Source organism: Pseudomonas sp. CH235, assembly GCF_004368175.1.
Taxonomy (GTDB): Bacteria; Pseudomonadota; Gammaproteobacteria; order Pseudomonadales; family Pseudomonadaceae; genus Aquipseudomonas; species Aquipseudomonas paraglycinae.
Map to the genome: position 1 here is coordinate 288358 of NZ_RRZJ01000003.1, position 57411 is coordinate 345768.

Genomic DNA, 57411 nt, shown 5'->3' on the forward strand with positions numbered 1-57411 from the left:
ACTGCTCGGCTGCGTGCTGTCGGTCGGTGCCGCGCAAGCCGATGTCTTCGTTTCCATGGACGCCAAGGGCAGCTATGTGCTGTCGAACGTCCACCGTCCCGGACGCACCTACGAGCGGGTAATCCGCGAAGCCGATGCGCCGCTGGTCAGCCTTGACCGGCAACCGCAATTGATCGCCAACCAGCCCTACGCCGAGCTGGTGTCAGCGGCGGCCAGCGCCAATCACCTGCCCGAGGCTTTGCTGCACGCGGTGATCAAGTCCGAATCCAATTACAACCCCGGTGCCACCTCGCCCAAAGGTGCTGGCGGACTGATGCAATTGATGCCCGACACCGCCCGCGAGCTGGGGGTGAAAGACGTCTACGACCCCAAGGCCAACATCCAGGGTGGGGCCAAATACCTCAAGCGCCTGATGACCCTGTTCGACAACGACATTGCTCTGGCCGTAGCGGCTTACAACGCCGGGCCTGACGCGGTGCTCAGCCGCGGCCGGGTGATTCCGCCCTTCGCCGAAACCCAGCGCTATGTCCCGAGCGTGCTGCGTCAGTACCGGCGCCTGCAGGGGCTGGCGGTGGATGCGCCGTTGTAAAGCTTTTTTTGAAAATCCAGCCCCGGCTTTCCCCACTATCGGGGCAAACCGATGGCCCCGGAAAAGTGGGGAATCGGGTGGGGAATATCCCCCGGGTTCTCAAGTGGTTTGTGTAACTGATTGAGATGAAAAGCAATTTTTTGTGGCACGCGGATTGCTCCAAGGGGTTTATCGAGAATCGTTCCCTGTGAGCACCCACTACGAGGTTTCCGATCATGGTTGGCATTCACCACGCACCGCCCCTGTTGAACTGGCTGCTGTTGCTGGTCTCGATGCTCAGCGTCGAACTGGCCAGCGCCGCCGTGCGCTGCGAGCGCAATCTGGTGGCCAATGTAGTCGCCTTCGATCAACCGCTGATGTTCAACCGCCTCGGTGCGCAGAATGCCAACGGCATGATGTACGCCTTGCGCCGCGATGTGGTCGATGAGCATGACGTCTCGCTGGCCTATGGCGGCAGCGCGGTGCCGGGCAAGGTCTCGCTGCGTGCGGACAAGCGTCCACGGCCGCTGGTGCTGCGGGTGGCCGCCGGTGATTGCCTGACGATCAACCTGCAGAACCTGCTCGACTACCAGGCCAACCCGAACAAGCATTTCGAAGGGCCTGAAGGCGAGGAGGGCACCGAGAACGCCAACGGCGCCGATGCTTTCAAAGTCGACGAGCAGGTCGCCGACCGCCATGTCGGTTTCCAGGTCAACGGCCTGCAAGCGGTGAACAGCATCGACGACATTTCCTCCTACACCGGGCGTAACGCCAACACCCTGGTGCCGCCGGGCGCGAGCCGGTCGTACGTGCTGTACGCCGAGCGCGAAGGGGCGTTTGCCGTCAGCAGCCGTGGTGCGACATTCGGCGGGGAGGGCGCGGCCGGCAACACCGCCAATGGCCTGTTCGGCCAGGTCGTGGTGGTGCCGAAGTCGGGACGCACCTATCGCAACACCCTCACTGAAGAAGAAATGCGTCTGGCGACCACCGGCCGCACACCGGCCGGTCACCCCATCGTCGATTACCAGGCCCGCTACCCGCAGCGCGAACCGTGGTTGCGTGAAGGCAAGGCCGGCACGCCGATCATCAGCATGGTCGACGGCAACGAAATCATCTCCAGCGAAAGCGACGCCATCGTCATGGGCAGCAACGCCGATGGCAGTTTTGCGCCCAGCACCTATCCGCTGGAATCGGTAGGCAAACGCAACCCGGCGATCCCCAACCGCCTCGAGCCGTTTCGCGATTTCGCCTCGCAGTTCCAGGACGAAACCGCCGCCACCCAGGCATTCCCCGCCTACTGGGCCGACCCGGTCATGGCCCATGTGCTGGAGCCGACCCGCGACTCGTTCATGATCAACTACGGTTCCGGGGGCATGGGCGCTGAAGTGGTCGCCAACCGCCTCGGCGTAGGGCCGATGCACGATTGCCTGTCGTGCGCCTACGAAGAATTCTTCCTCAGCTCGCACACCGTCGGCGACGTGGCGATGCTGGTGGACGTGCCGGCCAACACCGGGCTTGAGAACATCGCCCCTGGCCAGACACCCAGCGCCGATCAGGTCGGCGTCAAGGCCACCATGGCCCTGTATCCCTCGGAGCCTTCGAACGTCAACCACAGCTACATCGGTGACTTCGTCAAATTCCGCAACACCCATAACGGCCACGAACAGCACATCTTCCACCTGCACGGCCATCAGTGGCTGTTCAACCCCAACGACGACAACTCCGATTACGTCGACGCTCAAGGCATCGGTCCGGGCGCCGGCTATACCTACGAAATCGCCAACGGCGGCTCCGGCAACCGCAACCGGGTGGCCGGCGATGCGATCTATCACTGCCACTTCTACCCGCATTTCGCCCAGGGCATGTGGTCGATGTGGCGGGTGCACGATGTGTTCGAGGAAGGCACCCGGCTGGAAGTCTCGCAACAGGGCGCCGATGGTTATCACAGCGAACCTTACGCCCTGCGCAGCGGCAAACCCGCCGCCGGTGCCCGCGCCTTGCCGGATGGCGAGATCATTGCCGGCACGCCGATTCCTGCCGTCGTGCCGCTGCCCGGTAAAGCCATGGCCCCGATGCCGGGCAAAGTGGTGGTGGTGCCGAAAATCGGTGAAACCCTGGTCGCCGGCCACGATGACGACGATGAGGAAGAAGAGGGCGATGACGACGGCGAACACCACGGCGGTAATGGTGGTTCGCAAGCCATCGGCTCACTGGCACTGGTTGATCGCAGCGAAGCCAACCGCAACGCCGACGGCAGCCTGAAAAACCCTGGCTATCCGTTCTGGATCGGCGGCATGGAAAGTTCGGTGGGTCAGCGTCCGCCAACCCCACCGCTGGACATGCTCGACGCCGCCACCGCGCAATCCTTGAAAGCCAGCGGCAAAGCGCTGTGGGCCAACCTCGACCCGAATCAGTCCGGCGGCTGGGACGGCGGCTTGCAGCGTCACACCCTCGACGGGGTATCGGCCGGAGGCGAGGCGCACACCGTGACCACCTCGCTGGACTTCTCCAAGGAAGTCACCCGCGCCAAACCGATTTACCTGCCCGAAGAGGGCACTGAAGTGGAACAGGCCGCGATGGCGTTCCACGCGAAAAAGGATCACCCAAGCTTTGCCCTGCTGCCCGGCAATCAGATTGTGGCCAAGGCCTTCCGCACCAACGGCGCCTTGCCTATTGCCGGCGCGCCGTACTACGAACCGTGCATGGACGACCGGCAAAAACGCCTGACCAGCAGCGCCGGCACCGGTGAGTTCGCCAGCGGCGATCGGCTGGACGGCATGTCCTTCGTCGGTGCCTCGACCTTCACCGCCGACCGGCCACGGATCTACAAAGCCGCCAACATTCAGTTCGACGCGGTCTACAACAAGGTCGGTTATCACTTCCCGCAAGCCCGGATTCTGGCGCTGTGGGAAGACGCCTGGCCGGTGATCACCAAGCAGCGTCCGCCAGAGCCGCTGGTGATGCGCATGAACACCTTCGACTGCGTGCAATACCAGCAAACCAACCTGGTGCCTGCCACCTACGAGATGGATGACTATCAGGTGCGCACGCCGACCGACGTGATCGGCCAGCACATTCACCTGCCGAAGTGGGACCTGACGGCTGCCGACGGTTCCTCCAACGGCTGGAACTACGAGGACGGCGTGCTCTCGCCCGGTGCAGTTCAGGAACGCATTCACGCGATCCGCGAATTCAACCAGTGCGAAGGCACCGACCCGCGCGACGGCACCCAGGCGTGCCCGAAAGCCAAGGCGCATCCGTTCTTTGGTCAGTTCGGGCGCAGTGACTGGATGGGCGCGCGCACGGCCATGCAACGCTGGTTCGTCGACCCGGTGGTCAACGCCAAGGGCGTGGATCGGGGCCTGGGCACCATCTTCACCCACGACCACCTCGGCCCATCGACTCACCAGCAGATCGGCCTGTATGCCACGGTGCTGGCGGAACCGGCCGGTTCCACCTGGTTCCACGCCGAAACCGGCGAGCCTCTGTACAGCGGCGTGCGCCAGGACGGTGGGCCGACCTCGTGGCAGGCGGTGATCAACACCGGCGACCTCGACGGCGACGGCAAGAACGACAGCTTCCGTGAGTTCTTCCTCGAATACAGCGACTTCCAGCATGCCTATGAAGCCGGTGTGTACGTGGGCGCCGGCCCCAACGGCGTGCCGAATCCGCAAGCGTTCCCGGCCACCGCCGACAGCTTCCGCTACGCGATCAACCCGCCGGTGCGCAACAACGCCAGCACCCTGCTCGAAGGCGTGCTGGAAGTGCAGGGCGGTCAGGTGCCGGGCTGCCCGAGCCGGCCATGCCCGCAAGCGATCTCCGTGGATGATCCGGGCATGTTCGTCGTCAACTATCGCAACGAGCCGCTGGCCCTGCGGGTCTACGACCCGAACAAGGTCGGCCCGGACGGCAAGCGCGGCATGCAGGCCGACGGCCTCGGCGGCGATCTGGCGTACGCCATGCAAAGCCGCACCGACCGCGCGATCCCGGCGATGAACCTGGCACCGAATCTGGTCACGGCCGCCACCGGCCCGACTGGCGGCACCACCCTGTTCCCGCCGCACATCAACAAGGGCGGCAGTGAGCCGGGCGACCCGTTCACCCCGATGCTGCGCACCTACACCGGCGACAACGTGCGTCTGCGGGTGCATGCCGGCGGCCACGAGGAAGAGCACAACGTCACCCTGCACGGTGTGAAATGGCTGCAGAGCGGTTCCGGTTTCGGCAACAGCTCCAACTCCGGCTGGCGCGCCTCGCAGATGATCGGCATCTCCGAACAGATGGGCTTCATCGCACCGGTGTCGATGCTGTCCAGCTCTGCGGCGACCACCGGTGACTATCTGTACTCGATGGACGCTTCGATCGAAGGCTACTGGAGCGGGATCTGGGGCGTGATGCGCAACTACACGGCCAAACGCAATGACCTGTTCGCCATCCCCAACAACCCGAGTCCGGCCGGCATGCGCAACACCGTGGCGTTCGAAGGCAGCTGCCCACGGATCAGCGCCAACCCCAACGGCATCGGCACCCGGCCGACGGTGCAGCGCAACTATGAAGTGGTCGCCGCGCTGGCCAACGACATCCTCGGCAATTCGCTGGGCCTGAGCATCGGCGATTCGGCCGGGCTCGGTCAGCATGTCGGCGGGCCGCTGAATCCGGCAGGCGGCACCCTGGTGCTGAACTCGCGCACGGTGAGCATCCCGCAAGTGACTGTCACCGATCCGGAAGACGGCGAGACCATCACCATTGGTGGTCAGAGCGGGCCGCTGCATGATCCGACGGCGATCCTGTACGTGCGCAAATCCGACCTCGATCCGGTCAGCGGCAAGCTCAAACCCGGCATTCCGGTCGAACCGCTGGTGCTGCGCGCAGCGGCCGGGGACTGCATCAACATCACCCTGGAAAACCGTCTGCCGAGCGTGATGCCCGACCTGACCCAGACCGCCGTGATGCAGGGCATCGTCAAACGTGATCGCAACAGCGGCCTCGGCTCGACCACTTTCAGCAATAACCTGATGCGGCCGTCCAGCCATGTGGGGCTGCACGCGCAACTGCTGGCCTATGACATCACCAAATCCGACGGTGCCAACGTCGGCGCCAACCCGATCCAGACCGTACCGCCGCGGGTGGGCAGCAGCGGCGCCTACCCGACCCGGACCTATCAGTACTACGCCGGGCACCTGGAGCGTGAAGGCAAACCGGTCACGCAACTGGGCCGCAGTGTCGACAACATCAACGCCACGGCCGTGGAGTTCGGTGGCCTGAACTTCACCCCGGCGGATGTGATCAAGCAACCGCAAAAAGGTCTGGGTGGTGCGATGAGCATCCTGCCGATCGGCGCGACCTGGGTCGACGATGCGCGCAAGGTCAACGCCACGGTTACCGCACCGGGGCAGACGACTTACCGCGACTTCGCGATGGTCTGGCACAAGGCGCTGAACACTCGCTGGGCCAATGGCCGGCCGGTCGAAGGCATCGCTGCCGAGGGCTTCGGTGTACCGACCGATCCGCAGGACAACTCGAGCATGGCCATCAACTACAAGACCGAACCGCTGTGGTATCGCTTCGGCCTCGCTCCGGACGCGCCGTTCGGCCGTGCTGATGGCGCGGGTTACGGCGACATGACCAACGCGCACATGGCCTACAGCAATGCGCTGGTGGGGGGCGATCCGCAGACGCCGGTGCTGTATGCCAAACCGGGCCAGCCGTTCCGTACGCACATCCTGATGCCGAGCGGCGGCAGTCGCGGCACGACGTTCCAGCTCGACGGACACGTCTGGTCGCTCAACCCGTTCCAGGCCGAGAAGAGCGACACCGGCGGCTACCCGATGGGCACGCCGGGCGTGGGTTCGGTGCGCTTCGGCTACAACCCGATGTCGATGTACATCGGCGCTCACGAAAGCATCCTGCCGGCGGCGCACTTCAGCTTCATGATCCCGAGCGCCGGGGGCAGCAACGCGATACCGGGGGACTACCTGTTCCGCGATTACGGCGCCTATGGCAACACCTCGGGGCTGTGGGGATTGCTGCGGGTGACCAATGAGCCGGAGCCGGCGCCGCCTGCTCAGTAGCTGGAATGCGATGGATCGGTGAGTGCAAAAACCTGTGGGAGCTGGCTTGCCAGCGATTGGCAGCAACTCGGTTCTGGATGGTGTGGCTGAAGCCGCCATCGCTGGCAAGCCAGCTCCCACAGGGGACGGCGGTGTTTCGGAAAATGTGTCAGGGGAGAGCGACATGAACAGGATCATCAACATCATCGGCGTCTGCCTGCTGGCGATGGCCGGCGCACTGCTCACGCTGAGCGAGATTGCCTTGGCGCAAACCGGCGCAGGCCAGGTGCTGACCCGCGACGGCGTGTCGATCGCCTTCGATCTGAAGCCGCTGGCCAGCGACGGTCAGTTGCGTGAGGGCGAGTTCGCCGACGTGCAGTTTCGCGTCACCGACGGTGCGTCCGGCCAGCCGTTGTCCGGTGTGGCGCCGGGGGCGTGGATCGATCCGCAAGCCGTCGCCGCCGATCAGGCCCAGGGCCGTGACCAGAGCTGCAAGTCGCGGGTCGGTATGTTCCTCAAATCCAACATCGGCGCGCGGCCGCTGCTCGACCTCAACAGCTATTTCCTGCTGGTGATGAACCGCGATGCCAGCGTTTCGGTGGTCGATCCGTCAGTTTCGGTCGGCGGTATCACCAGCACCCTGGCGCGGATCGAACTCAAGCAGTCGCCGATGGACTGGGTCACGCCCAAGGACAACAAAAAGGTCTTCGTGTCGATGCCGACGGCGGGAGAAGTGGCGGTGATCGACAGCGAGCAATTCAAGGTCATCGACTCGGTGGCCGCCGGCAGCCAACCGGTGCGGGTCGCGCTGCAACCGGACGAGCGTCTGCTGTGGGTCGGCAACAACGCGAGCAAGGCTGAAGAGTCCGGGGTCACGGTGATCGACACCCAGAGCCTCAAACCGCTGAAACACCTGGCGACCGGGCGCGGCCACCACGAAATCACCTTCAGCAAGGACAGCCGTTTCGCCTTCGTCAGCAACCGCGACGACGGCACCCTGAGCGTTATCGACATCGCCAGCCTGAGCCTGGTGCAACAGGTCAAGACCGGTTCCAGTCCGTTGTCGGTGGCGTACTCACCGCTGTCCGGCGCGGTGTACGTGGCCGACGGCAAGGACGGCACCGTCACCGTGATCGACAGCAACAGCCGCGCCGTACGCCGGGTGATCAAGCTGCAACAGGGCCTCGGCCCGATGGGCTTCAGCGCCGACGGCCGGTTTGGCGTGGTGCTGAACACGGTGGAAAACCGCGCCACGGTGATCGACGCAGCCAACGATTCGGCGATCCATGATCTGGAAGTCTCGGCGGAACCCTATCAAGTGGTGTTCACCCAGGCCTATGCCTACGTGCGCGGACTGGCCTCGCCGAAAGTCACCATGATCAACCTGTCTTCGCTCGGCGAAGGGCGTCAGCCGATTACTCAAGGTTTCGAGGCCGGGCCGCAGCCGCCAAGGCTGGCCGGGGATCTGCCGCTGGCATCGAGCCTCGCGGTATCGCGCGATGACAACGCGGTGTTTGTGGTCAACCCGGTGGACAACACCACCTATTTCTACGCCGAAGGCATGAACGCGCCGATGTCCGGTTACCCCAACCGTGGGCAGATCGCCCGTGCTGCGCTGGTGATCGACCGCAGCCTGCGCGAAGTCTCGCCGGGGCTCTACAGCGCCCGGGTGAAACTGCCGGCGGCGGGGCGCTTCGACGTGGCGTTCCTGCTCAACCAGCCGAACATCATTCATTGCTTCAGCGCCCAGGTGGTGTCCGATGGCGCGCCGGAAAAACACCTGGGTGCGGCCAAAGTCGAGTTCCTGCTGGACAAGACAGCCGTGGCCCTCAACGACCCGTACGTGGTGCGCTTTCGTATCGTCCAGGGCAAACAGAAGATCCAGCGCAGCGGCGTGACCGACGTGCAGTTGCGCTACTTCCTCGCGCCGACTTCCCGGCCCCGTGAAGTGGCCGCACGGGAAGTCGCCGACGGTGTGTACGAAGCGCCGGTGACCCTCGACCGCAGCGGCGCCTGGTACCTGCATGTGCGCGCGGCCTCGCTGGGCGCCGGTTTCGACGACAAGACCTTTGCCAGTGTCCGGGTGCTGCCCGGCCAGACTCAGTGACGAGGAAAAGACCATGAACCGATTTGCATCCCGTGGCCTGCTGACCCTGTGCCTGTTGGCCGTCGGTATCCAGCAGGCCAGCGCCCACTCGGCGGACGAGCATGCCGGGCACACGGCACCGGCCGCCAACAGCCAGGAGCACGCCCAGGTCAAGTTCGCCGACGTGCCGCTGCTCGACCAGAACGGCAAGACCGTGCACCTGGAACAGGATCTGGTGCACAACAAGATCGTGGTCATGAGCTTCATCTACACCAGTTGCACCACGGTCTGCCCGGTGGTCTCGTCAATCATGGGCAAGGTGCAGAAACAGCTCGGTGCCCGGGTCGGCGCGGAAGTGCAGCTGGTGTCGATCAGCATCGACCCGCAGCGCGACGACCCGAAACGCTTGCAGGATTACGCCCGCACCTTCCAGAAAGGCCCGGGCTGGAGCTGGCTGACCGGTTCGCCGCAATCAATCAGCGCCACCCTCAAGGGCCTCGGCAGTTTCAGCGGCGACTTCAAGAATCATCAGCCACTGATCCTCGTCGGTGACGGCAACAGTCGCCACTGGACGCGCTACTACGGCTTCACCGACCCGGCACTGCTGGCCAAGGAAGTCGAGAAACTCAGCGGCCTGCGCACCCACGCCAAACACACCGCGATTGCCATGGAGCAACAACCATGAGAACCCTGGACTGGATCACCCTGACGGTGTGTTTCTGGATTTTCAGCGCCATGGCCCTGGCCCACGAAGGCCACGAACAACCGGCACCGGCAACGACAACGACCAGCGCTGCGCCCGCACCGGTCAAAGGCACCCACGACGCGAAAACCTGGTTCACCGACACGCCGCTGCTGGATCAGAACGGCGACGTCCAGCGTTTCTACAGCGATGCACTGCACAACCGCGTGGTGCTGCTCAACGTGATTTTCACCAGTTGCAATGACGCCTGCCCGCTGATCACCCGCAAGCTCAAGGAAGTCCGCGAGTTGCTGGGCGACAAGGCCGACGGCATCACCTTCATTTCCCTTACCAGTGATCCGCTGCGCGATACGCCGGCGGTGCTCAAGGCTTACACCTTGAAGCAGGGCGCCGATGACCCTCACTGGCTTTTCCTCACCGGCGACAAGGCGCAGATGGACCTGGTGCTGGGCCGCATCGGTCAGATCGTGCCGACGCCCGAGCAGCACTCGACCCAGTTGATCGTCGGCGATGTGGCCAACAAACGCTGGAGCAAAATCCGTCCCGATGCCCCGGCCGCCGCCATTGCCCAGCGCTTGCAGCTGCTGACAATGCCCGTGGCCGGCCGCTGAGTCCGCGCCATGAACCTCGGCCGCGTCCTCGCCCTGATCCTGCTCGCTGGCGTCAGCCTCGGCGCAGCCGCGTTGCCGCTGACTGATGAAGAAAGCGCCGGCAAGCGCCTGTACCGCGAAGGCCTGTCCGCCAGCGGCGAGCCGATCATGGCGCGGGTCGGCGCGGCGGATGTGTTGCTGCCGGCCACCAGCCTGCCGTGCGCCAACTGCCACGGCGCCGATGGTCTGGGCCGACCCGAAGGCGGGGTGCGTCCGCCGCAGCTCAACTGGTCGCGGCTGACCAGCATCCACGGTCAGCAACAGATCAATGGCCGCAACTACCCGGCCTACACCGACAGCAGTCTGGCGCGGGTGATTCAGCAGGGCCGCGACCCCGGCAACAATCGCCTCGACCCGAGCATGCCGCGCTTCCTGTTGTCGATGAAGGATCAGCGCAATCTCACGGCTTACCTCAAACGCCTGGCCGATGACCGCGATCCGGGGCTCGATGACCAGACCTTGCATTTGGGCACCTTGCTGCCCAGCCAGGGGCCACTGGCCGAGGAGGGCGCTACCATCGCGGCGGTGCTCAACGGCAGCGTTGCGCGGATCAATCAGGCCGGCGGCATTCACGGTCGGCAGTTGCGCCTGACCGTGGCCGATCCCGGCCCGGATCGCGCCAGCGCCGAACAGGCCCTGCAACGGCTGATCGAGGAAGAGCAAGTCTTTGCCCTGATTGCACCGCTGGCCCCGGCGCTGGACAGCGAACTGGCGCCTCGTCTGGAGCAGTCCGGCGTGCCGCTGATCGGGGCCCTGTCGTTGCTCGGCCCGGTGCAGGCCAGCCCACAGATTTTCGAGCCGCTGCCGGGCCTGCGCGAGCAACTGATCGCGCTGGCCGATTACGCCACCGCCAGTTTGCGAGTGCTGCAAGGGCCGACGCTGATTGCCTATCCCGATGACCCGGCCCAGGTGCTGGCGGCGCAGACCCTTGGCCGCTATCTGCAGGAACACGGCTGGGAAAAAGTCCATCTGCAGGCCTACGACCCGGCGGCGGACAGCTTGCCGCTGGGCTCACGCTCGGTGTTTTACCTGGGCAGCGGCGGAGGTTTCAGTCGGCTGGCGGCCGGATTGCAGAATGCCGGGCAGGTGCCGTACCTGTTTGCCGCATCGAGCCAGGTGGCGGGGGATTTGCTGCAAGTGCCGGAGGGTTTTTCCCGGCGGGTGTTTCTGGCGTATCCGTTCGTGCCCAGCGACTGGACCCAGGCCGGGCGCATGGCGCTGACGCTGTTGCGCGAGCATCAAGGCCTCGGCGCCCAGCACGCGGTGCTGCAAGTCGGCGCCTACGCCTCGATGCTGTTGTTCAGCGAAGGCATGAAGCAGGCCGGCCGCGACGCCAGCCGCGAAAAACTGGTGGCGGCCCTCGAAGGCCTGCACGACTTCGACACCGGCCTGACCCCGCGCCTGAGCTTCGGCCCCGGCCGACGATTGGGCCTGAGCGGGGCGCACGTGGTCACCGTTGACTTGCCCGACCAGCGTTTTTATCTGGTCGCTCCCTACAAACCGATTATTGCCACGCCCTGACCGGAGGCCATGATCATGAAGCTCAAAACCCTGTGTTGGCTGCTGACAGGCTGGTTGTCGGTGGGAATGGCGAACAATGAACCGGTGGCCGCCCGGGTCAACGGCGAGGCTATTTCCGAGTTTCGCCTGGAACGTTTTTTCGCCGAGTACCTGGAAGATCAGGGCCGCGCCGTGGCGAGCATCCGCAACCCCAAGGCCTATAAACAACTGCGTCAGGCCGCGCTGGACACGCTGATCGACAAGGAACTGCTCTGGCAGGAATCGCGCAAGCGCGGGGTGAAGATCGATGAGCAAACGGTGCGCGACCAGATCGAACGGACTCGTACCGCCATCGGTGGCACCGACAAATTCCTCCAGCGTTTGCAGGACGCCGGTTTCGATGAGGCCTCGTTCACCGAGTACACCCACCGCGAACTGGCGGCGCAGCGGATGTTCGCCGAGCTGACCCAAGTCCAGGCCCCGGACGAGCAAACGGTGCGGGCGTTTTTTGAGGAACACCGCGCTGAAATGGGCGCACCGGAGCAGGTCCAGGCCCGGCACATTCTGATCAAGGTTGCCGGCGATGCCGATGCCGCCACGGTTGAAGCGGCGCGGCTACGCTTAGAAGAGTTGCGTGCCGCTATCGCAGGGGGGCAAACCTTTGCTAGCGTCGCCCGATCGGGATCGGAAGATGTCACCGCCAGCCAGGGCGGGGACCTGGGGTATTTCGCCCGTGGGCAAATGGTGCCGGTGTTTGAAACGGCGGCGTTTGCCCTCAAGCCTGGTGAAGTCAGCGAAGCGGTGCGCACACCGTTCGGCTGGCATTTGATCTTTGTCGAGAACCACAAGGAGGCGGCCGATGTCCCAGAGGAGCAAGGGCTGGAAACAGTCAGGGCGTACCTCGCCCGACAGCAACAGACCCAGGCTCGTCGTCAGGTGCTCGCGCAATTACGGGCAGAGAACAGGATCGAACGAATTGACGACGACTGAAGGTTCCCCCCCAATAGTGGGGAATGGCTTCGATGCCCATTCAGGTGCTTCCCCGTTTCTGGGGAACGGGGTACCGGGACGAGCGGGCATTTCCATTCAATTCAAGGACATGAAGACAAAAAATTACCGGCATTCAGCCTGGCATGAAGTGTGCGTTACCTCTTGTGAGGCGCACTCCAGCAGGTTCGGGTCATTGAATTTCAATTGCCGGCACTTGAGGTTTCAGGGAGTCCACCTTGGTTAACAAAGTACTGGTTGTCGAAGACGAACAGCTGCTTGCACAGAACCTTCAGGATTATCTGTCGGCGCAAGGGCTGGAAGTCCGGATTGCACATGACGGCGCAGAGGGAATCGGCCAAGCCGAGACTTTCGCCCCCGACGTGCTGGTGTTCGATTACCGCTTGCCCGATATGGAAGGGTTCGAGGTGCTCGACGCGGTCCGCCAGAACAGGACGTGTCATTTCGTGCTGATAACGGGTCACCCGACCGCTGAAGTCTGTGAGCGGGCGCGGCAACTGGGGGTCAGTCACATCCTGTTCAAACCGTTTCCTTTGGCGGAACTGGCCCGAGCTGTCTGCGACCTTCTGGGGATCCAGCGCGAAGCGAAACCCGGTGCGAGCCCATCCGAAGGCTTTGTCGAACGACGCCAGAGCAGGACCGAGAGCTTCCCGTTGCAGTTGTACGATGGCAGTTGGGTGCTGGCGGACCGCCGACGAAACCGGTCGGAGGTCATGGCACCGGACGACGATCAAATGCTCACCGGGGAGTAATGGCGCGATAGACGTTCCGGCACTCGCCGAATTCGCCTCCCGCGCCGTCAGGGCCTCAAGCCCCGGGTGTTGGAGAGCAAGCCATGGATCGTCTGTCCGTTGTCGTCGAACCGCTGTCGGTCAATCCTCCACAGGAGGCACAGACCCCGCCACGCTTTTCCAGTGAGCAACTGGCCCAGGCTCGGGCACGGGCCAGCACTTCCGGAGAACGGGTGCTCGATGCACTGGCCGTGCTCTGTGAACTGGCGCCGATGCCGTTCATTACCAGCCTCGGCGCCACCCTGCATTACCCGGTGCTCGACACCGACACGCTGTTTCTGGCGAGCCCGGTGTTCGACCGGGTCACCCTCGCGCAATGCCTCAAACGTGAATTCATCCTGCTGCGCCACAACGACGAAGTCATCGGCGTGTTCGCCGACCCCTTCGACACCGCGCGCCTGGCCTGGATCGACGAATGCCTGCACGGCGCGCCGCTGTATCTGGTGCACGCCGATGACCTCAAGGCCTATCTGGCCCGCCACGAAGAAAGCTTCCACGCGGTCGAATCGCTCAACGCCCAGACCGACGCCGGCAGCGAGACCGACACCCTGCAAAGCCTGTCGCTGACCAGCATCAGCGAAGACTCGAGCGTGGTGGTGAAACTGGTCAACTCGACCCTGTACGACGCGCTGAAAATGCACGCCAGCGACATCCACCTCGGCACCACCGGCCAGGGCCTGGTGATCAAGTACCGGATCGACGGCGTGCTGAACAACATCGGCAAGATCCAGGGCAGCGAGTTCGCCGAGCAGGTGATTTCGCGGGTCAAGGTCATGGCCGAGCTGGACATCGGCGAAAAACGCGTACCTCAGGACGGTCGCTTCAAGATCGGCATCAGCGGCCGGCAGATCGACTTCCGGGTGTCGATCATGCCGAGCATCTTCGGCGAAGACGCGGTGCTGCGGGTGCTGGACAAACAGGATCTGGCCGACAAGGTCTGCGGCGTGCAACTGCAAGCGCTGGGCTTTGAAGACGAAACCCTGCGCCAACTGCGCCGCCTGGCTGCCGAACCCTACGGCATGGTGCTGGTGACCGGCCCCACCGGCAGCGGCAAGACCACCACGCTGTACGCGATGATCACCGAGATCAACCACGGCGTGGACAAGATCATCACCATCGAAGACCCGGTGGAATATCAGCTGCCGGGCGTGCTGCAAATCCCGGTCAACGAGAAAAAGGGCCTGACCTTCGCCCGTGGCCTGCGCTCGATCCTGCGCCACGACCCGGACAAAATCATGGTCGGCGAGATCCGCGACCCGGACACCGCACAGATCGCCGTGCAATCGGCGCTCACCGGTCACCTGGTGTTCACCACCATCCACGCCAACAACGTGTTCGACGTGATCGGTCGTTTTACCCAAATGGAAATCGACCCCTACAGCCTGGTCTCGGCGCTCAACGCGATTCTTGCCCAGCGTCTGATCCGGCTGGTGTGCAGCAGTTGCAGCACGCCGGTCAACCCGAGCGATGAAGAGCTGCGCGCTTCGGGCCTCGACCCACAGAAAGTCGATCACTACCACTTCGTCCACGGCAAGGGCTGCGGCCACTGCCGGGGCAGCGGCTATCGCGGCCGCACGGCGATTGCCGAGCTGCTGCACCTGGACGACGAGCTGCGGCAAATGATCGTCGAGCGCCAACCCATCACCCAGATCAAAGCCCTGGCCTGCGCCCGTGGTTTGCGCCTGTTGCGCGAATCGGCGTTGGAGCTGGTGGAGCACGGTCGGACCACGCTGGAGGAGATCAATCGTGTCACTTTTATCGCGTGATCAATTCATCGCCGTGCTCGGCGCCAGCGGTGTCGGCCTCGGCCAGCGCCGGGGCAGCGACACCCTGTGGCTGGGCAGCGTCGGCTACATCGACGAAGGCTTTCAGAGCTACGCGGTGGCGCTGGACACCCTCGACCGTCTGCTCGGCGAACACACCCGTGCCGGTGCCGAGCTGAGCGTGGTGATCTCCGGCCACTTCAGCCGTTTCTGCCTGGTGCCGTGGAGCGAGCAGATCAGCAGCCCTGACGAACTGCGCGGCTTCGCCCAACTGTGCTTCGAAGACCTGTTCGGCGCACCGACCCAACCGTGGAGCCTGGTGCTGTCGGCCGAGCCGGCCGGGCATGACCGGATCGCCAGTGCCTTGCCGCAGGATTTGCTGGAACGCCTGCGCACGCTGGTTACGGGGCGCGGTCTGCGCCTGCGTTCGGTGCAGCCGTACCTGATGACCGCGTTCAACCGCTTCGACAAAAGCTTCGATGCCGGTGACTTCCTGTTCATCGTCGCCGAACCGCAACGCAGCGTGTTGCTGCTGGCAAGGGAAGGGCGCTGGTCGTCGGTGCGCTCGGTGGGCGGCAGCGACAGCGATGCAGCACTCAGCGCGCTGATCGGTCGTGAACGGCAACTGCAAGCCTCCACCAGCGAACGCGCCTTCAACGTTTATCTGCACGCCCCGGCGCGCCTCGATGCGCAACCGGATGTGGCGGGGGTGCACCTGCGCACCCTCGAAGACGACTCGATGACCGTGCGTGACGCCTTGTACGTCATGTCCCGGGCGGTGGCCTGACATGCGCGCCTTGAACCTCGACTTCCAGCCTCGTCCGCGTTCCGGCCCGTTGGGCTGGAGCCTGCTCGGCGGCGGTGTATTACTCGCGCTGGTGTGCTTCGGCCTCCAGCAGCACCTCGGCGACCAGGCCGAACAGCAGCAAGGTCACTTGCAGCACACCCAGCGCCAGCTCACCGGCGACAGTGGTAGCAAGACAACGCTGAGCCCGGCGGAAACCCGCGAGCAGGCGCAGAACCTCGCCGAAATGCGCAAGGTCTCGCAGCAACTGCGCCGGCCCTGGGAACGCCTGTTCGCCATGCTCGAAGCCATGCCGCGCGACGACATCGCCTTGCTGACCCTGACCCCGGATGCCCGCAAGGGCCAGGTGCGGATCAGCGCCGAAGCCCGCGATCTGCAAGCGATGCTGGATTTCCACAAACGGCTGGAGGCCAGTGACGAGCTGTCCGACGTGTCGCTGCTGAGCCATGAAATCGTCGTCAAATCGCCGGAGCAACCGGTGCAATTCAACCTGTCGGCGACCTGGGAGATAGGCGATGCGAATCCCTAGACTGATCGTTCACGAATACCTGCAAGGCCTCGGCGTTCCGGGCCTGGCCGGTCTGGCACTGCTGCTGGTCACGCTGGCCTGGGCACTCGGCGGCTTGCTGCCGGGCTGGCAATCGCTGCAACAGCTCAGCCAGCAAACCCAGGAAGCCACCGAGTACCTGGCCAAGGTCGAGGACGGCAGCATCGCGCCGCCCGTGGTGCCGCAACGTCAGCTGGATGATTTTCGCAACAAGCTGCCGGCCCAGCCGCAAGCCACTGTCGCCATCGACCGCATCTACGCCCTGGCCGCGCAGGAACACATCACCCTGGCGCGCGGCGAATACGCCCTCGGCGTCGATCCCAAGACCCATCTGGCGCGCTACCAGATCCTGTTGCCGGTGCGTGGCAGCTACCCGCAACTGCGCCGCTTCCTGCACGCCTTGCTCGGCCAGTTGCCGGCGGTGGTGGTGGAAGACGTCGAGTTTCAACGCAAGAAGATTGCCGACACCGACCTCAGCGGCCGGATCCGTATGACCCTCTACCTGTCGAGGTCGTGATGGACACCAAACGCATAACCGGCTGGGTGGCGTTCTTCGGCGTGGCGGCGGCGCTGGCCTGGTTGCCGGAATATTTCTCGCCGAGCGACGAGGCGGATTCGACCGAAGTCGCCGTGGCCAGCCCGACGAAAGCCACCGCCCGTGGCGCCTTGCCCGCCAGCAGCGCCAAGGCGAATGCAGCGCCGATCAAGGACCTGAGCCCGGCCGGCGACCTGTTTGCGAGCAAATCCTGGAAGGCCGCGCCGACCCTGGCGACGGTCACCGAACAAGCGATCAACCCGACCCCGGTGGTGCAAGCCCCGAGCCTGCCACCGGTGCCGTTTCAGTTCGTCGGCAGGCTGCATGACCGCAGCGACCTGCAGGTGTTCTTGCAGGACGGCGAGAAAATCTACGTCGTGCGCAGCGGGGATGTGATCGACGACACCTGGAAGATTGCGGCGATTTCCGATGTGGAACTGAGCCTGGTCTACCTGCCTTTGCATTTGTCGCAGACCTTGTCTGTGGGGAGTACGCAATGAACAGATCCCGTTTGCTGATGAGCCTCGGCCTGTGTGCCGGGCTGGCCGCGTGCAGTTCCGCGCAGGTCGCCAACAAGGAAGCCGCCGACCTGATCGATCAGGGGCAGTACGAGGCGGGCCTGGCCCGGATCGAGGAAGGCTTGCGGGAAAATCCGCGCGACACCGAGCTGCACCTGCTGCTCAACAGCGGCCGGGCCAAGGCGATCACCGCGCTGCTGACCTCCGGCGACACCGACCGCGCCCGTCGCGATTTCGCTTCGGCCCGCACCGCCTACAGCCGGGTGCTGACCATCGAGCCGAACAACCGCCGCGCCCAGGATGCCCTGCGCCAGCTCGACTACCTGCGCAGCATGGACGAGAAGCTGGAACTGGCCCGTGGCGACCTGCGCCGGGGCGACATCTACGGCGCCGACCGTCAGGTCAAACAGATCCTCGAACTCGACCCGAAAAACGATGGCGCGCTGGAGCTGCAAGGCAACATCCGTCTGGTGCAGAGCCGCAACGTGATCCAGTACCCGCAACTGCGCACCCGGCTCGATCGCCCGGTGACCCTGGAATTTCGCGACGCCAACCTCAAGACCATTTTCGAAGTGCTGTCGCAGGTTGCCGGCCTGAATTTCATCTTCGACAAGGACCTGCGTCCGGACATGAAAGCCACGATCTTCGTGCGTGACGTGCGCATCGAAGACGCCGTGCAACTGCTGTTGCAACAGAACCAACTGCACCAGAAAGTGGTGAACGAAAACACCTTGCTGATCTTTCCGGACTCGCCGCAGAAGCTGAAGGATTACCAGGAGCTGGTGATGCGCACCTTCTACCTGACCAGCATCGACGCCAACACCGCGCTGAACATGATCAAGACCATGCTCAAGACCCGCGACGTGTTCGTCGACGAACGCCTGAACACCCTGACCATGCGCGACACCGAAGACGCCGTGCGCATGGCCGAGAAACTCCTGCAATCGCAAGACCAGTCCAACCCCGAAGTGGTGCTGGAAGTGGAAGTGATGGAAGTTGCCACCCAGCGGATTCTCGACTTGGGTCTGCAATGGCCGAACACCTTCGGCGTGGTCAACAGCGACGGTTCGGCGGTGACCATTCTCGATCAACTGAAGGGCATCAACTCCAGCCGGATTTCGATCTCGCCGTCGCCGCAAGCCAAGATCAATGCGCAGGACAACGACATCAACACCCTGGCCAGCCCGGTGATCCGCGTCAGCAACCGCGAACAGGCGCGCATCCACATCGGTCAGCGCGTGCCGATCATCAGCGCCACCTCGGTGCCTTCGACTCAAGGCCCGGTGATCACCGAAAGCGTCACCTACCTCGACGTCGGTCTGAAGCTCGAAGTGCAACCGACCGTGCACCTGAACAACGAAGTGGCAATCAAGATTGCTCTGGAAGTGAGTAACGCCACGCCGCTGGAGCCGACCCGCCAAGGGACGATTCCGGTGCAGGTCGACACCCGCAACGCCCAGACCTCGCTGCGCCTGCATGACGGCGAAACCCAGATCCTCGCCGGTCTGATGCGCAACGACCACGGCGCCACCGGCAACAAGATTCCGGGCCTCGGCGACATTCCGGGTCTGGGCCGGTTGTTCGGCAGCAACAAGGACACCATCGGCAAATCGGAACTGGTGCTCTCGATCACCCCACGGATCGTGCGCAACCTGCCGTACCAGAGCCCGTCGGACATGGAATTCCCGACCGGCACCGAAACCAGCATGCACATCCAGGCGCCGGATCGCTCGCAAAGCTACTCGATGCCAGCGCCTGCCGCGCAGCCTCGTGCAGTCGGTGAAGCGGCCGTGGCCACCACCCGTGTAACCGTCGAGAAGCCTTGATCATGAACGCCTCCCAACGCGGTTTTACCTTGATCGAAGTCGTGGTGACGCTGGCCCTGATCGGCCTGCTGGCCGGCATGGCCGCGCCGCTGACCGAGACCCTGGTACGGCGTGGCAAGGAGCAGGAACTGCGCACCGCGCTGTATCAGATTCGCGATGGCATCGACGCCTACAAGCGTGCCTTCGATGCCGGCTACATCGAGAAATCCCTGAACAGCAGCGGCTATCCGCCGAACCTGAAAGTGCTGGTCGAAGGCGTGCGCGACGTGCGCAGTGCCAAGGGTGCGAAGTTCTACTTTCTGCGCCGGATACCGCGGGATCCGCTGGTGCCGGCCAAACGTGACGACAACGGCGGTTGGGGCCTGCGGGCCTACAACAGTTCGGCCCAGAACCCGCGCGATGGCGAGGACGTGTTCGACGTCTACTCCCTCGCCCGGGGCCATGGCCTCAACGGCATCGCTTACCGCGAGTGGTGATTCTCATGCGCCGGGAAAAGGGGTTTACCTTGCTCGAGCTGATGGTGGTGATGGCGATTATCGCGACCCTGATGACCATCGCCTTGCCACGCTACTTCAACAGCCTCGAGGCCTCGAAAGAGACCACGTTGCACCAGAGCCTGTCGGCCATGCGCGAGGCGCTGGATCACTATTACGGCGACACCGGGCGCTATCCCGATTCCATCGAACAACTGGTGGAAACCCGTTACCTGCGCAACGCGCCACTGGACCCGATCACCGAACGCAATGACCAATGGGTGCTGATCGCTCCGCCGGACGGTGTGGCGGGCGGCGTCGCCGATATCAAGAGCGGAGCTACCGGGAGGGCGCGTGATGGCAGCCAGTATTCCGAGTGGTAAGCACGTGGAGCAGGGTGGGTTCACCTACCTGGGCGTGCTGTTCCTGATCGTGATCATGGGCATGGGCCTGGCCAGTGCCGGCGAGTTGTGGTCGACCGTGTCGCGCCGCGATCGCGAGAAGCAACTGCTGTGGGTCGGCACCCAGTACGCCCAGGCGCTGCGCAGCTACTACCGCAGTTCGCCGGGCCTGGCGCAGTACCCGAAAGAACTGGTCGACCTGCTGCAGGACGAGCGTTTTCCGGAAGCCCGCCACCATTTGCGTCAGCTCTATCCGGACCCGATCGGCGGCGGCGAATGGGCACTGCAACGGGGTTTCGACGGACGCATCACCGGCATCAACAGTGCCTCCACCGAGGTGCCGTTGAAGCAGGCGGACTTCCCGTCGCAGTGGTCGGATTTCGAAGGCATGCAGCGTTATTCGGACTGGCAGTTCGTGGCCGAGAAAGCCTTCCTTGATGGCACAAACGGCCCTGCCAAAGGCCAGTCATCGCTGCCGCAGGCGTCGCAGCCATGAGCCGCCACGTGTGGTGCGCGTTGATCCTCGCGGCCGTGGCGTCTTTCGCCAGCGCCAGCGAAGAAGACGAAATGATGGGCTTCATCGTCGACGACACGATCTCGCACATCGGCCACGACTTTTACTACTCGTTCAGCGAGCGCCTGCGCGACACCAGCCGCATGGATTTCAACCTGGTGGTGCGCGAGCGCCCCGACGCGCGCTGGGGGAGCCTTGTGACCGTCGAGTATCAACAACGCCTGGTGTATCGGCGCTTCCTGCCGCCGAACACCGTGGAACTGAAGGACGAGGCCTACGAGGCCGCCGACTCGGTTCGACTGGAGGTCGTCCGGCGCAAGCTGGAAGCCTTGTTGCAGGACACCACCGACCTTGAGAAGGACGAACTATGAACACGACAACGTTCTCACGGCGCAGCGGATTCTGGATCTCGGGGTTGTTGATCGGGCTTGCCAGCGCTGCTGCCGTCCAGGCCACCGAACTGGTCTACACGCCGGTCAACCCGTCGTTCGGCGGCAACCCGCTCAACGGCACCTGGCTGCTCAACAACGCCCAGGCACAAAACGACCACGACGATCCGGATCTCAAGAAACGCTCGACGGTGGCCGGCACTTCGGCACTTGAACGCTTCACCAGTCAATTGCAGTCACGGTTGCTGGGGCAACTGCTGGACAACATCTCCACCGGCAACACGGGGAGCCTGTCCACCGACGCTTTTATCGTCAACGTCGTTGATGACTCGGGGGCTCTCACGATCGAGGTGACCGACCGAGCGAGCGGCGAAGTTTCCGAAATTCAGGTGAACGGCCTCAACCCATGACGGGATGACGGTTCCGGGGAGTGATGGACATGAAAAAAATAATTGCGCTAGGGCTGATGTTGGCAGCATTACAAGGGTGCAGTCTGCGCGAGCCGATGCCGGCCGAGCAGGACACCGATACCCCGACCCTGACCCCCAGGGCCTCCACTTATTACGACTTGCTGAAAATGCCACGACCCAAGGGCCGGCTGATGGCGGTGGTGTACGGCTTCCGTGACCAGACCGGGCAGTACAAACCGACCCCGGCCAGTTCCTTTTCCACCAGCGTCACCCAGGGCGCAGCGTCGATGTTGATGGACGCGATGCAGGCCAGCGGCTGGTTTGTGGTGCTTGAGCGGGAAGGGCTGCAGAACCTGCTGACTGAACGCAAGATCATTCGCGCTTCGCAGAAGAAGCCGAATACGCCGGTGAACATTCAGGGCGAGCTGCCGCCGTTGCAGGCGGCGAACATGATGCTCGAGGGCGGGATCATCGCTTATGACACCAACGTGCGCAGCGGTGGGGAAGGGGCGCGGTATCTGGGGATCGATCTTTCCCGCGAGTATCGGGTGGATCAGGTGACGGTGAATTTGCGTGCGGTGGATGTGCGTAGCGGGCAGGTGCTGGCGAACGTAATGACCAGCAAGACGATTTATTCGGTGGCGCGCAGTGCGGGGATTTTCAAGTTTATCGAGTTCAAGAAGTTGCTTGAGGCTGAGGTGGGGTATACGACCAATGAGCCGGCGCAGTTGTGTGTGTTGTCGGCGATTGAGGCGGCGGTGGGGCATATGGTGGCGCAGGGGATTGAGCGGCGGTTGTGGCAGGTGGCGGGGGATGCTTCTACCCCGGGTCAGGATGATGTTTTGAATCGGTACCTGACTCAGAACAAGATTGATCCGGATGCGGAGTGAACGTGGCGGCCTTCGGGCCGACCAGGTTCTTGTTGGGTTGGGTGAATATCCGTTTCTTCGGGTGTTGCCGCTGGCAGTTCCGCTCTTACAGCGGCTCACTTTTTCAAACGCCAAAAAGTAAGCAAAAGGCTTGGCCCCGGCGTTCGGCCCCTCGCTGGGGCTCGGGGTTCCTTCGCTCCGGGATTCATCCGGGGGCATCGCCTCCGGTTTGCTTCGCTGCACCTCCTCTCGATGTGTTTGGCTTCGCCAAACGGTCGCTTCGCTCCCACCCCCGGATGAATCCCTCCACTCAGCCTTCCGATGGGGCCGGCACGTCAAGAGCGGTACTCGAGCTAACGCTCATTGTTTGGTTTGGTGAGGGCGCAGATTGTGTAGGTGGGTTTGGTTTTGATTTTTTGTTTTGAAAGCTTGAGTTCAACTCGATGGTTGAGGTCGATGTAACTCGAATGAACAACTCGGTCGGCTCCCTCTCCCCCCGGGAGAGGGCTGGGGTGAGGGCCAGCGTCCTGAAGTCTGTTTAAAAACGTGTCTGAATACACCGAACCTTCCCACAAGGTTTTCAGGTTGTCCGTCGGAAGCGCGGGCTCTAGCCTGTTTCGGTCGCTGCCAATTCAGCGATCGGGATTGGAAACCCCGACTAGAACCGAGCGCACAAGCGCTTTTCATAACGTATGCTTGCGCACCTTGAAAAGTGTGCACTCCGTTATGGCGGCTGTGCGCGGGAGACCTTCGGGTCAACCGGGTTCTCCGTTCCCCGGGTTTCCAGCCTGCGTACAGCTGCCACCCCTTCGTTCGGAAACCGAATGGGCCAGCTTCATTTCAGGATCGGAGATTCACCATGTTCAAACCAACACCCAACCCACCCGAAACCCAAGCCAACCCCGAAACCGACCCAACCTCCCCATACACCTCCGTCAACTCGAAAAAACTCCACGAAGCCGCCGAACGCGCCCTCGATCATTACCTCTGCCCCGGCGCCCACATAATGGGCAGCGTCAACGAACCCGCCCCGATGTACCTCGCCAACCCGGCCTACAACACCGAATCCCTGCTCGCCAACGCCAGCGAATCCCTGGGCTCGGCCAGCGAAATGCTCAACAACTTCGCCGCCACCCTCGACCCCGCCCACCGCAAGACCGCCCTGGGCATTGCACAGATCCTCATGCTGGGTGAACTGGCCGTGAATCAGGCCTTGGATCACGTCGAACTGAAGGGCTGATCCAGCACATCCCCAATAAAAAACGCGACCCAAAAACGGGTCGCGTTTTTCACTCTCAATCCGGAGCCACCATGGATCCCCTGATCTCCCCAATCATTTCAGACTTCGAAAGCGAAGAGCAGGCCGCCAGCTACGACCGCTGGTTGATTGCCAAAATACAGGCTTCAATCGATGACCCACGACCCAGCATTCCGAATGAGCAGGTGATGGCTGATATGTCGGCCCTGATGGAGGACAAACGAAGAAAGCATGAGGCGGGGTGAGGCTCTCGCAGCGGCAATACGAAAAAACCGCGATCCCTGACAGGAGCGCGGTTTTTGTTTGGAACGGAGCGAGCAACGTACTAGAAAAAACGACGTCGCGGGTACTCCTGACGCGTGTGCAGTACGTTCACGATTTCTATTCGATCAGTTACCCGATAGATGATTAGATAACTCGAATGTACAACAGCTTCTCGAGTGCCCGGGATCCGACCGGTTCGATAGAGGCGAGGATGTTCCAGAAGGTTGGATGCAGCTTTTCCAATCGCCCTGACGAGCTCTCTGGCTGCTCTCGGATGTCTTTCTGTTATGAAGTCGATAATTAGCATCAGCTTGGCCCGTGCTTCGGGCCTCCACTCAATCGACCTCGAAACCATTGTCTTTTGCCTTGAGCAAGGCATGTATCTCAGCCATCACCTGGTCATGCGAAATATTCGGACGCGGATCATCGAGAGAGGCCTGTACTTCGGCCCGAAACCAACGGTCATAACTCGCAGCCTGTTCCTCAGGATCAAGATCCGAAACAACCGGGCACAGTGGGTCGATCAAGGACGGGTCGATCATGGAACCTCCGGGTTTGGTGCCTGGAAGTCTATTCGGTAACGGTATCGCTGTCGTCGCTGTCTGGATGAATTGCATGTGGGCCAAGCTCCATGGGGATCAAGTTGTCCCGGCAAATCCTAGAGCCTGCACTTCCGACGGCCAACCGCCAGAATTCGTCAGAAAACTCCCCGAATTTCTGAAAACGTTCCGTTTTCCGTAGGACGCCACTCAAGCGTCAGCGCAAAAAAAACCGCGACCTCAAGATCGCGGTTTTCCAACACCCAACACTTACTGCTGCAAAACCGTCGCCTGGTTAGCCGACCCGAACTGCTGAATATTCGCGGTCTGCGTCATCCCGCTCTGATCCACATTGGCAATGTTCCCGGTGCCGCCCTGGGTTACATATGCCACGTTCATGGTGTCCGCCTGTTTCACGGTGATCATGTTGTCGCTGCCATACAGCTGCGCGGTGTACGCCTGGTTGCCGGTGCCGGACTGGTCGAATTCGGCGCTGTTGCCCGAGCCGTTCGACGAGCCTTGAACCAGGTTGGTGGTGCCGCGTTGGTCGGCGATGAGGATGTTGTCGCTGCCGTTCTGGTCGAAGTACAGCTCGTTGTAGGAATCCGCCTGGCTGACCGTCGTCTTGTTGCCAGTGCCGGTCTGATTGGTGGTCATGATCTGGCCGATGCCGTCCTGGGTGAAGCTGGCGATGTTGCCGTTGCCGGTCTGATTGACCGTGGCGCGCTGGTTGCTGCCGAACTGGCCGCCATGTTGCGGGCCTTTCCAGTTGCTGGCGTAGACCTTGTTGTCGTTGCCCACCGAGGTGGCGTTGAGGGTGTGGCTGTCGCCGTTCTGGTAGGTGAAGTGCACGTTGCCGTTGCCGACTTGATACAGCGCCAGGGTCGAGTTGACCGATTCGAACTGGTCGGCATAGATGGCGTTGGTGTTGCCGACCTGGGTGACGGCGGCGGTGTTGTTTTCGCCGAAGCTCTGGTCGACCACGGTTTCGTTGCTGTCGCCGTACTGGTTGACGGTGGCCTGGCTGGCCAGTTGCGAGTCTTGCCAGATTTCGGTGCCGTTGAGGTTGCCGAACTGGTTGATGGTGATGTTGCCGCCGGTGCCGTTGCGCTGGTCGCCGTAGGCGTAGTTGTTTTCGCCGGCCTGGTTGATGCCGATCTGGCCACCGTTGTGCAGCACTTGTTCGGCGGTGCCGTAGTTGGCGGTGCCGTACTGGGTGATCACCGAGCTGTTGCCGGTGCCTTCGTACAGTTGCTCGATGTTGGCTTCGTTGCTGTCGCCGAACTGGAAGGTCTTGCCTTCGCTGCCGTTCTGCGAGTCCTGATAGACGAACGAGAAATTGCCGGTGCCTTGCTGTTGTTGCAGGGCCTGGTTGCCGGCGCCGAAGCCGAGAGACTGGCTGGCGTGGGCGGTGTTGAAGGCACCGGTCTGTTGTTGGGTGATGGTGCTGTTGTCTTCGAAAAGCTGCTCGGCGTAACCGGCGTTGTAATCGCCGACCGCGTCCTGGGTGATGACGCTGGTGGCGGTGTCCTGCACGGCGGCGGCGTTGTTGCCCTGGCCCAGTTGGGTCTGGGTCGCGGTGCTGAACGGGGCCTGGGTCTGCTTCACATCAGCGATGTTGGCCGTACCGAACTGGCTCTGGGTGGAAAGGCTGTCGTCGGCCATGGCCTGGGCACTGATCATGACCAGGATGGCGGCGGTGAGGGGCGTCAGTTTGAACATGATGAACTCTCCGATGATTGCAGTGCTTAGCGATATTGCTTGACCGAAACGCTCATGCCGTTGCCCGACTGGGTCACGGCGCTTTGCAGCCCCGTGCCGGCCTGCTCGATGCTGGCGTCGTTGTTGTTGCCGTTTTGCGAAATCTGCGCACGGTTGTGGCTGCCGGTTTGCGTGATGGACGCGGCGTTGCCGGAGCCGTTTTGCGTGATCAGGGCCATCAGGTCGCTGCCTTGTTGCAGGATGTACGCCTCCTGATTGCTGCCCGACTGCACGATCTTGCCCAGCAGCGACTGACCGTTCTGCGACAGCAGCGCCAGGTTGACCTGGCCGTTCTGGTCGATCAGGGCTTGCTGGCCCACGGGAGGTGGCAGTTCGCCGAGATCGGCGCTGTTGGGCGCCAGGTCGTCGTTTTCCATCAGGTCGTCGGCGCGCACGCCCGCACTGACGCACAGGGCGAGCAGGCAAAGCAGGGCGGCGGTCGGCGTGTTCATGGCAAATATCCTGTGGGGCGTTAACCGTTGAGCGTTGCCCCGCCTGCCCGAAAGCAGGCGGGGCACTGGCTCAGAGCGTGGTCACCGACACCGTCCGCACGGTGCCTTGGGACGAGCGGATCGTGGCGGTCGGGTTGGCTGATGGCACGACCAGCGTGTTGTTCAGCGTCAGTCGCCAGCGTCCGGTCACCGGTACCGTGGTGGTACCCAGCGTTACCAGCCCGGTCGGGGTGGTGACCTGCACGGTGATGGTGTTGCCGGTGGTCACCGACGAGGTGCCGGCGAAGTCCCAGTTGAAGCGGCCGCCGGAGCGGGCCTGCACGGTCGAAGTGGTGATCGTGAAGGTTTCCGCCGCTGGCCGTGGCGACACTTGCACCGTGACGGTCGCCGGCGTCGACTGGGCGTTGAAGCTGTCCCGGGCGATGTAGGTGAAGGTCGTGGTGAAAGCCGTGGTCACGGTGGCCGGTGGGGTGTAGGTGATCACCGTGCCGTCGGTGCTGACCGTGCCGCGTCCTGCCGGCGGTTGGGTCAGGCTGGCGACGCCCAGCGGCGTGTTGCCTTCCGGATCGGTGTCGTTGGCCAGGACGTTGATCGGGATCGCGACACCCAGGGTGGCGACGCTGTCGGCGACGGCGGTCGGTGGCCGGTTAGGCGCGACGGTCACCGTCACGGTCGCCGGGTTGGCCGAGGCCAGGCCTTTGCTGTCTTGCGCCTTGTAGGTGAAGGTCGTGGTCAACGGTGTCGTCACCACGGCTGGCGGGGTGTAGACCACCGAGGTGGTGCCGCTCAGCGCGACGGTGCCTTGGCCGGCGGCCGGTTGAGTCAGCGCGGTGATGGTCAGCGGCACGTTGTTGTCCGGGTCGCTGTCGTTGGTCAGCAGGCTGAGGGTGATCGGCACGCCGAAGCTGGTGCTGCCGGTGTCGGCGTTGGCCAGTGGCGCCTGGTTCTCACCGGTGTCCGGTGCTGCACCGACCACTACGACTGGCTCGGTATCGCTGCCGCCGGCGGCGGATTTGACCGTGACGGTCGCCGGAGGCTGGGTCAGGTCGGCCACGGTGATTTTTTGCAGCGTGCCGGTTTTCGACAGACGTCCGTAGCCTTGGGCAACCATATCCGGCACCGCGACTTCATCTGTCGAGGTGGCTTCGATCAGCAGGCTGTGGTTGGCCCAGCTGTAGCGGGCGGTCTGGATTTTCACCACGTCGGTGAGCTTGGCCGAAACGGCGGTCGGACGGGTAGTGCCGGCCGGGTTGGTCGCGGTCACGACCACCACCGACGGCAGGGTGCCGGTGCCCAGGCGCTGGCCGAAGAACAACCCGTTGTTGTCGCCCAGCAGACTGGTCTGGCACGGCGTCGGTGGTGGGCCGGGCAGCAACGCCACGGTTTCGCGGAAGCACAGGGTCGAGCTGCTGTCAGCCTTGGCGAACACCTCGGCGCGCACACCGGCCGAGGTCCGGCGATAGGTGGCGCGGTCGATGGCGACTTGGGTTTGCTGACGATTGTCGAGGACCTTGCCGGCGACGGTGAACAGGTTGGTCTGAATCGAGCCGGCGCCCGACGGACCATCGATCCGCAGGAAGTTGGTGTTGAACGGGCTGCCGGTCACCGCTTCGGTGAGATTCGGGTCGCCGACGAAGGTTTCGATGCCGCCGGTGTCCGGGTTCACTTCGGTATAAGGGCCGTTGATGCTGCGCAGGAATGGGCCGATGGCGCCGTCGAGCGCACCGCTGAAGTTGCCCGGCGCGCCGATGCCGACGTCCTTGGTGATGTTGATTGCTCGTCGACCCGGTGTGGTGACGTTGACCGTTTCAACACCATACGGGTGGGTGATGGTGTAGGTGCCGGCCACCGGGACGTTCACCCGGATGCGGATCCGCGCGAAGCTTTGCTGATCGCCGTCCACCGGGTTTTCTGCAGCGAATGCCGCTTCGATCCCGGCCACGTAGGCATCCACGCCGAAACCGGCACCGTTGTTGGGGATCGCGGTTTCCGCCAGGAACCAGAACGCTTCCGGCGGCCAGTTGTCGGGGAACACCATCGGCAGGCTGTCATCGAACACGCCCGGTTCCGGCAGCAAAGTGCACATGTACGCCGGCGGGGTGCTGACCGGCACCCGCGAACTGGCGGCGCGCGACTGGCAGAGCTCCATCGACAGTTGATTGTTGTCCTGATACCACATCGGGAATTTCCCGGTGGCGAAGGTGTAGGGGCCGGGATCGACGGCGGCCAGTTGCGCGAACGCACTGCCGGTCAGCGAGATTGTCAGCCCGAGCGCGTTGAGCGCGAAGCGTGGCCACTTGTTCATGATGCCTCCTGATGCGGATCTGGGCATGTGAGCGTTCATTGCACGATGACCACTTCTTCGGTATCGCTGCCGCCGTTGGACGACGTCACCCGAACCTTGGCCGGTGGAATCGGCGTGATCCCGGTGGCCAGGGTTTTCACCGCGCCATCACCGCCCAGCGCACCGATGGTGGCGCCGGTGCCGGAGGTGGCGGTGAGCACCGGTGGCGAGGTTTCGTCACTGGTCGAGGCCACCACGGTCAATTGCCCGGAAGTGAGGCTGTACTCGGCGCGCTGGATCACCACCAGGTCGGTCAGGTTCATGGGCAGGGTGGTCGGCGAACTGGTGGCGATCGCCAGGTGGTTGTCGGCGGTCACCTGCAGCACGGAGGGCAAAGTCGGGTTGACCGCCGATTGCGCGTACCAGCTGCCGGTGCTGTCGGCTTCTGTCATGTTCACCACGGGCGTGCTGCTGGTGATGGCGGCGGTACCCGGCGCGGGCGGGGCTTTGACGAACACGTCTTGTTGGGCCACTGGTGCGCTTTCGCCGGGCTTGCGCGAGTAGGTGCTGCGCTCGGTGATCAGAGGCGTTGGCCGCACTACTGTCGACAACTTGCCGGACACGGCGAAAGTCGTGCTGCGCAGGTCGATGCCGCCCGGGCCTTCGATGCGTACGTAGTTGGTGTTGAACGGGCTGCCGGTGACCGCTTCGTTGAGGTTCGGATCGCCAACAAACTGTTCGGCCGCGCCGGTCAACGGATTGGTCTCGGTGTACGGCCCGTTGACGCTGCGCAGGAACGGACCGATGTCACCCTTGAGCGCGCCGTCGTAGGTTTGCGGGGTGCCGATGCCGATGTCGCGGGTCATGTTGATCGCGCGCCGGCCGGGGGTATCGACGGTGAATACATCGACGCCGTAGGGGTGGGTGATGACGTAGGTGCCGGCAGTGGGCACATCGACCCGGATGCGGATTCGGGCGAAGCTGATCTGGTCGCCCTCTGCGGGGTCGCCGCCGCCGAACGCGGCTTCGATGGCGCTGACGTAAGTCAGGTCGATGCCGCGTGCTGCATCGACGACGGTGGTTTCTCCGGTGAACCAGAAGGCTTCATCGGGGAAGTTGGTGGGGAATACGAGCGGTTGCGCGTCATCGAACACGCCGGGGGTCGGCAGCAGCGAGCACATGTACGACGGGGCGCCGGGTGTGCTCGGCACGCGGGAGCTGAGCGCTTTGGACAGGCACAGATCCAGGGTGCGACCGTGGCTGTCCTGATACCAGCTGGCGAAACCGCCATTGGCCGGTGTGTAGGGACCCGGATCGACGGCGAACAGAGCGGCCTGGGCAATGCCCTGGGCCAAGGCGCTCACGACCAGGACGGTCGCGGTTTTGGACAGTAAAGGGTGCATGAGTTAATCCCTCTATCAAAGTACCTGCCCCTTGGGGATGGGTCAGTTGCAGAGGGCTTTACAACTTCCATACCAACGACGGGCCAAACGGCGGCAAACGCCCGTGGCGCAAGGGTTCGCGGCTTGTCGTGGGGGAAAAGGACGCACGTCCGGATAGGGCGACTGTCCCCAGCATTGGGGATTGTGGGGGCATGAACGCCTGGCGGTTTTCGCCTGACCGGGAAATCGGCCGAACGTGGGGCCGTTCACCCCCCGCATCCGGGCAAACACCCAACCGTGGGCTATAACCCTATAGGGACGTATCGGGAAGTCGCCGCCATGAACATGCAGTCAAAAACGCTACCGGTCGAGGAGGGCAGCCAGCGGCTGAACTCGCGCAAGCAGCCGTTCAACCTGTTGCGCTGGTTTTCATTGATCAGCATGGCGGTGATCGGCACCGTGGCGGTGGCGCTCGGGGCGGTGTCGACACGGTTCGTGATCGAAGAAAGCGTGCAGCGCGATGCCTTGCTCACTGCGCAGTTCATTCAGGCCATCGCGTCGGCGGAAGTGCGCCACGTTTCGATCCCCAATATCCGCACCATGGGGGAGTTGCTCGACCCTCGTCAGGACAACGATTTTCCCGATGTCGACCCGCAAGCCCGGGCCAGCGCCAGAGGTGAGTTTCTTGATCACATCGAGCATTTGCCGGATGTGATCCTCGCCAACATTTATGCGCCGGACCGTACCGTGATCTGGTCGACCAACCCGGCGCTGGTCAACACCCGCATTCATGCCGACGAAGACCTCGACCGGGCCTTCGATGAAAAGATCCCGGTGTCGGCGAGTTACCACAACGTAGACAAGGGCCGTGAAGAACAGAAGTTCGTGGTGCCGCCGGAATACATCTTCATTGAAAACTACATTCCACTGTTCGACGCCGAGGGCAAGAACGTCACGGCGATGGTCGAGATCTATAAGGAGCCCAAGGACCTGATCGCCCGCATGGAGCGCGGTCTGGCGCTGATCTGGCTGGCCACCGCGCTGGGCGGCGGGCTGATTTACCTGGGGTTGTACTGGATCGTGCGGCGGGCGGCGATTCTGCTGGCGGCCCAGCAAAAACAACTGATCGCCAACGAAACCTTTGTCGCGCTGGGCGAGATGTCTTCGGCAGTGGCCCACAGTCTGCGCAACCCGCTGGCGACCATTCGCTCCAGCGCCGAGCTGGCGCTGGAGTTCGACGCGGGGCCGGCACAGAAGAACATCAAGGACATCATCGGCCAGGTCGACCGCATGTCGAAGTGGGTGCGCGAACTGCTGCAATCGTTGCGACCGCTCAATGACGACCCGGAACCGGTGAACCTGGTGGCGGCGCTGCACGACAGCCTGATGGCGTTCGAGCAGCAGATTGCCAAGGCTGGCGTGCACGTGGTGTTTCAACCTCAGCAGACGCCGATGGTGCTGAGCCAGCCGGTGCAGCTCACACAAATCCTCAACAGCCTGCTGGCCAATGCGCTGGAAGCGATGGACAAGGGCGGCACACTGACCATCACCCTCGAACCGAGCGACAGCCGTGGCGTAAGCGTTGTACTCAGCGACACCGGCAAAGGCATGAACGAGGAACAGCGCAGCATGGCGTTCCGGCCGTTCTTCACCACCAAGCAGGGCGGCCTCGGCGTGGGGCTGGTACTGGTCAAACGGATCATGGAACGCTTCGGCGGGGGCGTGAGCCTGGACAGCCGTGAAGGCGAGGGCACCACCGTTCGTCTGGCGTTTCAGCTCATTCAGTAAATTGGGGTGAACTTTCCCCCAGCAGTGGGTGTCAGGCCCCGGTCACCGGGGAGTGGGGAATGCAACAGCGCGTGCAAGTCCCTGTAACAACTGGAAATGATTTTTTGGCGAGGTAATTGCAAAACACCATCACCCCTTCCTTAGATGAGGCGGCTGGTGATGGACAGAGCAATGCGTGACCCCAAAAAGCTTTTCCTGTTGACGCCACTGAGCGTCTTTCTGATGTTGACCCTGGGCCAGATGTCCGCGGTCCGAGCGAGCCCGATCGACGACGAGAATCAGCCGGAAGCGTCCGACCCGTCGGCCTATTACGACGAGCCCGAAGACCGCGCTGGCGCGCTCAATGCAATCCTGACGATGCCCGAGGCCAACGTAGACTCCTTCGATCTGCCTGACGGGGTCAAAGGCACGCGCAACACGACGCGCACGGAAAACATCCTGCCGCCCACCGTCCAGACCAGTTTCAATTACCCCACCAACGGCAAGCCAAGCCCGCTGTACGGTGCCCAGCCGTTCACTCAGCAACTGGTGCTGTTCGAAGAGTTCGGCCCGGAAAAACTCGACCCGACCACACCGGCCGCGCCGTTGAGCTTCCCGCCTGCGGCCATCGGCCCGGCACCGGCGCAAGACCCGAACAACATCGCCCGCAGCGCGCCACCCGGCACCGCGCTGGATGCATTCCTGCGTCAACCGGGGCTCACGCCATTTCCGAGCCAGTATGCCAACACGGTTGACCGCAACCCTTGGCAGGCGCAGATCGAACTGTTCCTCAACCGTCACATCGGTTCCTCCGCCGAAGGCCGGCCACCGGGAAAAGGTTGGGCTCATCAGCGCTGGAACGAGTTCTACCCGCAAGTCGCCTACAAGACCGTGCAAACCGGTGCGCGGCTGAACGGCGGCCTGCGTGACAGTCGGCAGATGCACGGTTATGCGGTGGGCGAATTCGGCCCCGGCGGTCTGTACCACAACGTCGCGGGCGTGCCGGCGACGGATGGCACGGCCAAGGGTGTCGATCCACGGTTCCACCCGGCGATGCCGGTTCAGGACCACAACTCGGTGTGGACCTTCGACGGTACGCTGCCGCCGAAACTGTTGATGGTGCGCTACGGCCAACCGGTGCTGATGCGGCACTACAACGGTTTGCCGATCGACCCATCGGCCAACCGCGGTTTCGGCCTGCACACCATCACCACCCACGAGCACAACGGCCACGCGCCAGCGGAAAGCGACGGTTATGCCAACGCGTTCTTCTTCCCCGGCCAGTTTTACGACTATCGCTGGCCGATCCAGCTCGCCGGTTATGACAGCATTAACACCAAGGCTGAAGATCCACGCGCCGCATTCCCGTGCGCACCGGGGGAAACCCTGTGGGTCAACGACCTGCAGCCTGCGAAAAAGACCTGCGACCACGGCACCATCAGGATTCGCGGCGACTGGCGCGAAACCATGAGCACCCACTGGTTCCACGACCACATGCTCGATTTCACCGCGCAGAACGTCTACAAGGGCAACGCGGCGATGATGAACTACTACAGCGCCCTGGACCGTGGCAACGAATCGGTGAACGACGGCGTCAACCTGCGTTTCCCCAGCGGCAGCGCCTTGCCGTGGGGCAACCGCGACTATGACGTCAACCTGGTGTTCGCCGACAAGGCCTGGGATCAGCAGGGTCAGCTGTGGTTCAACCCGTTCAACACTGACGGCTTCATCGGCGATCAGGTGCTGGTCAACTGGCAGTGGAAACCGACCCTCGACGTACGGGCGCGCAGTTATCGCTTCCGCCTCCTCAATGGTTCGGTGTCGCGCTACTTCAAGCTCGCCCTGGTGCGTGAAGTCAAAGGCACCGGCGGCGAATTCCAGGGGCCGAGAAACTCCGGTGTGTCGTACAGCCGGGTGCCGTTCCACATGATCGCCAACGACGGCAACATCATGGAACACAGCGTGCCGTTCGACGGTTCGATGGACCTGGATGCCGACGGCGACAAACAGAACCACAACGCGATTCTGCCGACTCAGGGCATCGCCGAGCGGTTCGACATCATCGTCAACTTTGCGAAAAACGGCATCAAACCGGGCGACAAGCTGTTCTTCGTCAACCTGCAGGCCCAAGACGACGGCAAGGGCCCGAAAGAAGTGATCCCGCTGGCCGACGTGCTGTCGGAGAAATACCTGGCAGTCATCAAACAGACCAGCAAGGGTCCGCAATGGGATCGGGGTGACCCGGTGGTAGGCAAGGTCCTGCAACTCAACGTCAAGGCTTATACCGGCCAGGATCTGTCGATGAACCCGGCGGCCTACGAACCGGCCAAACCGGGCAAGGCGGAAGGCCTGGTGATGATTCCGCTGAAGATCCACCGTGACAACGCTGCCGACAAGGCGCTGCTGGCCAAGGCCTTGCACCGGACCTTCATCTTCGGCCGCTCCGACGGCACCGATGAAGCGCCGTGGACGATCAAGACCGATGGCGGTTTCGGCTTCCACATGGACCCGCGCCGGTTGAATGCGTCGACCAAACTGGCCAGCGGCCCGACCGACGCCGGAGTCAGCGGCATCGGTACCCTGGAAGTGTGGAACATCAAGGCCGGTGGCACGGGCTGGAGCCATCCGGTACACGTGCACTTCGAGGAGGGGATCATCCTCAGCCGTGGCGGCAAGGCCCCGCCTGAGTGGGAAAAATGGGCGCGCAAGGACGTCTATCGCATCGGTTCTGAAGCCGACGGGCTGGACAGCGTGGAAATGGCGATCAACTTTCGCGAGTTCGCCGGGACTTACATGGAGCACTGTCACAACACCCAGCATGAGGACAACTCGATGCTGCTGCGTTGGGACCTGGAAAAACCCGGGCAACTGCAGTTGATGCCGACGCCGCTGCCGAGCTGGGATGGCGTGCGCTACGTCAACTCCGCCGCGCTGCCAACCTTCCGCACTGGCGACGGCTTCGGCCCGCAAGTGATCGTGAAACCATGAAAAGGGAGGGAGCCGACATGACCCAGCCAACGCCGCGCTCCCGCGCCCTGGGCATGCACCTGATTCTGGTGCTGGTCACCTGCCTGCTCGGCAGCCAGGTGCTCATCGCCCATCAGGCGCAGCCCGAAGGCGCCAGTGAATCCGCCACCCCGTGGGGTGGCGACTATTTCCCCAACACCCTGCTGACCGACCAGGACGGTCGGCAGGTGCGCTTTTTCGATGACCTGATCAAAGACAAGGTGGTGGTGATCAACTTCATCTTCACCTCGTGCAGCGACTCCTGCCCGCTGGAAACCGCGCGCTTGCGCCAGGTGCAGAAACTGCTGGGGGACCGAGTCGGGAAAGACATCTTTTTCTACTCGATCACCATCGATCCGCTGAGCGACACCCCCGAAGTGCTCAAGGCCTACGCGCAACGCTTCAAGGTCGGCCCTGGCTGGAAATTCCTCACCGGCGAGTTCGAAGACGTCACCGAGCTGCGCAAGAAGCTCGGGCTGTTCATCGAAGGCGTCGACAACGGGCGCACCAAGGACCACAACCTGAGCCTGATCGTCGGCAACCAGAGCACCGGACGCTGGATGAAAGCCTCGCCGTTCGAAAACCCGTGGATCCTCGCCGACCAGCTCGCCAATACCTTGCAGAACTGGAAACAGGCCAGCACCGAAGAAAGCTACGCCGACGCCCCGCAGATCCGGCCGCCGAGCAATGGTGAAGAACTGTTCCGCACCCGCTGCGCTTCGTGTCACAGCCTCGGCCCGCAGGACGGCGAAGGCATCGGCATGCGCAACATCGGCCCGGACCTGATCGGCGTGACCCGCCAGCGCAATTCGGCCTGGCTCAATCGCTGGATCCGCGAACCGGATCGCGTACTGGCTGAAAAGGACCCGATCGCGCTGCAACTGTTCGAGCAATACGAGCGTATCCCGATGCCCAATCTGCGCCTGGACGAGGCCTCGGCGCAGTCGATCATCGACTTTCTGAGTGCCGAAACCGAGCGTCAGCATCCGTCCGTGCAGCCCTTGGCCGACGGGGCATTGACGCCAGTAAAACCGGCTTCTGCCAGCGAAACGGTGAGTCGTATGCAGTAGCGGCTAAATAGCATCATTGAACCGTGTGTCACGGTCATTGCCACCTACACTCATTCGAGAGAGGGCGGCTGTAACCGGCTCGATACCAGAACGCCAGGGCATCCCCATGCAACGACTGGAAGAACAGAAAACATCGGCACCGAACCTCGCGCTGGCGGCCATCAAGAGCTGGGGCGGGCAGTTCAATCTGCTGCGCTGGTTTTCGCTGGCCAGTTTTTTCATCATCGCGGCCGTGGCGCTGGGGCTGGGGTATATCTCCACGCGCTTCGTGGTCACCGAAAGCGTGGAGCGCGATGCGCTGCTCACCGCGCAATTCGTGCAGGCCATCGGCGATGCAGAAATGCGCCATGCCAACATCACGCCGCAACGGACCATGGGCGAGATGCTCGACTCGCGCCAGGACGGGAACTACCCCGACGTCGATCCGCTGTCCCATGCAATGGCCCGTGCCGAGTTTCTCGATCATGTCGAACATTTGCCGGATGTTCTGCTGGCCACGGTGTACGCCCTGGACCGCACGGTCATCTGGTCGACCAACCCCGAACTGATCAACGTCAAGTTTGAAGACGACGACGAGCTGGATGAGTCGTTCGAGATGAAAGTCCCGGTGTCTTCCAGTTATCACAAGATCGACGATGAAAAACCCGAGCAGCGGCTGTCCCGCGAACCCAAATACCTGTTCATAGAAAACTACATTCCGATGTTCAACGCCGACAAAAGCAAAGTCGTCGCCATGGTCGAGATCTACAAGGAGCCGGCGGATCTGGTGGACCGCATCGACCGTGGGTTCGCCTCGATCTGGGCCGCAACGATTCTCGGCGGCGCGGCGATTTACCTCGGGTTGTTCTGGATCGTGCGGCGCGCCTCGACCCTGCTGCAGAGCCAGCAGCAGCAACTGATCAGCAATGAAACCTTTGTCGCTCTGGGCGAGATGTCCTCGGCGGTGGCCCACAGCCTGCGCAATCCGCTGGCGACCATTCGTTCCAGCGCCGAGCTGGCCCAGGAAATCGCCAGCCCCGGCGCGCAACGCAACATCGGCGACATCATCAGCCAGGTCGACCGCATGTCGCGCTGGGTTCGCGAACTGCTGGTGTCGTTGCGCCCGATGAGTGACGACGGCGAGGCGGTGGACCTGCTGGCGGCGGTCGAGGACACCCTGGGGGCGTTTGATGCGCTGATTCGGCGCAACGGCGTCGAAGTGCGATTCACGCCACAAGATTGCCCGCCGGTGGTCAGTCAACAGGTGCTGCTCACGCAAATTCTCAATAGCCTGTTTGCCAATGCCCTGGAAGCGATGCCCAGAGGCGGCGTACTCAGTGTCGAGATTGAAACAGCGCAGGCCGGTCAGGTGCGCATGACCCTGAGCGACACCGGCAAAGGCATGAGCGCGCAGCAGCAACAACTGGTGTTCAAACCGTTTTTCACCACCAAGCAGGGCGGCCTCGGGGTCGGCCTCGCGCTGGTCAAGCGAATCATGGAGCGGTTTCAGGGTTCGGTCATGCTGACCAGCCGCGAGCAGGAAGGAACCCGCGTCAGTCTCAACTTTAGAGTGGCATCGGGAGGGGAATATGGAACACAGCATTCTGCTGGTCGAGGATGACGAACTGCTGGCCGAAAATATTCAGACCTACCTGGAGCGCAAAGACTTCGAGGTGACGGTCTGCCACTCGGCCGAGGACGCGCTGGGGCAACTGGAAAGCTTCATGCCGGACATCGTCCTGACCGACAACTCGCTGCCGGGCATGAGCGGTCACGATCTGATCCAGAAGCTGCGCATCAGCGCGCCGGACCTGAAAGTGATCATGATGACCGGCTACGGCAACGTCGAAGACGCGGTGGTCGCGATGAAGGAGGGCGCCTTTCATTACGTCACCAAACCGGTCGCGCTGCCGGAACTCAAACTGCTGCTGGACAAGGCCCTGGCCACCGAACGGATGGAGCGCACGCTGTCGTTCTATCAGGAGCGCGAGGCGCAGAAATCCGGAGTGCAGGCGCTGATCGGCGAATCGGCGCCTATGCTGCACCTGAAGAACACCATCGGTCAGTTGCTCGACGCCGAGCGGCGTATGGCCAACGGCGATCTGCCGCCGGTTCTGGTGGAGGGCGAAACCGGTACCGGCAAGGAACTGGTCGCCCGTGCGCTGCATTTCGACGGTGCGCGCAGCAAAGGCCCGTTCATTGAATTCAACTGCGCGTCGATTCCGGCCAACCTGGTGGAGTCAGAGCTGTTCGGTCACGAGAAAGGCGCGTTCACCGATGCCAAGGACCGCCGGGTCGGGCTGGTGGAAGCCGCAGATGGCGGCACGCTGTTTCTCGATGAAATCGGTGAAATGGATCTGGTGCTCCAGGCCAAGCTGCTGAAATTGCTGGAGGATCGCACCATTCGCCGGGTCGGCTCGGTGAAGGAGCGCAAGGTCAACCTGCGGGTGATCAGCGCCACCAATTGCAACCTTGAGCAGATGGTCCAGCAGGGCAAGTTCCGCCGCGATCTGTTTTTCCGGCTGCGGATCATCTCGATCAAGGTGCCGCGCCTTTACGCCCGTGGCGAAGACATCCTGCTGCTGGCCCGGCACTTCCTCGCCAGCCACGGCAAGCGCTATGGCAAACCGAACCTGCATTTCAGCGATCAGGCCGAAGAGCTGCTGCTCAGTTACACCTGGCCGGGCAACGTGCGCGAACTGCGCAACATGCTCGAACAGACCGTGCTGCTGGCGCAGGGCGATACCATCGCCGCGCACCAGTTGAACGTGTGCATGAGCCTGTGCGATGACCTGCCACCGCAGCATCAGCACGAGGTGCCGCACCCGCACTTCGAACCGCGCCCGGCGAGCAATACCGAATCGATGAACCTGCCGGAAGTCGAACGCGACATGGTGCGCAAGATGCTCGACAAGACCGACTGGAACGTCACCAAATCGGCGCGCCTGCTGGGCCTGAGCCGCGACATGCTGCGCTACCGCATCGAAAAACTCGGCCTGGCACGCCCGGACAAGCGTCAGTGGTAGACCGCGTTGCTGCGTGGGCTGGGCGTGCCGAGGCATTCGAGCACGCACGTCGGGTCCAGCACCTCGTCGTTGACGTAAATGCCGCGCTCGGCATCGTAGGTGCGGATAAACACCCGCACCGTCGCATCGGCCACGGTCGGCAGTTGCGAGTCCTGGAAAACACGGCGATCCGGGATGACGATGAAGTCCTGTGGCGGCGTGTCATCGAACGGCCGGGGCGGCTGGGCCGACAGCGACGGTGGAGCAGGGTGGGCAAAGGGCTGGTCCGCCCCGTAGTAGTTGAAGTTGCTGTCCAGCGCCTGCGCCTGGGTGGCGGCGAGCAGACAGGCGGATAACAGCAGTCGATTGAACATTCCCATGGCAGCACCTGTGGAAGCGGATTTCCCCAAGGCTATTAACTATAGCTGTCCGTGGTGCAGGCGTTGGTGCAGGCGTTGTCGGCTTACAAGTTCGCAACAACCTGTTGCGCGAGGCTGAACTAGACTCGGGCCCGCTCAATTGTGAGCATCGCCCGGAGTGCGCCATGGAAGTGCCAAACAATAAAAATGCCGTCGAGAGCAATCGTCAGGCGTGGAATGATTCCGCCCGTCATCATCAGGACTCGCCCGATTGGCAGGCCTTGCTGACCGAAGTCACGCAGGCTGATTTTTCCTGCCTCGACGACACCCTTCGCGGCTTGCTGGAGCAGGTCGGTGTCGATGGCAAAGACGTCGTGCAACTGTGTTGCAACAACGGCCGCGAAAGCCTGTCGCTGTTTGCCCTCGGTGCACGGAGCGTGGTCGGTATCGATCAGTCGAGCGCGTTTCTCGAACAGGCCCGCGAACTGAACAAGCGTTCGCCGCACAATGCCGAATTCGTCGAAGCCGATATTCATCATTTGCCCGAATCGCTGCGCGGTCGCTTCGACGTCGCACTGATCACCATCGGCGTCCTCAACTGGATGCCCGACATCGGCGAATGCTTCCGCCACGTCGCCTCGACCCTCAAACCGGGCGGACAACTGGTGATCTACGAAACCCACCCGTTCCTGGAAATGGTCGACCCCGAGGCCGAAGACCCGTTTCGCCTCGTCACCTCGTACTTTCGCGAAGAACCGTTCGTGCAGGAAGAACCGATCGTCTACGTCGGCAAGGTCGAACGGCCGGCGGCCAAGTCCTACTGGTTCGTGCACACCCTCGGCGCGATCTTCACCGCCGCCCTCGAGGCCGGCCTGAACATCTCGCACTTCAAGGAATACCCGCACTCGAACCGGGAAGAAGTGTATGACCAGTACCAGAACCGCGAGGCGCAGATGCCGATGTGTTTTACGTGGGTGGGGGTGAAGCGCTGAGTAGCGCAGCTTTCAGGACGTGGAGTGATTCAGCACATGTCCCGGTTGTGCACACAGATCGATGCCAAGGGCATGAATGACTTTAAGAACCGTGTCGAAGCGAGGCTTGGCTCCTGGTGCGAAAGCCTTGTACAGACTTTCGCGCCCCATGCCCGAATCCTTCGCAATCTGCGTCATGCCACGCGCCTTGACGACATAACCGATTGCACGAAGAAACTCTTCGTTGTCACCGTCGGCCAACACTTGGGATAGGTATTCACTGATGGCTTCATCACTGTCCAGCAGTGCTGCCATATCAAAAGCTGTCAAAGTCTGGCTCATGGTTAAACCTCCTTTGCCATTTTTTTTGCACGTCTGATGTCCGCGCTTTGTGTGGATTTGTCGCCGCCGGCCAGCAAAACGATAACTACACCGTTACGCATCGTGAAGTAGACCCGATACCCGGCGCCGACATCAACGCGCATTTCCGACACACCATCACCTACGGGTTTAATGTCGCCTAGATTACCTGCTGATGCACGATCTATGCGACGGGCAATAGCTACCTTGGCACGGAGATCTCGAATAGAGGCATGCCAGGTCACGAACACGGATGTCTGTTGCACGAAATAGTTCATGGCTCGACTGTATCCATTTGGATACGGTCGAGCAGTCAGCCGGTTCTGTTATCGGCCTTGGATGTGTCGTCTGCAGGTGTAGGCAAGTAGTCTCAGATTATGTAGGAGCTAGCGTCTCCGATAGCTCCCACAGTGCTGCTTTGGACCTTCAAGCCTGCGCAGCCGCCGTCACCACCGGCCGTCCCGGTTTGCGCAGCGGATCGAGGCGTGAGCCTTCGTAGCGGGTTTCGCGGAAGAACCGCCATTTGCCGAACAGGCAATAGACGTGGGTGACGCGGCCCTGTTCGTGGTAGCCCATGCGGATGTGCAGTTTCAGCGCCGGGATGTTGTGGGTTTCGCAGACGTCCACCACCTTGTTGCAACCCTGGGCGGCCATGGCTTCCCAGAGGGCGACCTGCACGTCCACCGACAGGCTGCTGCCGAAGTAGGCGCGGATCATTTCACCGCCGAACTCGAAGAACTCGCCGGGTTTGACCGGGAAGGTGCAGCCGTAATAGTGGCGGTCGTGGTAGTCACGAGTGCTGCCCCAGATAAATCCCACCGCATGGCCGTCGGCATCCAGATACATGTGCCCGGTGTGGCCTTCGTTGGCCAGTTCGGCCATGGTCTGCACCCGGTCACCGAAGTGTTTGGCGAACGCGCCGGCATTCTCGGCGGTGATGTCGACTTTGCGCAGGCCGTCGTAGGGGCGCAGCTTGTGCGGCGGTACCGGGCTGACCAGGTCGCGCTCCATCCACAACAGTTCCCAATGGAAGAACACGTAGCGTTTCCACAACGTGCCGAAGGTACGGCCCAGGCCTTTTTGCTTGATACGTTCGCGCAGCTTTTCAATGACGCTCATGATGCCCTCCGTGGCCGAAGCCCGGGTGTTGTGGATGACGCTTTTGTGGGTATAGATCAAGCCGGCAAATTCATGTCAAAGCGCCAGCTTTGAAAGTATTGCAAGTTGTGTAACGGCTCAGATCGCCTCGGCACCCCGCAAAAAATCCTTGTTAAGATCGGCATAGGAAACCCGTGGAACCCCCGTCAGCCGCTGCTCTAGCAAGCGGCTCAGGGACTCTTCGGGTTGCAGATAGGCGTCGCCGAAATCCGCCCCGAGCTGGTTCGGATGGGCGACGATTTCCAGCACGCCGTCGGTCGGCGCGGGGGCGTTGCGCAGGTCGACCGGCGTGCAGACGTAATCCGCCGTCACCCCGGCCAATCCCTGCAATCGGCGGTTGAGCAACCCCTTGAACACGCGTTTGGGCAGGCTGAGGTTTTGCCCCAGGTTGCGCGCCAGGCGCACCGGCACACCTTGATGGGCAGCGAAGCGCGCGACGATCTCGCCGATCGGCCAGATGTTGTGCACGTGCTGATGCGAATCGAGGTGGCTGGGACGCACGCCGTGATCGACGCAGCGCTGCCACTGCGCCTGCAATTCTTCCTGCACCGCTTCGCGATCTTCCCGGCCCAGCCACAGGCTGTGGCGCGCCAGGCTGAGGTCGAACACGCCGTGGCTGTCGCAGAAGGTGCGACGCTCAAGAATGGCTCGGCTCAGGGGCCGGCCATAGGTCAGGTTGAAGTGCAGACCGATCCGGCCTTCCAGCAGCGGCAGCCGGGCCATGGCGCAGGCTGCTTCGAACGCCGGCATGTTGGCCATGGCGGTGGCGGAACTGATGACCCCGGCCTGGAACGCACCGAGGATCACCGCGTTTTCGTTCGGGCTCAGGCCGAAATCGTCAGCGTTGACTATGACTTGGCGAGGCATGTTCGCCCTCCGTGGTGGGGTTGATCACAGGTGTCGCAATGACCGCCGCTTTGGCCGCCGCACGCTTCGCCCGCCATTGTTGCAACGCAGGCTTGATCCGGTGCCAGACGCGCAGCCCCAGCCCCAGCAACAGGCCGCTCGGGCGCCACGAGTAGAAGCTCCAGCGCCAGTGTTCCAGTTGCCCGGTCATGCGTTCGTGCAATTGATGGCTGGAGTTTTCCAGGCTGACCCGCGAGGCATCGATCCAGCGCCAGTTGTCATCCAGCCCCCAACGAATCCATTCCTCCAGCAACACCCGGCCGCTGCCAAGGTCCGCGTATTGCGGCAGGAAGGCGAGGTTGTAATCGTAGAGCCGGCCCTGTTCGAACAGACCGAGTCGATAGCTGATGCAACGTCCGTTGAGTTCCAGCATCACCACGCGCACCCGGCCCGAAGCGGCGAGGGCGGTGAAGGCGTTTTCCATGCAGCGGCGGCTGCGGTCGCTGGCAAAGATTCCGACGCCTTCGTCGCCTTTCCAACTGACCGCTTCGACTTCGCTGATGACCTGCAGCAACGGGCCCATGCTGGTCGCGTCGGGCGTGATCCGCCGGACTTCGGCGCCGCACGCGGCAATCCGTTTGCGCGCCCGGCGCAGTTTGTAGCGCGGGTCGCCCGAGACTTCCTGGCGGTCGGCGTCGCTGATCAGGTGCACCGGCACCCGACAGCTCAAGCGACGTTCGCCGGTGGAGCTGTGGACCATCCATTCGGTGAGCACGCTTTCGGCACCGACCGGCTCGGTGATTTCATTGAGTTGCAGCAGGGCGTGGGGCACTCGCTGGCGAATCAGCCGCAGGGCTTGGCGCATGTCGTCGGCGTTCAGCTGTGATAACAACGCCAGGCGATCGGCCAGCGGATAACCCAGGTGATGCACCATCCGAAACGGCAAACCGAAAAACCGTTCACGGCTCGCCACCAGCGGCAGGCACAGGCGCAATTCGTCTGCTTCCCAACCCAGCAATACATGCAGCCGCTCTTGCGTGTCGAGCGCCTGCTCTGCCGCACACAGCCAGTCGAAGCTGTTGAACGGCGTGTGATCCGTCACCCGCAGGCGCAGCGCTTCATAGGCCGCCGCCGGGAAGTCAGGTGCGCACAACGAGGTGCGCCATTCGAATTGCGCCATAGGCTCAGGTCGCCGTTGCTGTGACAGGTGGACGGGAAGGTTTGCGCAGCGCCTCCAGGCGCGATCCGCTGTAGCGGGTTTCGCGGTAGAAGCGCCAGCGACCGAACAGTTTGTAGATGTTCATGATCCGGCCCTGTTCGGTATAGCCCATGCGCAAGTGCAGCTTGAGCGCCGGGATGTTGTGGAACTCGCAGACGTCCACGACCTTGTCACAGCCCTGGGCGGCCATGGCTTTCCACAGCTCCAGTTGCAGATCCACCGACAGCTCGGTGCCCCAGTACGAGCGGGTCAGTTCGCCGCCGAACTCGAAGAACTCGCCGGGTTTCACCGGGAACATGCAGCCGTAGTAGTGACGGTCGAAGTAGTCCCGGGCGCTGCCCCAGATGAACGCCACCGCATGGCCCTGATCGTCCAGGTGCATGTGCCCGGTGTGATTCTCCCGGGCCAGCTCGGCCATGGTGCCGACCCGGTCACCGAAGTGGCGGGCGAAGGCGCTGACGTTGTCCGGGGTGATCTTCACCACCCGCAGTGGCGGGTAGGGTTTGAGGCTGTGGGGCGGCACCGGGCTGACCAGGTCGCGCTCCATCCACAGCAGTTCCTGATGAGAAAAGACGTAGTGTTTCCAGACCTTTTTCACGGTGGCAGTGAGTCCTTTCTGCCGTAGGTTTTCAGTCAGTTTGCGCAGCATGTTCATGGTCGTTGCTCCTGATGACGAGTCATCGCGCGGCCAGAGGCCAGCGCGGCCGGACATCAACGGGGCGGTCATGAGGCGCTCCAGCGCAGGGCAAACAGGGTCTGTCCCGGCAGTTCGAAGCGCACGCGGCCGTCCTGACAGCGAAAAGGCGCGTCGCGGCTGCGGTTGTCGGCGCCGAAGTAGCGCAGCGCGCCGTTGTTCAACGGGCATTTGGCGCCCGCCAGGTCGACACGCTGCAAACGCGTGCCCTTGTTCACGCCGAGCAGCCCGCGCTGATCGTCGCCGGCCATCGCCAGCACATCGACTTCGAACGCGTCGTTCTCCAGCCACAGCACGTTGTGCAGCCAGTGTTGCTGGATGAACTGCTGGGCCATGCCCACCGGTTTCAACTCGAAGCGGTCATCGCTCAGCACCCGCAACATGCCTTTGGGGTACTGCGGCTCATCGGCGGCCTGAAACCAGTTGAGCATCGTCAACAAACCGTCCTGTGAGGCGTTGATCACCACCGAGGCCCACCACAGCGAAGTGAAATGGGTTTCCTGATCGTAGGGGCTCAGGCTCGAGCCGCTGGACAGGTTGGTCTGGTCCAGCAACAAGGCTTTGCGCGGCTGGCCCTTGGCATCGAGGCCGACCAGATCGGCAGCGCGGCGCACGCTGTCGCGGTACACGCGAGTGGCGAGCAGGTCGCGAATCATCCATTCGTGCCAGGCCAGCGCATCGACCTGATCGGCGGATTCACCGAGCAGGCGCCGGGCCCAGTCGATGCCACGCTTGTTCGCTGCGTTGTCCGCGAACGGCCCGTTGACCAATCGCGAACTGGCCGGCATCGCGATGCGCACGCCGGCCCTGGCATTGGCCGGGTCGCTGCGCACTTGCCGGGCCATGCTGGTGAAGATCGAACGGTATTGCTCGTAACTCGAATAATTCAGGTTGGGCTCGTCGGCGAACCCGATGTAGTGCGTGCCTTTGCCGCCCAGCGCACGGGTGCTGGCGAGCCAGGCGTCGAGGCCGTTGTTGCTTTGCACGTCGGCGCGCAGATCGGCCTGACGCTGACTGCCGGCGAGCAAGGTGATGTCCTGGCGAATGCCGAAGCGATCCTGATAGACTTGGCGAAACGCATCTTCGAAGTGCGGTTGTCTCGCCGTCACGTCGACAAAACTGTAGTAACTGGCGGCCGTCGGTTTCAGTGCATCGAGCAGCGGATGGCTGGCGGGCGGCGGCATCACGTAGGGCAGGGCGATGCCCAGATCCGGTGTACGCCCCAGGACTTTGTCGTGCAGGATCAGGCGCGTCTGGCCGTCGTCTGAGCGCAGCGGTTTGAGCTGTTGCGGGGTCTGTGCAAACAGATTGGCCGTGCCGTCGAGCCAGAACGCCGCTTTGCCGCTGCCTTGCAGACGCAGGCGCCAGACCTGTTCGCGTTCGCTGACCGGCAACGCCAGCTGATCGAATTGCCAATAGGCGCGATAGGGTTTCAGCGCCAGTGTCAGGGGCTGCCCGTCACCGACCCGCTGCGCTTGCAGGGCGCTGACCCCGCCGTGGAACTTGCCCGCCAATATCGCGTGCTCACCCGCGGCGACCTTGAAATACAGTTCATCGCCGTTACGGGTTTCCGCACTGAAATGCACCTTGGCCGGGGCGAACAGCGCCACGGTGGTTTCGTCGTGCTCGACCCGGTAACTGCGGAAGCTGTAGCCGGGGATTTCCAGCTGATAACTCGCGGTCCCCGGCGCCAACGGCCAGCTCTGGCTGCCACGGGTTTCACTGGCCTTGATGAAGCGCTCGCCCTGTAACTGGCCGCGGCCGTCGAGCAGGTAAATGTGCTCTTCGTTGGCCTCCGCCTGCCACGCCGGCGCCCAGCGCACGGTCACCGTGTCGGGGCGATCCGCTTGCAGGTACAGACTGCCGTCGCGAATGTCGCCCCAGCGCATCGACGCCGCGAAGGCGTCCAGCGACAGGCCGAGACCGAGCAGCAGGGCCAGGCCTTTCATGCTGCCTTCCGACGCTGCAACATCAGCCACATCGGCGTGAGGTCGCTGGGCAGAATGATCAGGGTTTGCCAGAACGCCACGCCGCTCAACCGGCAGTACAACACCAGCATCGCCACGGTCACCGCCAGATAGGCAATCGACGACGCTGCCGCTGCACCGACGATGCCGTAGGCCGGAATCAGCAGCAGGTTCAGCGCAAGATTGAGCAGCGCGCCGATCCCCATCAGCAGCGACACCGTGCCGGGGCGGTTCTTGCCGATCAGGTCCAGGCGCAGGATGCTCGCGTAACACAGGCCCAGCAGCCCCGGCAGCAATGCGAGCAGCGCCGGATACGCCGGCTGGTAGGCGACGCCGAACAGGGTGACGATCAGCCATTCGCCGATCACGGCCATGGTCAGGCACGCGCCGAGCATCACCGTGGCGGTCAGACGCAGGGCCAGTGGCGTGACCTTGTCCATGCCTTCATCCTGTTGCAGCAGGCGTTTCATCAGCGGCGTGGTCACCGCTTCCGGAACGATCAGCAGCAATTCGGCGGCGGCGCTGGCCATCGCGTAATGCCCGAGGGCGGTGCTGCCGAGCAGGGCGCCGATGAACAGGTAATCGGAACGCAGGATCACTTGCTGGAACAGCAGATCCGGATGGCTGCGCGCACTGAAGCGCAGCAGTTCGTTCTGGCTGGCGCGATCCCATTGCAGCTGCAACGGCTGCGCGCGTTTGAGCCACAGCCAGCCGACCAGCACCACCAGACTGATGCCGGCCAGCCAACTGATGAGTGCAGCTTCAAGGGCCGCTTCTTTCCACATCCAGAACAGCGCGAGAAACAGCAGCAGCGGCGCCAGGGATTCCACCAGCCGCAAGGCATTGAACGCGACCACGCCGCCGGACGCATTGTGCAAGGTCAGCAGACCACTTTTGAGCACGGTCAACGGCACCGCCAGCAGCAACAGCCACGCCAGCAGACCGAGTTGCAGGGTCACGTCCAGTTCGCTGCCGAATTCGCGCACCAGCGCCACCACCAGCAAGGTCAGCAGACCCGCCAGCAAACAGCCAAACACCAGCACTTGCGCGAGCAACAAGCCCATCGGCCGCTGCTTGGCCGCCTGATAACCCACGGCGGAATTCAATCCGCCGCTGGTGGCGGCGCTGATCAGATCGGGCAGGGTGCTGAGCAGGGCGAACAGGCCCCGTTCGCTGGGGCCGAGAATCCGCGCCAGCAGCACATTCCTCAGCAGGCGCAGGGCGATCATCGCCAGTTTGGTGCCCATGCTCAGCGCCAAGTGTTTGAGGTAGTTGCCTCGGCTCATGGCCGCGCTCCACGGTAGATCCGCCACGACAGCAGTTGCGGATTGCGCGCGGTGCGCTGGCTGACGCCGAAGCGTGGCAGGTTCAGTGGATCGCCGGTGCCGCGATAGATGCCACTGCCGGTGCCGAGCGCGAAGGGGTAATCGTGATTGGCGATCTGCTCGCGCACCCGCTCATCGTTGTCGCCGTTGGGGTAGCAATACACCGGCAGCGGCCGGTTGCAGCCGTTGAGCATGGCATCGCGGCTGCGGCTGATTTCTTCGCTCAGGCGCACATCGTCAAGGCCGGTGAGGATCGCGTGACTGGCGCCGTGGGGGCCGAAACGCACCAGACCGGAAGACTCCATCGCCCGCACCTGATGCCAGTCGAGTGCCTGGGGTTGCGACTCTTGCGGGCACTCGTCGGTCAGGCGTTCGAGTATCTTCGGATCGAGCGCTTTAAGCCCTTGCAGGTAATGCAACAGGGTCAGACTGCGCCGGTCCACGTCGATGTCGTCCAGCAAAACCGGCACGGGATGGTGGATCGACTGCAGATATTCGATCAGGTGCATGCGTGGTTTTTCACCGTGGCTGCCCCACAGGGTTTCACCGATGCTTTCCCACCAGAAACGCTGACGGCTGCCGATGAAATCGGTGGAAAGAAAAATGCTCGCCGGCACCTGATGTTTCTGCAGCAACGGAAAGGCATTGGCGGCGTTGTCGCGCCAGCCGTCGTCGAAGGTCAGCGCCACTCGCGGGCGCTCGGTGCGCAAGGCGTTGGGCTGGAGGATTTCCATCAGCGGCACGCAATCGAAATGCTTGCGCAGCCACACCAGCAAGTGTTCGAAGGCCTTGGGCCCGACGCACAGTTCGTTGCGGTGCGGCAGGTCGGCGGCGCGGTCGTTGGACAGCACCCGGTGGAGCATCAGGATCACGCCGGCGCCGTGCAGCTGGTTTCGCCCCACGGACGAGTTGAGATAGAGCCAGCCGCTGGTGCGTTTAATCAGTTGCTTGATCGCCATGGCTCGATCCCTCTCAACGGTTTTGGTCAGGGTTCCATTGGGCATAACGCTGGCCGCGCAGGAACTGCCACAAGCCGATGCTCATGCCCGCCAGTGTCACCAGCAGGAATGCCGCAAGGCGGAACGGCTTGGGCAAGCGGTGTTGTGAATCCAGCAGGCCGGCAATCGCGATGGCGTAGCCGATCAATTGCGCGATCAGGCTCAGGCGATAGAAATCGTGCTCTTCCCACAGCCAGAAATTGCTCAGCAGCAGCGGCAGCAACAGGATCGGCGCCAGGCGACGGATCAACTTGTGGCTGATCAACGCAATCGAATACAGCCCATGCTTGAACGGATTGAGCAGTTCACTGCGTTGCGCCAGGCTTTGCAGGCCGCCGACGGTGACCCGCTGGCGCCGGCGGAATTGCTTGTCCGCTTCGTCGACGCCGTGGTCGATCACTTGCGCTTCGGGCACGTAGACGATGCGTTTGAATTTCACTGGCGCGCAGGTGCTGATGAAGAAGTCGTCATTGACCTCGGCCGGCACGTTCTCGAACAGTTCGCGGCGCAGGGCCAGCAGGGCGCCGTCGGCGGAAACCATGCAGCCGGTACGGTTCTCGACCCGGCGCAACCAGCCCTCGTAGTGCCGATAAAGGCTGTCGCCAATGCTCAGTCCGCCACCGGTGACCGGGATCACCATGTGCCCGGCGCAGGCGCCGACCTGCGGATCGCTCAGGGGTGCCAACAGGTAGCCGAGGGTTTCCCGCGACCATTGGTTGTCAGCGTCGGTGAATACCAGAATGTCGCCCGTAGCCAGCGCCGTACCTGCATTCAACGTGGCGGCCTTGCCCTGGCGGGGCAGGTCGAGCACGGTGATTCGCGGGTCGACGACCTTGTGTGCGCAGGCCACGGTGGCGTCGGTGGAACCGTCGCTGGCCAGAATGATTTGCAGGGTCGCCGGCTGATAATCCTGGGACAGCAGCGAGCGCAGCTTGTGTTCGATGTGCCGCGCCTCGTTGTGGGCGGCGATCACGATGCTGACGTTCAGCGGCGGGGCCGGGCTGTGGCGCCATGCCGGGAATAGCGGCGCCAGCAGCGTCAGCAGCAGCGGGTAGCCGACATAGGCGTAGGCCGGCAGCAGCAGGCACATCCAGAAAATGAATTCAGCCACGGGCAGGCCTCCTGGCGTTCCAATGACACAGACTGAGAATGAACGCCGCGCCCGCCAAGTGCAGGCGCACCCAGTGCAGACCCCACAGTTGCAGGGTCAGGCAGACGTTGTGGTGCTTGGCGCTCTGGCGCACGCTGAGCACCAGCCCCGGTACCAGCGTGAGCATCACCATGATCACGGCGTGATGGGGAAAGCCGTCGAGCAGCGCGGATATCGCCAGGAAATCCAGAATCCAGACGAAGATCGACAGCATCGGGAACCGCAAAAGGCGCAGGCTGAAACCATGGCTGCGCAGTAGTTGCAGATGACTGCCCTGGCGCCACAGTTCCTTGCCCATCCACTCGCGCCAGTTCATTTCGTAACCCCAGTGCAGCGCGACATTTTCATTGATCGACAGCAGTCGGGCGCCGTGCTCGCGCAGGCGCAAGGTGAACTCCTTGTCCTCGCCGGTGCGCAGGGTTTCGTTGAAACCGCCGATCTTGTCGAACCAGCGCCGACGCATCAGCAGGTTGGCACTGGGCAGCCAGTCGACGACATGGCTGGTGTGAGTGGTCGGGCGCAAGGTCCGGCGCTGCCACGCGGTGGCGTACCACGGCGCGGCGGCGGGGGTGTGCAGGTCGAGACCGAAGACATCGGCCTGGCCACTGGCTTCGATGTCGAACAATGGATGCAGCCAGTCTTCCGGCATCTCGATATCGGCATCGATGAACGCCAGCCATTCCCCGGTGGCGATGGCGGTCCCACGATTGCGCAACGCGCCGATCAGCAGGCCTGGCATCACCAGTACGTGGGCGCCGAACTGCCGGGCGATCTGCGGGCCTTCGTCACTCGATCCGTTGTCGACCACGATCAGTTCACACTCGACATCCGCCGCGTGCGCCGCTTTTTGCGCGGCCAGCAAGGTGCGGCCAATGTGCCGGGCCTCGTTGTACATCGGAATGACGATACTGATCCGGCTCATGTCCTGCTCTCCGTCAGCGGTGCCTGCTCGGCTTTGAGGCGCAAGACGCTGGTCATGGCGAGCATGATCCACACGTATTTCTGATTCGGCGCGCTGAGGAACATCAGGAACAGCGTCAGCGACAGAAAACTCACCCCCAGGTGGGTCATCAGATCCGCCTGTTGCCAGTCACGCCGTAACATCCACGCCGTGCGTGCCCGCGCCAGGTTGTACAGGCCCAGCCCGAGCATGCCGACGAACATCAAACCGGCGGGAACCCCCAGTTCACTGAAGATTTCCAGGTAGGTGTTATGCGCCCGGCGGTACAGGTCGCCGATCTTGCGGTTGGCGGAAAACGCCTTGGCATAGCCGGTGGTGGCGTAGTGCAGCGGGAAGGTGCCGGGGCCGGAGCCGAGCAACGGGTTCTCGCGGATCATCTGGCTGCCGACCACGATGTATGAGGCGCGGCGGCCAAGGGACTCGTCGTTGTGCCCCTTGGCCCCGGCGCTCAACACGCTGAGGGACTGGATGCGCGCGATGTAGCCGGCAGGCATCGCGTAGATCGCCAGCGGAATCACGATCGCTGCGCCGAGCATGGCAAAGCCCAGATGACGCGGGCGAATCCGCGCCAGTTGCGCGCGGTAGTGCCAGCAACCGATCACCAGACTCAAGGCCAGCACCACCAGCCCGGAGCGCGATTCAGTCTTGGTCATGCCGCCGAGCAACAGCAGGCAGCAACCGCCCCAGAACAGCCGATGCAACAGGTTCGGGCTGCGGATCACCAGCAGCAGCGCCAGCGGAATGGCAAACGCAATCAGCAGGGCGAAGGCGTTGGGGTCTTCGAGCAGGCCGGCGGCGCGGCCCTGATCCTGGAATTTGGTGGAGAACATGGCCATGGCGCAGGTGGTGCTGACGGCCAGGGTCACCAGTCGGGCAAACAGGTCGAGGTTCAGCTCGCGGCCGATCAGCAGGGTGATGACAAACAGAATCAGGCCGACGCTGATTTCCCGCAGGTGACCGAGCGACATGCCCATGTCATCAGTGTTGAGCAGGCTCAGAAAGTACAGGGTCATGAAGGCGATCAGAAAGCGCCAGATATTGCTGCGCAGGCGATCCGAGGGAATCTGGTGCATCGCTAGTTGCAGCATCAGGATCACCGCCAGCGAAGCGCCGATCAGTTTGCTGCCCGACAGTGAACTGTCCTTGAAGAAACCCTCGAACGGCACCAGGGCAACGATGCCGAGCAGGCCCCAGGTCGGTTTGCGGTACAACACCGCGAACCCCACCAGACCGAGCACTGCGCCTGGCGCGAGGTAGGGCCAGGGGCTGGCCAGCAGAGCAATGCAGGCCAGCCCCAACAGACTGACGATCGAGAGCGGGAAAATCATGCGCGTGCCTCCCGTGCCGTGCGGATGTACAGCTGCGACCAGCGTTCGGCCAGGGCCTTGAGGTCGTAGCGATCCTGTTGCGTGCGTTTTGCGTTGTCGCGCAGTTGCCGTGCCAGGCCAGGCTCGGACAGCAAGGTGTCGAGCTGGCGGGCGAGGGCGGCGCTGTCGGTGGGGGCCGCAAGCAAACCGTTGTGGCGATGCTCCAGTACGTCGGGAATCCCGCCGACGGCGAACGCTACCACCGGCACCCCGGCCTGCATCGCTTCCAGCAGAATCATTGGCGTACCTTCGGTGCGCGAGCTGATCACCAGCGCATCGAGTTGCTGCCACCAGTGACGCATGTCGGTCTGGTAACCCGGCAAGCGGATGCGCTGTTGCAAACCGGCGGCGTCGATTCGCGCCTGCAAGTCTTCGCGTTCCGGGCCGTCGCCGAGCATCACCGCGTCGAGTTGCGGGTGCTGGTGACACAGCGGGATCAGCGCGTCGAGAAACAGATCCGGGCCTTTCTCACTGCTCAAACGCCCGACGTAACCGGCGAGCCAGCGTTGTCTTGGCGCATCGGAAAGCAGCGCGGCGGCTGCCGGTAATCCGTTGGGAATCACCTGCAATTTCTCCGCACGCACGCTGGCCTGACGGTGCAACACCGCGATGCTTTCGGCGACACACACCACCCGATCCACCGACGCCGTGCGGCACAGTTGCAGGCTCAGCCAGGTGTAGAACTTCTGCTTGCGGCTGCGCGGGGTGAAGCCGTGTTGAGTGATCACCAGCGGCAGGCGCAACAGCGTGGCGCCGACCCAGCCGAACAACAGTCCCTTGAAATTGTGGGTATTGATCAACGGACGCTCGCTCCGGCGCTGACGCAAGTGCCGCAGCAGGGCAGCCAGCCCTGCGCAGCCTTGTGCGTCGACACCGGCCTCGCGAAAGCGCGCGATCAGTTCCGGCGGCGCATCGAGGAACAGCACCTGGTGCTGCCCCGGCGTCGCCAGGCAATGATCGAGCAACATCCGCTCGGCCCCATAGAAGCCACCGCTGCTGAGCAAATGCATGATCGGCAGGGAGGCGTTCGGGGTAGAGGACGTGTTCAATTGCGCACCCAGTGCACAAAGCTCGGCACGGTCCAGTTCTTGTGGGGGTTGCTCGGCTGCGCGTTCTGGTCGTTGATCACCAGCAGCACCGGCAGGCCCAGCTCGTGGCTGATTTGCGCCGGGTGTTTGAAGCGGTGGTCGAAGAACTCACGCACGTAGACCAGTGCAATCGCCAGCAGCAGACCGGTGAACAACCCGAACGGAATGATCAGCATCGGTTTGGGGAACGCCGCTTCGGTCGGCTCGAACGGCGGGCTCAACACCCGGGCGTTGGACAGGTCATCGCTCAGCGAGCGGGTGGTGCTGCTTTCAGCAAAACGCTGGGCGTAGGTCGAGAACGCGGCGTGCAGGGCATCGATTTCGGTGTCCATCTGCCGCAGCTTGCTCTGGGTTTGCTGCAGCTCGTGGATGCGGTTCTTGAACTCGGCGATGCGCGCGGTTTTCTGATCGATCACCTGCTGAACCACCGCCAGATCATTGGTGCGTTCCTGGATACGGTTGCTCACCACCTTGAGGAACTGCTGGCGGGTGCGGGCAATCTGCTCGCGGGTCAGCAACATCGGTTCACTGCCCGGCTGGAACACCGCCAGATCGTTCATGTAGCGGCTGACCTGGGTGGTCAGTTGCTCGCCCATCTGTTTGATTTCCCGATCCTCGAACGCCACGTTGTCGACCGTGGTGGTGAAGGTGTAGGGGAAGGTGTAGTCGTTGAGTTTGCTGTTACTGGCGGCAGCCAGCGCGGTCTTGAGGTATTCGAGCCAGCGCTGGCTCTGCAGCAGGCGGTCGCGATACAGGTTCAGCGCCTGCTCTTCGGTGTTGATCGCGTTGAGGCGGAAGGTGATTTCCTCCTTCGGATCCGACGCGCCGACACTTTCCAGCAACGCCTGGCGATTGCCTTCCAGTCCATCAAGGCGCACCTGATACAGGTGTTTCTTGGTTTCGTAGAACGATTGCGGCAAATCGATCGATTGCAGCGCCTGACGGCTCACCAGGTAGTTTTGCAGCAGGGCAGAGACGAAGGTCGTGCCTTGATGCGGGTCGGGGAAGCTGTAGATGATCGAGATCACGTTGGAGCCAGGCAGGGTCTCGATTTTCAGGCTGTCTATCGCATCCTGGGTCAGCGCGTCGAGCGCGGTGTCGCGCACCGGATCGGTTTCAAGCCCCAGGGTGTTGCGCACGGGGTTGATCACGTACTGGCGCAGCGGCGAACTGATGTAGCGCTTGAACGGTTCGCCCACCAGTTTGCTGAACATGCCGGGCGAAGGGGTGTATTCGCCCTTGTCGCGCAGCTCGCTGATGGTCTGACGGATCAGCGCCGGCGAACGCAGGATGTTGCTCTCGGTTTCCATGTCCGCCAGCGACGGCGGGATGAAGGTGGCGTTGTCCACGGTCAGCGACGTGGTGGCGTCGCCCTGTGAAAGTTTTTTCGACTGCACGATTACCTGAGCGGTGATATCGAAGCTCTGTTTGAGCAACAGCGGCAGCACCAGCGCGATCACTGCAAAGACCAGGAAGACCCGTTTCACCAATTGCTTGTTGGCGAAGAAGATCCTGAAGAACTCATGCAGGTAGTTTTCCTTTGGATTCATGGTCGGTCACCTGAGAGTCAGTTGTTGTTGCTGTCTTTGTTGTCGACGCGGTAGCCGAAGCTGAAGCCCACGCCCTGGAACAGCACCACGTCGGCCAGTTGCCGGGCGAGTTCGCCGGCGCTGGCCAGTTTGGTTTTCGGCACGTACAGCATGTCGTCCGGTTGCAGGTAGGCGATTTGCGGCGCCTCGCCCGACAACGCTTTCTCGACGTCGTAACGCACGGCCTGCACCTGATTGCCGTTGCGGCGCATGATCACCACCGAATCGAGCCGCGCCTTGACGTTGGTGCCGCGCGCCAGGGTCAGCGCCTCAAGCACCGACACCGGCCGGCGGATCGGGTAGGAACCCGGCTGGCCGACTTCACCCAGCACATAGATTTCGTTGCCGGCGGTGGACTTGAGCAGCACGTCCACGGTCATGCGGCCCGGCAGTTGTGCGTACTTTTTGTTGAGGAAGGCTTCGAGCTGGTTGACGGTCATGCCTTGCAGCGGCACCGCGCCGATTTCCGGGAAGCTCGCGTAGCCGTCGGTGCCGACGGTGATCTCGCGGCTCATGCCGGTGGCCGGGTGGTTGAGCGCGCTTTTCAGGTTCTGCTCGTTGGTCAGCGGGCTGATGATCTGCACCGTCAACTGATTGCGGTTGGGCTGGAACAGCTGTTTGCGTTGATAGGCGCGCTGGATTTCCTGGCGCGCTTCTTCGCTGGTCAGCCCGGCGATTTTCACCGAGGTGTTGGCGCCCGGCAGTTCGATGGTGCCGTCCGGTAGCACCAACTGGTTGCCATTGAGCTGGCTGGCAGCAGTGAAGTTAAGTCCGATCTGGTCCCCCGACTGCACGCGATAAGCGTCCGAGCCGCTGGTGCTGATGTGGAAGATCACGTCCAGCACATCCTGCGGGCGCAGGGTCTGCTCGATCTTCGGCATGTCGGTGGCCTGGGAGTTGGCCGGGGTGGCGGTGAGAATGTTCACCGGCATGTTCTGGGTTTCGGAGGTGCTCGAGCAGCCTGCAAGCGGCAGCATCAGCAGCACAAGAATCCTGGCGTTCATGGCGTCATCCTTTGCGGTTGCTTACAGGTTTTTGTAGAGCCATTTAGGCATGTAGTACTTGCGCCGGTTGAACACGCTGCCGACCACTTTGGCCCCGGCCTGGGTCAAGCGCTGCACTGCCGCCTGGGCGACTTCCCAGCGGGTGTCTTCGGCGCGTACCACGAACACCACGCCGTCGACCTGGGTGCTGATGACCAGCGTGTCGGCGGCCGAATACACCGCGTCGCCGTCGATCACCACAAAGCGGTACTGGCTGCCCAGTTGATCGAGCAGCGGGCTCAGGCGCTCGGCGGTCAGGTGTTCCATGGTGCGGATCGGCCGGCCGTTGGGCAGCACGTGAAACGGCAGGCTCGACACCTGCACCACGCAGTCCTGCAACAGCGGCGGGTTGTCCGGGTTGAACAGCAGGTCGCGCAGGCCGCGCTCCTTGCTCAGGTTCAGTTGCTGGGTGAGGTTGCTCGCCGACTGGCTGGCGTCGACGTACAGCACCTGGCCGCTGCTCATCTGCGCCAGTTGACTGGCCAGCGCCAGGGCGCTGGTGGTGGTGCCGGCGCCGGGGTTGGCGGCGGTCAGAAACAGGATCCGCAGATCCAGGTCCAGCACGGTCGAAGTCAGGTTCGACTCGCTGGGGCTGGCAATGCTCAGGCTTTTGTTGGTTGAACCGTCCATTAGCTTGCTCCGTGGCCGCTGAATACTTTGAAGGGGGTTTTCAACAGAATCTTCAGATCAAGCAGAAGGCTCTGCTCGGCGATATAGCTGAGGTCCAACTCAACGCGCTGGTCGAAGTCGATGTTGCTGCGTCCTGAGATCTGCCACAGGCCGGTCATGCCGGGGTAGATCGCCAGACGGGCGAGGTGACTGTCCTTGTAGCGGTAGGCGTTGAACGAGGTCGGGCGAGGGCCGACCAGGCGCATGTCGCCGGTCACTACGTTGATCAGGTTGGGCAGCTCGTCGAGGCTGGTACGCCGCAGGAAGCCACCGATCCCGGTGATGCGCGGATCCTGGTCGATCTTGAAGTCGATGGCGTCGGCACCGTGCTTGTTCAGGTGACGCAGCGACTCCTTGAGCTCTTCGGCGTTGGCGACCATGGTCCGGAACTTGTACATACCGAACTTGCGCCCGCGATAACCGGTGCGTTTCTGCACGAACATCACCGGGCCCTTGCTGGTGAATTTGATGGCC

52 protein-coding genes (2 of these 52 cut by a window edge) are annotated in these 57411 nt (G+C 62.9%); 28 read left to right on the forward strand and 24 right to left on the reverse strand.

Annotated elements, in window-relative coordinates:
• The 22 genes from EIY71_RS05195 to EIY71_RS05300 all read left to right on the forward strand — a co-directional run.
• On the forward strand, positions 1–589 hold the 3' portion of the coding sequence (locus tag EIY71_RS05195) for a lytic transglycosylase domain-containing protein (protein ID WP_085613420.1). It extends 23 nt beyond the left edge of the window; the window shows 589 of its 612 coding nt (coding positions 24–612); its start codon lies beyond the left edge, outside the window; its stop codon occupies positions 587–589.
• A gap of 215 nt (positions 590–804) precedes the next feature.
• The gene (gene mnxG, locus EIY71_RS05200; RefSeq protein WP_134020785.1) at positions 805–6639 is read left to right on the forward strand and encodes a manganese-oxidizing multicopper oxidase MnxG; all 5835 of its coding nucleotides are present in this window, start codon (positions 805–807) and stop codon (positions 6637–6639) included.
• Positions 6640–6802: 163 nt separating this feature from the next.
• Positions 6803–8725: a YncE family protein gene (locus tag EIY71_RS05205; RefSeq protein WP_134020788.1), complete on the forward strand. Its 1923-nt coding sequence runs from the start codon at positions 6803–6805 to the stop codon at positions 8723–8725.
• Positions 8726–8738: 13 nt separating this feature from the next.
• Complete coding sequence (locus EIY71_RS05210) at positions 8739–9389, forward strand: SCO family protein (RefSeq protein WP_011333425.1); 651 nt, start codon at positions 8739–8741, stop codon at positions 9387–9389.
• On the forward strand, positions 9386–10018 hold the full coding sequence (locus tag EIY71_RS05215; RefSeq protein ID WP_085748470.1) for an SCO family protein: 633 nt from the start codon (positions 9386–9388) through the stop codon (positions 10016–10018). Before EIY71_RS05210 ends, EIY71_RS05215 begins: the two co-directional genes overlap by 4 nt.
• Before the next feature lie 9 nt (positions 10019–10027).
• Positions 10028–11578, forward strand: a complete 1551-nt coding sequence (locus tag EIY71_RS05220) for an ABC transporter substrate-binding protein (protein ID WP_134020791.1) — start codon at positions 10028–10030, stop codon at positions 11576–11578.
• Positions 11579–11593: 15 nt separating this feature from the next.
• Positions 11594–12547, forward strand: a complete 954-nt coding sequence (locus EIY71_RS05225) for a peptidylprolyl isomerase (protein WP_134020794.1) — start codon at positions 11594–11596, stop codon at positions 12545–12547.
• Between the two features lie 236 nt (positions 12548–12783).
• On the forward strand, positions 12784–13317 hold the full coding sequence (locus EIY71_RS05230; RefSeq protein ID WP_085748467.1) for a response regulator: 534 nt from the start codon (positions 12784–12786) through the stop codon (positions 13315–13317).
• An 83-nt stretch (positions 13318–13400) separates the two neighbouring features.
• The gene (locus EIY71_RS05235) at positions 13401–15122 is read left to right on the forward strand and encodes a GspE/PulE family protein (RefSeq protein WP_134020797.1); all 1722 of its coding nucleotides are present in this window, start codon (positions 13401–13403) and stop codon (positions 15120–15122) included.
• Positions 15103–15906 (forward strand): hypothetical protein, encoded by an 804-nt coding sequence (locus EIY71_RS05240; RefSeq protein ID WP_134020800.1) that lies wholly within the window; start codon positions 15103–15105, stop codon positions 15904–15906. The genes EIY71_RS05235 and EIY71_RS05240 overlap by 20 nt, the downstream gene beginning before the upstream one ends.
• A 1-nt stretch (position 15907) precedes the next feature.
• Positions 15908–16453 (forward strand): PilN domain-containing protein, encoded by a 546-nt coding sequence (locus tag EIY71_RS05245; RefSeq protein ID WP_085613429.1) that lies wholly within the window; start codon positions 15908–15910, stop codon positions 16451–16453.
• On the forward strand, positions 16440–16988 hold the full coding sequence (locus EIY71_RS05250) for a GspMb/PilO family protein (protein WP_011333432.1): 549 nt from the start codon (positions 16440–16442) through the stop codon (positions 16986–16988). Before EIY71_RS05245 ends, EIY71_RS05250 begins: the two co-directional genes overlap by 14 nt.
• Positions 16988–17506, forward strand: coding sequence for a hypothetical protein (locus EIY71_RS05255; protein ID WP_085748465.1), 519 nt, complete (start codon positions 16988–16990; stop codon positions 17504–17506). Before EIY71_RS05250 ends, EIY71_RS05255 begins: the two co-directional genes overlap by 1 nt.
• Complete coding sequence (locus EIY71_RS05260) at positions 17503–19350, forward strand: secretin N-terminal domain-containing protein (RefSeq protein ID WP_011333433.1); 1848 nt, start codon at positions 17503–17505, stop codon at positions 19348–19350. Before EIY71_RS05255 ends, EIY71_RS05260 begins: the two co-directional genes overlap by 4 nt.
• A gap of 2 nt (positions 19351–19352) precedes the next feature.
• The gene (locus EIY71_RS05265) at positions 19353–19826 is read left to right on the forward strand and encodes a type II secretion system protein (protein WP_039769040.1); all 474 of its coding nucleotides are present in this window, start codon (positions 19353–19355) and stop codon (positions 19824–19826) included.
• 5 nt (positions 19827–19831) lie between these two features.
• Positions 19832–20206, forward strand: coding sequence for a type II secretion system protein (locus tag EIY71_RS05270; protein WP_007956137.1), 375 nt, complete (start codon positions 19832–19834; stop codon positions 20204–20206).
• Positions 20181–20720, forward strand: coding sequence for a type II secretion system protein (locus EIY71_RS05275; RefSeq protein ID WP_134020803.1), 540 nt, complete (start codon positions 20181–20183; stop codon positions 20718–20720). The genes EIY71_RS05270 and EIY71_RS05275 overlap by 26 nt, the downstream gene beginning before the upstream one ends.
• Positions 20717–21109, forward strand: a complete 393-nt coding sequence (csgE, locus tag EIY71_RS05280; protein WP_039769043.1) for a curli production assembly/transport protein CsgE — start codon at positions 20717–20719, stop codon at positions 21107–21109. The genes EIY71_RS05275 and csgE overlap by 4 nt, the downstream gene beginning before the upstream one ends.
• Positions 21106–21537, forward strand: a complete 432-nt coding sequence (locus EIY71_RS05285; RefSeq protein WP_007956141.1) for a curli assembly protein CsgF — start codon at positions 21106–21108, stop codon at positions 21535–21537. The genes csgE and EIY71_RS05285 overlap by 4 nt, the downstream gene beginning before the upstream one ends.
• 29 nt (positions 21538–21566) lie before the next feature.
• Positions 21567–22427, forward strand: a complete 861-nt coding sequence (locus EIY71_RS05290) for a CsgG/HfaB family protein (protein ID WP_085748463.1) — start codon at positions 21567–21569, stop codon at positions 22425–22427.
• 838 nt (positions 22428–23265) lie between these two features.
• Positions 23266–23646 (forward strand): DUF6124 family protein, encoded by a 381-nt coding sequence (locus EIY71_RS05295; RefSeq protein ID WP_085748462.1) that lies wholly within the window; start codon positions 23266–23268, stop codon positions 23644–23646.
• Between the two features lie 71 nt (positions 23647–23717).
• Positions 23718–23909, forward strand: coding sequence for an antitoxin (locus tag EIY71_RS05300; RefSeq protein ID WP_085748461.1), 192 nt, complete (start codon positions 23718–23720; stop codon positions 23907–23909).
• Between the two features lie 80 nt (positions 23910–23989).
• On the opposite strand, the gene EIY71_RS05305 is transcribed toward EIY71_RS05300, so the two are convergent.
• From EIY71_RS05305 to EIY71_RS05330, 6 genes are all read right to left on the reverse strand, one after another.
• Entirely contained in the window at positions 23990–24307 is a 318-nt protein-coding gene (locus tag EIY71_RS05305) for a type II toxin-antitoxin system RelE/ParE family toxin (RefSeq protein WP_372239284.1), read from the reverse strand.
• On the reverse strand, positions 24264–24470 hold the full coding sequence (locus EIY71_RS05310) for an antitoxin (protein ID WP_085748459.1): 207 nt from the start codon (positions 24468–24470) through the stop codon (positions 24264–24266). The genes EIY71_RS05305 and EIY71_RS05310 overlap by 44 nt, the downstream gene beginning before the upstream one ends.
• Positions 24471–24737: 267 nt before the next feature.
• Positions 24738–26189: a curlin gene (locus EIY71_RS05315; protein ID WP_129973934.1), complete on the reverse strand. Its 1452-nt coding sequence runs from the start codon at positions 26187–26189 to the stop codon at positions 24738–24740.
• Positions 26190–26215: 26 nt separating this feature from the next.
• On the reverse strand, positions 26216–26680 hold the full coding sequence (locus EIY71_RS05320) for a curlin (RefSeq protein WP_007956150.1): 465 nt from the start codon (positions 26678–26680) through the stop codon (positions 26216–26218).
• A gap of 70 nt (positions 26681–26750) precedes the next feature.
• Complete coding sequence (locus EIY71_RS05325) at positions 26751–28985, reverse strand: Ig-like domain-containing protein (protein ID WP_085748457.1); 2235 nt, start codon at positions 28983–28985, stop codon at positions 26751–26753.
• A gap of 35 nt (positions 28986–29020) precedes the next feature.
• Positions 29021–30367, reverse strand: a complete 1347-nt coding sequence (locus tag EIY71_RS05330; protein WP_085748456.1) for a hypothetical protein — start codon at positions 30365–30367, stop codon at positions 29021–29023.
• 318 nt (positions 30368–30685) lie between these two features.
• On the opposite strand from EIY71_RS05330, the gene EIY71_RS05335 reads away from it, so the two are divergent.
• The 5 genes from EIY71_RS05335 to EIY71_RS05355 all read left to right on the forward strand — a co-directional run bounded on the left by EIY71_RS05335 (position 30686) and on the right by EIY71_RS05355 (position 39194).
• The gene (locus EIY71_RS05335; RefSeq protein WP_085748455.1) at positions 30686–32134 is read left to right on the forward strand and encodes an ATP-binding protein; all 1449 of its coding nucleotides are present in this window, start codon (positions 30686–30688) and stop codon (positions 32132–32134) included.
• Between the two features lie 159 nt (positions 32135–32293).
• Positions 32294–35101 (forward strand): multicopper oxidase domain-containing protein, encoded by a 2808-nt coding sequence (locus EIY71_RS05340; protein ID WP_134020809.1) that lies wholly within the window; start codon positions 32294–32296, stop codon positions 35099–35101.
• On the forward strand, positions 35098–36189 hold the full coding sequence (locus EIY71_RS05345; RefSeq protein WP_134020812.1) for an SCO family protein: 1092 nt from the start codon (positions 35098–35100) through the stop codon (positions 36187–36189). Before EIY71_RS05340 ends, EIY71_RS05345 begins: the two co-directional genes overlap by 4 nt.
• Before the next feature lie 106 nt (positions 36190–36295).
• The gene (locus tag EIY71_RS05350; RefSeq protein ID WP_129973928.1) at positions 36296–37789 is read left to right on the forward strand and encodes a HAMP domain-containing sensor histidine kinase; all 1494 of its coding nucleotides are present in this window, start codon (positions 36296–36298) and stop codon (positions 37787–37789) included.
• Positions 37758–39194, forward strand: coding sequence for a sigma-54 dependent transcriptional regulator (locus EIY71_RS05355; RefSeq protein ID WP_085748451.1), 1437 nt, complete (start codon positions 37758–37760; stop codon positions 39192–39194). Before EIY71_RS05350 ends, EIY71_RS05355 begins: the two co-directional genes overlap by 32 nt.
• On the opposite strand, the gene EIY71_RS05360 is transcribed toward EIY71_RS05355, so the two are convergent.
• The gene (locus tag EIY71_RS05360; protein WP_102688534.1) at positions 39185–39553 is read right to left on the reverse strand and encodes a hypothetical protein; all 369 of its coding nucleotides are present in this window, start codon (positions 39551–39553) and stop codon (positions 39185–39187) included. The genes EIY71_RS05355 and EIY71_RS05360 overlap by 10 nt on opposite strands.
• A 164-nt stretch (positions 39554–39717) precedes the next feature.
• Between EIY71_RS05360 and EIY71_RS05365 the strand changes: the two genes are divergently transcribed.
• A complete protein-coding gene (locus tag EIY71_RS05365; protein WP_134020815.1) occupies positions 39718–40524 on the forward strand; it encodes a class I SAM-dependent methyltransferase in 807 nt (268 codons plus the stop codon).
• A gap of 12 nt (positions 40525–40536) precedes the next feature.
• On the opposite strand, the gene EIY71_RS05370 is transcribed toward EIY71_RS05365, so the two are convergent.
• The 17 genes from EIY71_RS05370 to EIY71_RS05450 all read right to left on the reverse strand — a co-directional run.
• Complete coding sequence (locus EIY71_RS05370; RefSeq protein WP_085748448.1) at positions 40537–40845, reverse strand: addiction module antidote protein; 309 nt, start codon at positions 40843–40845, stop codon at positions 40537–40539.
• A gap of 2 nt (positions 40846–40847) precedes the next feature.
• Positions 40848–41141 (reverse strand): type II toxin-antitoxin system RelE/ParE family toxin, encoded by a 294-nt coding sequence (locus tag EIY71_RS05375; RefSeq protein ID WP_085748447.1) that lies wholly within the window; start codon positions 41139–41141, stop codon positions 40848–40850.
• A 148-nt stretch (positions 41142–41289) separates the two neighbouring features.
• A complete protein-coding gene (locus EIY71_RS05380) occupies positions 41290–41982 on the reverse strand; it encodes a GNAT family N-acetyltransferase (protein ID WP_085748446.1) in 693 nt (230 codons plus the stop codon).
• Positions 41983–42099: 117 nt separating this feature from the next.
• Positions 42100–42888 (reverse strand): ChbG/HpnK family deacetylase, encoded by a 789-nt coding sequence (locus EIY71_RS05385; protein ID WP_129973925.1) that lies wholly within the window; start codon positions 42886–42888, stop codon positions 42100–42102.
• Complete coding sequence (locus EIY71_RS05390) at positions 42860–44047, reverse strand: GNAT family N-acetyltransferase (protein WP_134020818.1); 1188 nt, start codon at positions 44045–44047, stop codon at positions 42860–42862. The genes EIY71_RS05385 and EIY71_RS05390 overlap by 29 nt, the downstream gene beginning before the upstream one ends.
• A gap of 4 nt (positions 44048–44051) precedes the next feature.
• Positions 44052–44741 (reverse strand): GNAT family N-acetyltransferase, encoded by a 690-nt coding sequence (locus EIY71_RS05395; RefSeq protein ID WP_134020852.1) that lies wholly within the window; start codon positions 44739–44741, stop codon positions 44052–44054.
• 68 nt (positions 44742–44809) lie between these two features.
• Positions 44810–46729, reverse strand: coding sequence for a hypothetical protein (locus tag EIY71_RS05400; protein WP_134020821.1), 1920 nt, complete (start codon positions 46727–46729; stop codon positions 44810–44812).
• Entirely contained in the window at positions 46726–48033 is a 1308-nt protein-coding gene (locus EIY71_RS05405) for a lipopolysaccharide biosynthesis protein (RefSeq protein ID WP_134020823.1), read from the reverse strand. The genes EIY71_RS05400 and EIY71_RS05405 overlap by 4 nt, the downstream gene beginning before the upstream one ends.
• The gene (locus EIY71_RS05410) at positions 48030–49031 is read right to left on the reverse strand and encodes a polysaccharide deacetylase family protein (protein WP_134020826.1); all 1002 of its coding nucleotides are present in this window, start codon (positions 49029–49031) and stop codon (positions 48030–48032) included. The genes EIY71_RS05405 and EIY71_RS05410 overlap by 4 nt, the downstream gene beginning before the upstream one ends.
• 13 nt (positions 49032–49044) lie before the next feature.
• Positions 49045–50181: a glycosyltransferase gene (locus tag EIY71_RS05415; RefSeq protein ID WP_134020829.1), complete on the reverse strand. Its 1137-nt coding sequence runs from the start codon at positions 50179–50181 to the stop codon at positions 49045–49047.
• Positions 50174–51142, reverse strand: coding sequence for a glycosyltransferase (locus EIY71_RS05420; protein ID WP_134020832.1), 969 nt, complete (start codon positions 51140–51142; stop codon positions 50174–50176). The genes EIY71_RS05415 and EIY71_RS05420 overlap by 8 nt, the downstream gene beginning before the upstream one ends.
• Positions 51139–52509 carry an O-antigen ligase gene (locus EIY71_RS05425; RefSeq protein WP_134020834.1) on the reverse strand — a complete coding sequence of 457 codons (1371 nt, stop codon included), beginning with the start codon at positions 52507–52509 and terminating at the stop codon, positions 51139–51141. The genes EIY71_RS05420 and EIY71_RS05425 overlap by 4 nt, the downstream gene beginning before the upstream one ends.
• Positions 52506–53558, reverse strand: coding sequence for a glycosyltransferase family 4 protein (locus EIY71_RS05430; RefSeq protein WP_372239285.1), 1053 nt, complete (start codon positions 53556–53558; stop codon positions 52506–52508). Before EIY71_RS05430 ends, EIY71_RS05425 begins: the two co-directional genes overlap by 4 nt.
• A gap of 35 nt (positions 53559–53593) precedes the next feature.
• The gene (locus tag EIY71_RS05435; protein WP_134020840.1) at positions 53594–55186 is read right to left on the reverse strand and encodes a Wzz/FepE/Etk N-terminal domain-containing protein; all 1593 of its coding nucleotides are present in this window, start codon (positions 55184–55186) and stop codon (positions 53594–53596) included.
• Between the two features lie 17 nt (positions 55187–55203).
• On the reverse strand, positions 55204–56229 hold the full coding sequence (locus tag EIY71_RS05440) for a polysaccharide biosynthesis/export family protein (RefSeq protein WP_085748435.1): 1026 nt from the start codon (positions 56227–56229) through the stop codon (positions 55204–55206).
• A 21-nt stretch (positions 56230–56250) separates the two neighbouring features.
• The gene (locus EIY71_RS05445) at positions 56251–56898 is read right to left on the reverse strand and encodes a CpsD/CapB family tyrosine-protein kinase (RefSeq protein ID WP_085698620.1); all 648 of its coding nucleotides are present in this window, start codon (positions 56896–56898) and stop codon (positions 56251–56253) included.
• Positions 56898–57411 carry the 3' portion of a sugar transferase gene (locus EIY71_RS05450; protein ID WP_085748434.1) on the reverse strand. The gene runs 233 nt beyond the window's last position, so the window shows 514 of its 747 coding nt (coding positions 234–747); its start codon lies off the right edge, out of view; it ends in the stop codon at positions 56898–56900. Before EIY71_RS05450 ends, EIY71_RS05445 begins: the two co-directional genes overlap by 1 nt.

What these genes read in the sequence shown, in the direction of transcription:
- EIY71_RS05440 (WP_085748435.1), bottom strand. Translation starts at nt 56,229, where the DNA reads ATGAACGCCAGGATTCTTGTGCTGCTGATGCTGCCGCTTGCAGGCTGC.
- EIY71_RS05385 (WP_129973925.1), bottom strand. Translation starts at nt 42,888, where the DNA reads ATGCCTCGCCAAGTCATAGTCAACGCTGACGATTTCGGCCTGAGCCCG.
- EIY71_RS05215 (WP_085748470.1), top strand. Translation starts at nt 9,386, where the DNA reads ATGAGAACCCTGGACTGGATCACCCTGACGGTGTGTTTCTGGATTTTC.
- EIY71_RS05260 (WP_011333433.1), top strand. Translation starts at nt 17,503, where the DNA reads ATGAACAGATCCCGTTTGCTGATGAGCCTCGGCCTGTGTGCCGGGCTG.
- EIY71_RS05285 (WP_007956141.1), top strand. Translation starts at nt 21,106, where the DNA reads ATGAACACGACAACGTTCTCACGGCGCAGCGGATTCTGGATCTCGGGG.
- EIY71_RS05325 (WP_085748457.1), bottom strand. Translation starts at nt 28,985, where the DNA reads ATGAACAAGTGGCCACGCTTCGCGCTCAACGCGCTCGGGCTGACAATC.
- EIY71_RS05375 (WP_085748447.1), bottom strand. Translation starts at nt 41,141, where the DNA reads ATGAACTATTTCGTGCAACAGACATCCGTGTTCGTGACCTGGCATGCC.
- EIY71_RS05390 (WP_134020818.1), bottom strand. Translation starts at nt 44,047, where the DNA reads ATGGCGCAATTCGAATGGCGCACCTCGTTGTGCGCACCTGACTTCCCG.
- EIY71_RS05355 (WP_085748451.1), top strand. Translation starts at nt 37,758, where the DNA reads ATGGAACACAGCATTCTGCTGGTCGAGGATGACGAACTGCTGGCCGAA.
- EIY71_RS05370 (WP_085748448.1), bottom strand. Translation starts at nt 40,845, where the DNA reads ATGAGCCAGACTTTGACAGCTTTTGATATGGCAGCACTGCTGGACAGT.
- EIY71_RS05320 (WP_007956150.1), bottom strand. Translation starts at nt 26,680, where the DNA reads ATGAACACGCCGACCGCCGCCCTGCTTTGCCTGCTCGCCCTGTGCGTC.
- EIY71_RS05250 (WP_011333432.1), top strand. Translation starts at nt 16,440, where the DNA reads ATGCGAATCCCTAGACTGATCGTTCACGAATACCTGCAAGGCCTCGGC.
- EIY71_RS05330 (WP_085748456.1), bottom strand. Translation starts at nt 30,367, where the DNA reads ATGCACCCTTTACTGTCCAAAACCGCGACCGTCCTGGTCGTGAGCGCC.
- EIY71_RS05400 (WP_134020821.1), bottom strand. Translation starts at nt 46,729, where the DNA reads ATGAAAGGCCTGGCCCTGCTGCTCGGTCTCGGCCTGTCGCTGGACGCC.
- EIY71_RS05345 (WP_134020812.1), top strand. Translation starts at nt 35,098, where the DNA reads ATGAAAAGGGAGGGAGCCGACATGACCCAGCCAACGCCGCGCTCCCGC.
- EIY71_RS05365 (WP_134020815.1), top strand. Translation starts at nt 39,718, where the DNA reads ATGGAAGTGCCAAACAATAAAAATGCCGTCGAGAGCAATCGTCAGGCG.
- EIY71_RS05300 (WP_085748461.1), top strand. Translation starts at nt 23,718, where the DNA reads ATGGATCCCCTGATCTCCCCAATCATTTCAGACTTCGAAAGCGAAGAG.
- EIY71_RS05425 (WP_134020834.1), bottom strand. Translation starts at nt 52,509, where the DNA reads ATGATTTTCCCGCTCTCGATCGTCAGTCTGTTGGGGCTGGCCTGCATT.
- EIY71_RS05405 (WP_134020823.1), bottom strand. Translation starts at nt 48,033, where the DNA reads ATGAGCCGAGGCAACTACCTCAAACACTTGGCGCTGAGCATGGGCACC.
- EIY71_RS05245 (WP_085613429.1), top strand. Translation starts at nt 15,908, where the DNA reads ATGCGCGCCTTGAACCTCGACTTCCAGCCTCGTCCGCGTTCCGGCCCG.
- EIY71_RS05395 (WP_134020852.1), bottom strand. Translation starts at nt 44,741, where the DNA reads ATGAACATGCTGCGCAAACTGACTGAAAACCTACGGCAGAAAGGACTC.
- EIY71_RS05295 (WP_085748462.1), top strand. Translation starts at nt 23,266, where the DNA reads ATGTTCAAACCAACACCCAACCCACCCGAAACCCAAGCCAACCCCGAA.
- EIY71_RS05275 (WP_134020803.1), top strand. Translation starts at nt 20,181, where the DNA reads ATGGCAGCCAGTATTCCGAGTGGTAAGCACGTGGAGCAGGGTGGGTTC.
- EIY71_RS05290 (WP_085748463.1), top strand. Translation starts at nt 21,567, where the DNA reads ATGAAAAAAATAATTGCGCTAGGGCTGATGTTGGCAGCATTACAAGGG.
- EIY71_RS05315 (WP_129973934.1), bottom strand. Translation starts at nt 26,189, where the DNA reads ATGTTCAAACTGACGCCCCTCACCGCCGCCATCCTGGTCATGATCAGT.
- EIY71_RS05335 (WP_085748455.1), top strand. Translation starts at nt 30,686, where the DNA reads ATGAACATGCAGTCAAAAACGCTACCGGTCGAGGAGGGCAGCCAGCGG.
- EIY71_RS05430 (WP_372239285.1), bottom strand. Translation starts at nt 53,558, where the DNA reads ATGCATTTGCTCAGCAGCGGTGGCTTCTATGGGGCCGAGCGGATGTTG.
- EIY71_RS05435 (WP_134020840.1), bottom strand. Translation starts at nt 55,186, where the DNA reads ATGAATCCAAAGGAAAACTACCTGCATGAGTTCTTCAGGATCTTCTTC.
- EIY71_RS05350 (WP_129973928.1), top strand. Translation starts at nt 36,296, where the DNA reads ATGCAACGACTGGAAGAACAGAAAACATCGGCACCGAACCTCGCGCTG.
- EIY71_RS05310 (WP_085748459.1), bottom strand. Translation starts at nt 24,470, where the DNA reads ATGATCGACCCGTCCTTGATCGACCCACTGTGCCCGGTTGTTTCGGAT.
- EIY71_RS05235 (WP_134020797.1), top strand. Translation starts at nt 13,401, where the DNA reads ATGGATCGTCTGTCCGTTGTCGTCGAACCGCTGTCGGTCAATCCTCCA.
- EIY71_RS05305 (WP_372239284.1), bottom strand. Translation starts at nt 24,307, where the DNA reads ATGCCTTGCTCAAGGCAAAAGACAATGGTTTCGAGGTCGATTGAGTGG.
- EIY71_RS05205 (WP_134020788.1), top strand. Translation starts at nt 6,803, where the DNA reads ATGAACAGGATCATCAACATCATCGGCGTCTGCCTGCTGGCGATGGCC.
- EIY71_RS05265 (WP_039769040.1), top strand. Translation starts at nt 19,353, where the DNA reads ATGAACGCCTCCCAACGCGGTTTTACCTTGATCGAAGTCGTGGTGACG.
- mnxG (WP_134020785.1), top strand. Translation starts at nt 805, where the DNA reads ATGGTTGGCATTCACCACGCACCGCCCCTGTTGAACTGGCTGCTGTTG.
- EIY71_RS05225 (WP_134020794.1), top strand. Translation starts at nt 11,594, where the DNA reads ATGAAGCTCAAAACCCTGTGTTGGCTGCTGACAGGCTGGTTGTCGGTG.
- EIY71_RS05255 (WP_085748465.1), top strand. Translation starts at nt 16,988, where the DNA reads ATGGACACCAAACGCATAACCGGCTGGGTGGCGTTCTTCGGCGTGGCG.
- EIY71_RS05210 (WP_011333425.1), top strand. Translation starts at nt 8,739, where the DNA reads ATGAACCGATTTGCATCCCGTGGCCTGCTGACCCTGTGCCTGTTGGCC.
- EIY71_RS05420 (WP_134020832.1), bottom strand. Translation starts at nt 51,142, where the DNA reads ATGAGCCGGATCAGTATCGTCATTCCGATGTACAACGAGGCCCGGCAC.
- EIY71_RS05270 (WP_007956137.1), top strand. Translation starts at nt 19,832, where the DNA reads ATGCGCCGGGAAAAGGGGTTTACCTTGCTCGAGCTGATGGTGGTGATG.
- EIY71_RS05220 (WP_134020791.1), top strand. Translation starts at nt 10,028, where the DNA reads ATGAACCTCGGCCGCGTCCTCGCCCTGATCCTGCTCGCTGGCGTCAGC.
- EIY71_RS05380 (WP_085748446.1), bottom strand. Translation starts at nt 41,982, where the DNA reads ATGAGCGTCATTGAAAAGCTGCGCGAACGTATCAAGCAAAAAGGCCTG.
- csgE (WP_039769043.1), top strand. Translation starts at nt 20,717, where the DNA reads ATGAGCCGCCACGTGTGGTGCGCGTTGATCCTCGCGGCCGTGGCGTCT.
- EIY71_RS05340 (WP_134020809.1), top strand. Translation starts at nt 32,294, where the DNA reads ATGGACAGAGCAATGCGTGACCCCAAAAAGCTTTTCCTGTTGACGCCA.
- EIY71_RS05360 (WP_102688534.1), bottom strand. Translation starts at nt 39,553, where the DNA reads ATGGGAATGTTCAATCGACTGCTGTTATCCGCCTGTCTGCTCGCCGCC.
- EIY71_RS05410 (WP_134020826.1), bottom strand. Translation starts at nt 49,031, where the DNA reads ATGGCGATCAAGCAACTGATTAAACGCACCAGCGGCTGGCTCTATCTC.
- EIY71_RS05445 (WP_085698620.1), bottom strand. Translation starts at nt 56,898, where the DNA reads ATGGACGGTTCAACCAACAAAAGCCTGAGCATTGCCAGCCCCAGCGAG.